We start from the raw sequence: 57,671 nt of genomic DNA, 5'->3' as shown, positions 1-57,671 counted from the left end.
GTCGCGATGCTGCTGGGCTTTGCCATCAGTATGTTTACGCCGTTGTCGGTGCAGCCGGATCTATTCACGGTGACACTGGCCTTTGGCTTGTCGGTTGTGATTGGGATCGTCTTTAGTTGGCTACCAGCTAAGAGTGCGGCAAAGAAAGATATCGTCTCTTTGCTACGTTAATCGAATCAAAAAAAGCTGGAGGTGTGACAAAAGTCTTGTCATACCTCTTTTTTCCGAATAAACGGTATTCCAAAAGTAGCTTCTTCAGAAATAAGTCGAAATTTCTTGAAGTTGCCCACTTTTGTTACAGCCTCAGCTTTTTCGTTCAGCCTATAAATATATCTGCATTGGCTAGTTTATGTAATTTATACGATTACTTCTTGTTGATAAAAAGAGGTGCTCTTTGGTGATCTTTTGAAGGAACAACGACTGTTTTTTGCTCTGAGTTAGAGCGATACGATAGATAAAACTTTGATTCTGTAGCACTTCCGCGTCTTAAATAATTATACTCTTAACAAATATTTCATGTCTCTGTGTTTTGAAAATTAAAAAAAACACTCAAATCCTTGTTTCCAAGGACTTGAGTGTCTGTAAGAAGTCTTACATTAATTTGTTGTAGAATTCAACGACTAATGATTCGTCGATTTCTGGGTTGATTTCATCACGTTCTGGTAAACGAGATAATGAACCTTCAAGTTTTTCAGCGTCGAAGCTTACGAAAGCTGGACGACCAACTGCTGATTCAACTGCTTCTTTCACAGTAACCATGTTTTTAGATTTTTCACGGATGCCGATAACTTGGCCAACTTCCACTTCGTATGAAGGGATATCAACGCGTTTGCCATCAACAGTCACGTGACCGTGGTTAACTAATTGACGAGCTTGACGACGAGTTGAAGCTAAGCCTAGACGGTAAACCACGTTATCTAAACGACGTTCTAGTAAGATCATGAAGTTAACACCGTGTTTACCTTCTTTGATTTTGCTAGCGCGTACGAATAAGTTACGGAATTGACGTTCGTTTAATCCGTAGATGAAACGTAATTTTTGTTTTTCAGACATTTGCAAGCCGTATTCAGATTTCTTTCCACGGCTGTTTGGTCCATGTTGACCTGGAGCGTATGGACGACGTGCTAATTCTTTACCTGTTCCTGATAATGAGATACCAAGACGACGAGATTGTTTCCATGATGGTCCTGTATAACGAGACATTAAAAATTCCTCCAATAAATTGTTTTGGAGTAAAATAATCCGTTGAAAAATTCATATCCGTGTAGTTCGTTCTTCAATCTTCACCTTTGCAGCCGCGGTTACACAATTGAACCAATGCTGGCAACGAACTGGGGACGGGCTATTATTCCTCTGCTGCATTATTTTACACAAATGTCAGTATAACGGAAAAGTAGCGGCTGAGTCAAGTTCAGGAGTTGCTTTTTTGAAAAAAATATGTTAATTGTTGGGTGCTGTCAAAAAAAGATTACTTTTTTTCAAAGACAGTAAAAAGATTGAGTGAAAATTACGGAAGAAGTTTTTGCAAATTATTGAAAACTTCTCTACAATGGAGGGGGTTCGAGATGAACGCATTGATTTTTCCGATTCAACCGGAGCTTGCGGAACCGATGGCGCATTATATGAAGGATCATTTTCCTTTTTGCGGGGTCAAAAAACCGCAGCGAGCATTGTTGGAGCGCCCTTTTTTAAAGGAAAGCGTATCATTGCCAATGCCAGAATTGATTCAGGAGATTTTCCGCAACTATCGCAAAAAAGAGCGGGAGTATCAGTATTATGCGATCGATCTGGCGCAAAGAAACATCAAGCGTTTTTCACTAGAGGACCTAGCAGCATTGCTTCCTTTATTAGGAGAGAAGACTTGGTGGGACAGTATTGATGCGTGGCGCAAAGTTTTTTCTACTTGGGTTTTAGCGCATCCAGCAGATCTTGAACAGGTTTATGCATTTTTCTATCAGCATGAGAATTTTTGGTATCGGCGGGTAGCAATCAATTTGCAGCTGATGTTCAAGGAGCAGACCAACACCGCATTATTGGCGCAAGCGATTTTGGCAGATTTGAAGACGGATGAGTTTTTTATCCAGAAGGCGATCGGCTGGGTATTGCGTGATTATAGTAAAGTGAATCCTACTTGGGTAAAAGAATTTATGGAGCAACATTCATTAAGTAAGTTAGCTCTACGTGAGGGCAGCAAATACATATAAATGGAGAGATAAATTTTGGAAAGAAAATTAATCGCACTAGACATTGATGGGACCTTATTGAGCAGCCAAAGAAAACCTTTAGACAGTACGGTAAAGGCTTTGAAAGCCTTACGCAAGGCCGGCCATTTAGTGATTATTGCGACGGGACGCTCGCGTTTATTAGCAGGCGAAGTGATTCATCAACTGGGCTGTACGAATTACATTATTTGTAATGGTTCAGCAGCCTTCTTAGATCATGAGCAAGTCTATAAGCACACCTTGGATCGTGAAGCGCTAGAGCGTATGATTGCTTTTGCCAATGAACGGAAGGTTGATATCGCGCTATTTGGTTTAGATTCATTTGCGCGTATGACAAATTTTGATGAACCGACGGTGTTGGATGCAATGGCATCTTTTGGTCAAAAAGCGCCTAAATTTGAAGCTGACTACCTCGCTAAACATGAGGTTTATCAAGGCTGTGCTTTCTACGATCAATCCATGGATGAAGAATTTACAGCAGCTTTTCCAGAATTTCGTTTAGTTCGCTGGCACGAACATAGCGTGGATATTATTCCTAATCCCGGTTCAAAGGCCCAAACGATTTTAGCTTTGGCTAAAAAAGTCGGTATCAAGCCAGAAAATATCGTAACGTTTGGTGATGGCAACAACGATATTGAAATGCTGGATTTAGCTGGAACTGGTGTGGCGATGGGGAATGCGTCGTCTCACGTTAAAGAAGCGGCTAATCTTGTGACCGATACAAATGATCGCGATGGGATCTATAAAGCATTGCGCAAACTAGAATTGGTGCATTAATCAGTGACTGAGAATCGAGGATTTCCTCGGTTCTTTTTTTTATACGGAGGAATGAAGTTTCAGTTAAAACACCAACAGTATTATTTAGCTGACATCCGTGCTACAAATAATGTGGCTATTCAGCAATGTCCTAGTTCTGTTTTAATTTAATTCAAACGATCTGGATGGAATCTTTTATTTTCAAGCAAAAACAACTATAATAAGGCAAGATGCTTAACTAGAGAAGGGGAAAAAAAGTGCGTTTATTATTCATTGGAGATGTTGTTGGTTCAGTAGGGCGGCAAATGGTGAGCGATTATTTGCCACGATTGAAAAAGAAATATCATCCACAGTTGACGATTGTCAACGGAGAAAATGCGGCAGCAGGTCGTGGAATCACGGAAAAAATCTACAAGAAGTTTTTACAAGATGGTGTTGATGTTGTCACAATGGGAAACCACACATGGGATAATAAAGCGATTTTTGATTTTATTCCAGAAGCCAAAAAAATTATTCGACCAGCTAATTTTCCGGCAGGTACTCCGGGAAGAGGTCACTTGTTTGTGAAGGTAAATGATTTAGAATTAGCCATCATCAATTTACAGGCCCGTTCATTTATGGCCGATTTAGATGATCCTTTTCGTATTGGCGACCAGCTGATTGCAGAAGCACAAAAGCGTACCCCCTATATTTTTGTTGATTTTCATGGAGAAACTACTAGTGAAAAACAAGCGATGGGTTGGTTTGCAGATGGCCGTGTTTCAGCGGTAGTCGGAACTCATACCCATGTTCAAACCAATGATGCCCGGATTTTACCTAAAGGGACGGCGTACCTGACTGATGTCGGCATGACGGGACCTTATGATGGAATCTTAGGAATGAAAAAAGAAGCAATTATTGAGAAATTTTTAACGGCACTGCCACATCGTTTCGAAGTCATTGAAGACGGCCGCGCTATTTTATCGGCTTGTGTGATTGACATTGATAAAAATGGTCATGCCCAAAAAATAGAACCGATTATGATCAATGAAGATCGGCCATTTAGAGAATAGAAACAGAGGGATCAAATGAATCTGGAAAAAGAAGCCGCCGTTAAAGCGGCTTTAACACATTTAACGGCCTTATTAAAGGAAAATGAAGTGATTGTCCGCTATCAACAGCTCCAAAAAAAGGTAGCTGAAAATGATGCCTTACAAGAGTTGGAAGAAGGCATCAAAACGGCACAAAGAGAAGCAGTTCAATTTGCTCATTACGGCAAGCCGGAGGCCGAGCGGGCAGCTTTAAAAAAAGCCGACCAATTAACGGAAGAATTTAATCAACATCCATTGGTGCTGGAGTATCGTGAACAATTGATTGAGGCGAATGATTTGCTGCAGCATTTAACTACGCTGATCCAAAAAGAGGTCAATCACGCATTAGACAGTGATGAATAAACCCAGTATATTTTTTTATTGAAACAGTGGAGTGCAAAAATTCGCATGATGAGTAAAAATAGATAAATGAGAAACAAGGAGGAGCATTCATGCCTCAAAAAACGAAGAATACGCCAATGATGGAACAATATTTGGCGATCAAAGAACAATACAAAGATGCCTTTTTATTTTACCGTCTAGGGGACTTTTATGAATTGTTCTATGACGATGCGATCAAAGTCTCGCAATTATTGGAGCTGACATTGACCAGCCGCAATCGTAATGCGGATGACCCGATCCCTATGTGTGGAGTTCCCCACCATTCAGCACAAGGCTATATCGACACTCTAGTTGAACAAGGCTATAAAGTCGCTATTTGTGAACAGATGGAGGACCCTAAACAAGCTAAAGGCATGGTCAAGCGGGAAGTGGTCCAATTGATTACACCAGGCACTGTGATGGAAGGCAAAGGCATCGAAGCCAAAACCAATAATTTTTTGACCGCAGTCACTCAAGTTAAAGACAAATTTGGTTTTGCCTATGTCGACCTGTCAACTGGTGAACTAAAAACGGCTTTGCTTCAGGATGAAGAAGCCGTGATGAACGAAGCAACTGCTTTGCAGACGAAAGAAATCGTTCTAGGCAGTGAAATCCCGGAAGGCTTGCAGAAAAATCTAGCGGAGCGCTTGGGCTTAGTCTTTTCTCATCAAGAAACGATTGAAGACAACGCGGAGTTCAGTTTTTTAACTGCGGATATCACAGATGAACTGGAAAGAGAAGCGACCGGGAAACTACTGACTTATCTATCTGTCACCCAAAAACGTAGCTTAGGTCATCTTCAAAAAGCGGAAGAATATCAACCTGAGCATTTTTTGAAGTTGGATTATTTTTCTAAAACCAACTTAGAATTGACTCGTTCGATTCGGACGGGCAAAAAACAAGGGACGCTTTTATGGCTACTAGATGAAACGAAGACGGCGATGGGTGGTCGCTTATTGAAGCAATGGATTGATCGTCCATTGATCCAAAAGCGCCAGATCAACGCTCGTCAAGCGATGGTATCTTCTTTATTAAACGCTTATTTTGAGCGTATGGATCTAAATGAGACATTGACGAAAGTTTATGACTTGGAACGCTTAGCAGGACGGGTCGCATTTGGTAATGTCAATGGTCGTGATTTGATCCAATTGAAGACTTCCTTGATGCAAGTGCCACAAATTCGTCAATTATTGACTGGCATCAACCAAGGGGAATGGAACGATCTACTGGTCGATATGGAACCAATGGATGATTTAGTCGCCTTGATTGAAAAAGCCATCAACGATGAAGCACCGCTGCAGATCACCGAAGGAAATGTCATCAAAGACGGCTACAATGAACAATTAGACCAATACCGCGAAGCCATGAAAAACGGTAAGACTTGGTTGGCTGAGTTAGAAGCGCGTGAACGGCAAGCAACCGGCATCAAAAACTTAAAAGTCGGTTACAATCGTGTCTTTGGCTACTATATTGAAATCACGAAGTCAAACCTTGCCAACTTGGAAGAAGGCAAATATGAACGGAAACAAACTTTAGCGAATGCGGAACGCTTCATCACACCAGAATTGAAAAAGCTAGAGACCTTGATTTTAGAGGCGGAAGAGAAATCGGTCGCACTAGAATACAACCTCTTTTTAGCAGTTCGAAACGAAGTTAAAAAAGCTATCACGCGCTTGCAAAAATTAGCGAAAAGCTTGAGTGCGACCGATGTATTGCAAAGTTTTACGACTGTCAGTGAACGCTATCAATATGTGCAGCCAACCATGGAAGTCGGCACGCACAATTTACAAATCAAAGAAGGCCGTCATCCAGTCGTCGAAAAAGTATTGGGGCATCAAGAATATATTCCCAATAGTGTTCATATGAATCCTAATGAAATGTTGCTGTTGATTACAGGGCCGAATATGTCCGGGAAAAGTACGTATATGCGCCAATTGGCATTGACGGTAATCATGGCGCAAATGGGTTGCTTTGTTCCAGCTGAAAGTGCTGAGCTGCCGATTTTTGATCAGATTTTTACCCGCATTGGTGCCAGTGATGACTTGATCGCTGGTCAATCAACCTTTATGGTGGAAATGATGGAAGCCAATCAAGCATTGCGCCATGCAACACCTAACAGTTTGATCCTGTTTGATGAATTAGGGCGGGGGACCGCGACCTATGACGGTATGGCTTTAGCCCAAGCAATCATTGAATATATCCATAAAAATGTAAAAGCGAAAACTTTATTCTCGACCCATTATCACGAATTGACGGTTTTGGAAGAGAGCTTGCCACAATTGAAAAATGTTCATGTTGGAGCAGTGGAGCAAAATGGTGAAGTGGTTTTCCTGCATAAATTAATGGATGGACCGGCTGATAAAAGCTATGGGATCCATGTGGCGAAAATTGCCGGCATGCCAACGGAATTATTATCCCGTGCGGCGACCATCCTTTCCGCATTAGAAGCCGATACACCGGTTCAGAAAAAGGTTGAAGAGGTTGAAGAGGTCGAAGAAAACGAACAGCTCTCTTTATTTAGTGAAGTGTCAACCGCCGAACTTGGTGTAGTAGATAGTATTAAAAAAGCCAATTTACTTGAAATGAATCCGATGGAAGCATTAAACTTCCTATACGAATTACAAAAACGGATTTAATTATAAGATCTAGAAATATAGGAGGAATTCGATGGGGAAAATCCAAGAATTATCCGAACGCCTAGCGAATCAAATTGCCGCAGGTGAAGTCGTTGAACGACCAGCCTCCGTCGTCAAAGAATTGGTTGAGAACGCGATCGATGCCAAGGCGACGCAAATTGATATTTTGATTGAAGAAGCCGGGTTGAAAAAAATTCAAATTGTGGATAATGGCGAAGGGATTCGACAAGACGATGTCGAAAATGCTTTTAAACGCCATGCTACCAGTAAAATCCATAACCGTGATGACCTTTTCCGAATTCGCACATTGGGCTTTCGTGGGGAAGCTTTACCGTCGATCGCTTCGGTTTCGGAACTGACTTTGGAAACGGCAACCGTTGATGAAGCTCAAGGTTCTTACTTGTTCTTAAAGGGCGGACAAATCGAAGAGCAGCGACCAACTTCTTTACGGACGGGAACCAAGATCACGGTGGAAAATTTATTCTTCAACACACCAGCCCGCTTGAAATATGTCAAATCACTACAAACAGAACTATCGAATATTGGAGACATCGTCAATCGGATGGCCTTGAGTCATCCGAACGTGGCCTTTCGTTTAGTTCATGATGGTCATAAAATGTTAAGTACCAGCGGCAGTGGTGATTTAAAACAGACACTTGCCGGTATTTATGGTGTGGCGACAGCTAAAAAGATGCTGAAGGTCGAAGCCCAAGATTTAGACTTTACCTTAAACGGCTATGTATCGTTGCCAGAAGTGACGCGAGCGAGTCGAAATTATTTATCGGTGATCATCAACGGTCGCTATATCAAAAATTATGCGCTGAATAAAGCAATCATCAATGGTTACCAATCTAAACTAATGGTGGGACGTTATCCGATCGCTGTCCTTGAGATTACGATGGACCCATTGTTGGTCGATGTAAATGTTCATCCAACGAAGCAAGAAGTTCGTTTGTCGAAGGAAAAAGAACTAATGAATTTGATTAGTCATGCAATCGCTGAAAGTTTGCGCCAGATCAATTTAATTCCTGATGTCGGTGAAAACCCCAGCTTCAAACGCAAGGTTGAAAAAATCCAAACGGAACAATTAGACTTGCCCTTAGAAGAGCAACCGAAGAAAAAAAGTGATTTGAATTACGATCCTAAGACGGGGATTTTTTATGTAGAGCCTAAAGTAGCCGAAGATACTGAAGTCCCCGTTGCTTTTCAAGAAAAAAAAGTGGAGAATAATTTTTCAGCGCCATTACTGGAAGAAAAAATCTCGCTAGTATCGGAAACGGCGGTACCGTTGGAAACGCCAGCCGTTGCGGAAGAAACTTGTGAAGAGTTAGTTACTACCGATCATCCCGAATTTGATTTGAGTACCCAATCAGGGGAAAAAGTCATCGAACAGGCGATTAGCAAGCTAGAAAAAGAACAGCCAAAGGAACGCTTTCCAATGTTGGAATACTTTGGGCAAATGCATGGGACCTATCTGTTTGCGCAAAGCAAAGACGGCTTATACATCGTCGATCAGCACGCCGCCCAAGAGCGGATCAAATATGAGTATTTCCGTGAAAAAATTGGCGATGTCTCTGATGATTTGCAGGAATTGTTAGTACCTTTTGTATTGGATTATCCCAACAATGATGCAATCAAACTGAAGGAGCAGACTGAATTATTACAAGAGGTCGGAATTTACTTGGAAGAATTTGGTCCCGATAGCTTTATTGTTCGAGCCCATCCAACGTGGTATCCGGCAGGCCAAGAAGAGAGTATTTTTCGTGAGATGATTGATATGCTGCTACTCACTGGTTCTGTCAGCGTCAAAAAATTCCGCGAAGCTACGGCAATCATGATGAGCTGCAAACGCTCGATTAAAGCCAATCATCATTTGGATGAGGCGCAAGCGCGGGTCTTATTGTCTGACCTTGCGCAATGTGAAAATCCATTTAACTGTCCCCATGGACGTCCTGTACTGATTCATTTCAGCAACAGTGATATGGAGCATATGTTTAAACGAATCCAAGATCCGCATTAAGAAATGAGAATTACAAAAGCCAACGAATAAAATTATTCTATCTAGAATTAGGAGCAGAGTTATGACAGTCATTTTAGCTTCACAATCTCCCCGACGTCGCGAATTGTTACAATGGTTGATGCCTGATTTTATCGTTCAGCCAGCGGATATTAATGAAGAAGTCAAGGAGCAATATTCACCAATCGATTATGTCATGGCGATGGCCCGGCAAAAAGCTGCGGTGATTGCTGATGAGCATCCAGAAGCCTTAGTGATCGCCAGCGATACTATCGTGGTGTTGGGCGAACAAATCTTAGGTAAACCCAAGAGTCGCGAAGAAGCGTTTGCCATGCTGAAAAGTATGAGCGGCGGCAGTCATCTAGTTTATACATCCGTTGTATTGCGTAAAGAAAAACAGTTAGAAGAAACGCTGAGTTCGGCGACGGTGACCTTCTATTCACTGACGGATGCTGAGATTAATCGTTATCTCGACAGCGATGATTATAAGGATAAGGCGGGCGCTTACGGTATTCAAAATGGTGCGGGAGTCTTTGTTGAAAAAATCGAAGGCGATTATTACAGTATTGTGGGTTTTCCTGTCGGTGCAGTGAACCAATTATTGAAAAAATTTCCTGATTGATGGGAAGGGCATGGCAAAATTTTGTCGTGCCCTTTTTTGTCTAAATGATGAGCAGTAATTATGAGCACAACTTCTTTAGTTCATAGAGAAAATTTTTTCCAATCAACTGTGAGCAAATTCTTCGTATCTTTGCTTCAACGAGCGTATGCTTAATGTATTCCAAGAAATTTTAAAGGCGGGAGAGAACAATGGATCAATTTGAATTGAAACAGCAACTTTCACCAATGGAATATGCAGTAACGCAAGAAAATGCCACGGAACGCCCCTTTTCAGGTAAATATGATGACTTTTATCAAAAGGGAATCTATGTTGATGTAGTCAGTGGTGAAGCGTTATTTTCATCCAGTGACAAATACGATGCGGGATGTGGTTGGCCAGCCTTTACTCGTCCGATTAAAAAGCGGGGTGTGGCTGAAAAAGCAGATTTTTCCCATGGAATGCATCGAGTAGAGGTTCGCAGTAAAGCTGCAGATTCACATTTAGGTCATGTTTTCAACGATGGCCCACAAGATCAAGGCGGCTTACGCTATTGTATTAATTCCGCAGCCTTACGTTTTATTCCTTTTGAGGAAATGGCTGAAGCTGGTTATGGTGAATATAAAGAACTTGTTGAGTGAGGTTGTAATAGAAGTGGTTAGCTTCAAGAAATCAGAAGGGATTTTTGAAGAAGTTTTTTTAGAACAGCGTGTATTTGGAAACAAGAGGGAGGACAAAATTTTGTCCCCCCTCTTGTTTTGTTTTCAGAGAATGTATGAAAATTTCACAAAATTTGGAGCTCTGTCCGCGTATTTTTCGCTATACTAGAAACATCACTATTTTAGAGAAGGCGATAGTTATGAAAATGTTTAAAGAATTAAGCTTATTATTACTTTATTCACTTATCGGTGAAGGGCTACGGATATTTCTTCATCTGCCAGTACCGGGCAGTATTATTGGGATTTTATTATTATTTCTCTCTTTTCAAACAAAGCTCTTAAAACCAGCAGCAATTGAAGAGACTGCGAATTTTTTGTTGAATCATCTAACAATTTTATTCGTACCAGCTGGTGTCGGCTTAATGCAATATTACGATGCAATCAAGTATATTTGGCCGATTCTGCTTGGTGCAGTGGTTGTTTGCTCGCTGGTTTCTTTAGTAGCGGTTGGTAAGACAGCTGAATTTATCGAAAAAATCAGTCAGAAAAGTCGAGCTGAAAAAGTTCGTCTGATTGAAAGTGTTGAAAAAATGCGAGGTGAAGCAGATGATCTCAGCGCTGGCGAATAATCCGCTTTTCGGATTAGCGTTAACTTTGTTGATTTATACTTTGATGGATAAATTTTTGGCCAAAGTCAAACTCCCTTTGATCAATCCGCTGATTGCTAGTGTCATCATTATTATTGTCTTGTTGAAATTTAGCGGGATTAGCTATAAATCTTACAATCTTGGGGGCAACTTATTTACCATGATGATTACGCCGGCGACGGTTGCTTTAGGATTGCCACTGTATCAAAATTTTGATAAGTTGAAGCAATATTTTTTGCCGGTGATTTTAGGAACTTTGGTAGGTGTAGTATTAAACTGCTTACTCAGTGTGGGAATCGGTCGCCTATTTTCATTGAATCGCGGCATCGTAGTTTCACTATTGCCGAAGTCGGTGACTACGGCAATTTCAGTAGATCTTTCTAGCCAGATGGGTGGAATTTCTCCCGTAACGTTAGCGATCGTCGTTTCAACGGGGATCTTTGGTGCTTTAGTGGGGACGAAAGTTTTTCAGATTTTTCAAATCAACAGTCCTGTGGCAAAAGGGATTGCTTTGGGGAGTACTTCTCATGCAATCGGTACGGGCCGAGCAATCGAGATAGGCGAATTGGAAGGAATTTTGGCCGGGTTATGTATTTGTATCAACGGGCTAGCGACGGTCGCCTTATTACCGCTATTATTTCGTTTGTTTGAAACGATTTAATGTCTACTCCTTGCATGCTTTGGTAAAATGAAGTATGAAGGAGTTTTTTTATGTATCTTACAGCGCTGGAATTACAAAATTATGAAAAAGATATTTATTTAGGTGTGCATCTGTTAGAGCAGATGGCTGATGGAGGATATTATAAAAGAAGCGAGCTGGCGACTGCCTTGCAGCTAGATGTGCGGAGTGTCCAACGTCTCTTAGAAGAGTTGAGTAAAAAATATCGGCGTTTTACCGAGACGGATCTGCTTTTGTTTGAGGAAAGAGGTCAACAGTATCACTTAGTAATTGCCAATCAAATGATGGAACAAAATCAATTTTTGGTGGATTTGATTCGCCATTCTGTGACATATCAGTTATTAAATTTAGTAGTGATTGGCAAGGCGCGGACAGTTAGCGAGTTAAGTCAGCAGTTGTTTTGCAGTGAGTCTACGATTCGTCGTAAAATCAAGGCTTTGCAGAGAGAACTAAAGCCACTGCAATTAACTGTGGAACGGGGTGTCGTTTCATTTCAAGCAGCTGAGTCGGTAATTCGAATGTATTTGTCTGTTTACTACTGGCGTTTGTTTCGGGGGAAAGACTGGCCCTTTGCACCATTACAGCACGACTTAGTCAGGAAAATTAGCAATGCGATTCAACAGTTCTTTCAAGTCGAGTTGAATCCAATCAAAGAACAGCGCTTAAAATACTTATTGGCGACCCATTTACTACGGGAGGTCCAAGGCTATTCTTTTACGGAAGATTCGATTTATCAGCAGACATTGGTCGCTAATTCTTTGTTCCAGGCCTTTTACCAGCAAGTCAGCCGGGTGATGCCTACGTATTTTCGTAATAAATCAGCTTTAAGCAATTTATTTTTAAATCTACTAACGCGGGAAGAATATTATCATGTACCGGCTATTAGTCAGCAGATTCACCAGTTATTAAGGCAGGCGCCGTTTTCAGTGATGGACGAAGTTGCTGCGCTGAATCAGGTGTTAAAAAATAAAATCAACAATCCGAAGACTTGGGAGAAGTTTCAAGCCTTACAAGCAGAAAACTATTTAATCAGCGGTCATTTGTATCAGCGCTTGTTTCCGATGATTCAGTTTAATATCAATGGGAAACTTTTCTGGACGAAGATGCATGAACAACAAGCGCCGCTGGTGGCGTTTATAACTGAGAGTTTAAGAGAACTCGGTGAAAGTGACTCGATTTTATTTGGCCGCTATTTATCGGTTTTGCGCCGGTTGCCAGAACTGACTGTCCAGCCCGTTTTACGGATTTTTTTGCAGACAGACTTGCCAGAGTTTGAAGAAAACATAATAATAGATGAACTACGACAATTTTTATCAAAAAATTATCAAGTTGTTTTTGTGAATAGTCTTGCGGCTAGCGATATTTGTTTAACTACTAGTTTACTGGATCAGACCAACCAAGTCCCAACTTTGGCGATCACAGAGGAATTGCAGATGACGGATTATTTAGCGTTGCTGACGCTATTGCAAGGATTCGGCGGTAAAAGTTTTTAACCGTCGTTTTTTTATGCTAAAATAATGAGAACATATGTGCAGAATTGTCAGCGTTGTTCATTTTGAACAGGCTGGCAGAAGTTGCAATCAGAAAGGAACAATCATGTACGAATATATTACGGGAAGGTTAACGTTTATCAGTCCTAGTTATGTAGTATTGGATGTCAATGGCATCGGCTACCAAATTGCATTAGGGAACCCCTATCGCTATAGTAGTAAAATGGAACAGTCTGTGACGATTTACGTACAGCAGATCATTCGGGAGGATGCTCATTTGTTGTACGGCTTTGAAACATTAGCCGAAAAAGAATTATTTTTACGCTTGCTGTCAGTATCTGGAATTGGGCCTAAAAGCGGGTTAGCGATCATGGCAAACGATGATCAGCAAGGCTTGATTCAAGCGATTGAAGCGGGTGATGTGACCTATTTAACGAAATTTCCTGGTGTCGGTAAGAAGACCGCGCAACAAATGGTTTTGGATCTAAAAGGCAAATTAACCGAATTAGTCGATGATCCTATGTCACTATTCTATGAAGGCAACGATGATACGGCCTTATCGGAAGCCATGGAAGCACTGCAGGCTTTGGGTTATAGTCCAAAGGAAATCAAAAAAGTCGAAAAAGTTTTAGCAAAAGAAAGTTTGCCAAATACCGACGATTATTTGCGGGCAGCGTTGAAATTAATGATGAAGAAATAAGGGGGCAATTTAAATGGATGAAGAACGGATACTTTCACCGGATGCCGATGAGAGTGATAAAAGTTTAGAAAAATCATTGCGTCCTCGTTATCTTGCCCAATATATCGGTCAAGATAAAGTTAAGCAAGAATTGTCAATCTATATTGAAGCGGCCAAAAAGCGGCAAGAAGCCTTGGATCATGTTTTGTTGTACGGACCACCTGGCTTAGGTAAAACGACGATGGCGATGGTGATCGCTAATGAAATGGATGTTCAGATTCGTTCCACTAGTGGCCCCGCAATCGAACGTCCCGGTGACCTAGTAGCGATTTTAAATGAGCTGGAGCCTGGTGATGTCCTGTTTATCGATGAAATTCATCGCTTGCCGCGGGTTGCAGAAGAAACCTTATATTCTGCGATGGAGGATTATTACGTCGATATTATGGTTGGGCAAGGACCGACCGCTCACCCCGTTCATTTTCCTTTACCGCCGTTTACATTAATTGGCGCAACAACGCGGGCAGGAATGTTGTCAGCCCCTTTACGGGATCGTTTCGGGATCATTTCCCATATGGAATATTATAAGGAAGAGGATCTACGCGAGATTGTCTTACGGTCAGCTGATATCTTTCAAACGGAGGTCGTAGACGAAGGCGCAATCGAAATCGCCCGCCGCTCACGGGGCACCCCACGAATCGCCAATCGTTTGTTGAAGCGAATCCGTGATTTTGCTCAAGTTCAATCAGACGGAGTAATTAATCAACAAATCGCCGATCAAGCGCTAGGATTATTGCAAGTCGATGAAGCCGGCTTGGACCACATCGATCAAAAATTATTGAAAACCATGATTGAACTGTATCATGGTGGTCCGATTGGTTTGAGCACTTTAGCCGTAAATATCGGTGAAGAACGGGAAACCGTCGAAGATATGTATGAGCCCTATTTGATCCAAAAAGGTTTCATCAAACGAACCCCGCGCGGACGGATGGCCACACCCTTAGCATATGAACATTTTAATTATCCTTATCAAGCATAGAAGGTGAAACGATGGCGGAAGGAAAGGCAACAAAAGAAATATTTGTTCAAGCGTTAGTTGCATTATGTTTAGAAAAAAATTATGACAAAATCACAGTCCAAGATATTAGTAAAAAGACCGGATTGAACCGCCAAACATTTTATTATCATTTTAAAGATAAAAATGATCTCTTGCGTTATGCGTATTATCAACGGGGACTGCAGTATTTAGTCTCTGATGAGTTGTCACTGACAAATTGGGAAGAATCTGTTCTGGAGATGTTAAAAGAGATGCAGAATTGTCATCAATTTTATTTGAATACAGTGACGGCTGTTCCCAAAATCTTGACGAGAGAGTTTAATCAACTGGCGGAACGGTTATTTGTCCGATTATTTGCGGATGTCGATCGAGAAGGTCAGCTTTCTGTGGCAGACAAAGAATTTTATGCTCGCTTTTTAGCGCATGGCTGCGGCGGGATTTTAACGGATTGGCTTTTGGCTGATGCCAGTCAACCGCCAATCACCATTGCAGCTCAATTGTTTCGTTTTGCGAAGGACATTGAATTTTTTGCTTACCGTTTATATGAAAAAGACTGGCATGAGCAGTAAGCTCAGTCCAGTCCATTAACGATATAGTTGAGTGGTTCATTGTGCAATAAAGCGATCGCATTTTTTGCGACGATTTCCGCCATTTGGTCACGTGCTTCCACACTGGCGTTGCCAATGTGGGGTGTTAGGATAACGTTGGCAAGATCCTTTAAGCCCGCCGTGACTTCTGGTTCGAATTCATAGACGTCCAAAGCGGCACCGGCAATTTGTTGATTGGTTAGAGCCTCTAGCAAAGCAGCTTCGTCAATCAACGGACCACGAGCGGCGTTGATCAGTAACGCACTATTTTTCATTTTGCTAAAAGTTGCACTGGTTAACAAGTGACGGGTGTCTTTGGTTAAAGGAGCATGCAAGGTTAAAATATCCGCCTTTTGAATGACTTCTGCTTGCGAATAGTAAGTGGCTTGCAAGGCTTCTTCCAGCTCAGGTGCTAATTGATGGCGTTGATTGTAGATGATCTTCATACCAAAAGCGTTCATCATTTTGGCTAGCGCTTGCCCAATTTGACCCATGCCGATAATCCCTAGGGTTTTATCTTTTAATTCATGCCCTAAGAAAAAGAGTGGTGCCCAGCCAGCAAACCCTTCGTTGTGCATCAAGCGGTCTCCTTCCACAATCCGACGTGACAAAGCTAAGATTAGGCCTGCGGTTAGTTCTGCTGTAGCGTTGGTGGAAACGAGCGGCGTGTTGGTTACATAGATTTTTTGTTCTTTGGCATAAGCAGTATCAATATTATTAAAACCAGCCCCGAAATTGGCAATCAGTTTGAGTGCTGGCGCAGCATCGATGACTTCGCGATCAATTTGGGTCGATAGTGGACAGATCAATACTTCACAGGCTGCCATATTTTCGATCAATTCTTCTTTTGAAATTAAGCCTTCGCCGGTGTAGACGGTGTAATCCACGGAGGCTTCTTTTAACAATTTTGTACCAAACTCAGGTAGTTTGGCAGAAAGATAAATCTTACTCACGGAGATCCCTCATTTCCATTTTACTAAATTGACTATAGCACAGGAGGCAGAGCATGAAAAAGATTCTATTTGTTTGTCTGGGGAATATTTGTCGTTCTCCCTTGGCTGAAGCGCTTTTTCGAGATGCTTTGGAAAAGAGATCGGCTAGTGATTTTCAAGTTGATTCTGCGGCGACTAGTCGCTGGGAAGTCGGTAACCCACCGCATCATGGGACACAACAGATTTTGGCGCAACACGGTATTGCAACAAAGGGGCTGCGGGCGCGTCAAATAACTGCGGAAGATTTTTACGAGGCGGATTATATCATCGGGATGGATCAAGAAAACGTGGAGGATTTAGTTTCAATGGCTCCAAATGGGACAGCCGATAAAGTCTATCTGTATTTAGATCGGGTGCCGGGGCATGCTGGAGAAAGTATTCCAGATCCGTGGTATACAGGGGATTTTGAAGAAACCTACGAGTTAATTCAAAAAGGTTTAAACGAATGGTTAACTTTTTTTGAAAATGACTAGATTTCTTGTCTTTTCTGATAAATTTAAGTAAAATCAAACTACGCTCTTGACTGGAGGAAAGCTGAATGACTAAAAACGAGAAGCCTAAAATGAATTTAATCAAGCTGTTTTCAAATTCGTCCTATCGTTTCATTTCGGATTTTTTGAATGATTCTGCTGAAAAACGTGCCCAAGAGCGAGCAAACGAGAACATTTTTCTCAAACTAAAGATGGCCGCTCTGCAAAATAGTTTAGTGGTCATACAAGTTCAAGATGAAAAAAATGAAGAAAAATTTCAGACGGTCTCGGGTTGGTTGCCGAAAGCCGTAACTAATGACTCGATTGTAATTCGTACTCAAGATAACCAATTGGTCATGTTGACGATTGATCGGATCAAGAAAGTTACCACTTTATCACCAAGCGGTGATCAAGAAAGCATTTCACGATAAAAGTATATTTTACCTTTACAGAAGAGCAAACGTCTGTTATACTTTGAAGGTAATAAAAATAGAATAATACTGTCGCAAAGGGGAGCCCTCGGGCTGAGATTGAGATGACTCTAAACCCTAGTACCTGTTTCGGTTATTCGAGCGTAGGAATTGTGATGAAGTAATGACTATTACTTCTCCTTTGTGGACTGTATGTTCAAAAGGAGGAGTTTTTTTATGAATAAAACAAGAATTATGATTGAAGGGACAATCGTGGCGGCTTTGGCTTTTATGTTGTCGTTGATTCCAACTACGATTGGCAGCAGTTTTACTATTTCACTCGGAATGGTTCCATTGACGCTCTTCGCCTTGCGTCGCGGGGTAAAACCAGCATTACTTTCAGCGTTTATTTGGGGGATTTTACATTTTCCGGCGGGTGATGTTTATTTTTTAAGTGTTATTCAAGTGTTAATAGAATACCCGATTGCCTTTACCTTCGCTGGATTTGCTGGTTTGTATGCTAAGAAAGTTCAGCAAGCGTTAATCGATCAAGATGTCGTGAGTGTCAGAAAAAATATTATTTTAAGTTCCTTTGTAGGGACCGGGGCAAGATTTTTTTGGCACTTTGTTGCCGGGGTGGTCTTCTGGGGGAGCTATGCCTTGTGGGGAATGAACCCTTGGATTTTTTCCTTTGTCATGAATGGTCTCAGCGGTTTAGCAACAGCGATTGTAACAGCGGTTGTAGCAGTTTTAGTTGCAGAAAAAGCACCACAGCTGTTTTTGCCTAAAGATGGTCACTTGATTCAAAAGCAAAATCATTAACAAGCAGAAAAAAAGCATTTGTCCATTCGGGCAAATGCTTTTTTTATCTGAATGAGAAGACGGGATCATCGTTTTCGATTTCCAGTGACCAGTGTTGTTTAACGGTGTCGTAAGTAATTTCCGCAATTTGCTGATCGTTTTTATAATTTTTGGAACTACGGCGCCAACCTTTTTCATCGGATAAGAAGATTGGAATACGGTAGCTTTTATTTTTTAATTCGGACAAGCTGAGGCAAAAGATTGCGCCTTCTTGCAAGATTGGATATAATTCCTTCAATAGTTCTCCACTTAACGGAGCCACTGGCGAGCCTTTTCGGAAAAAAGAACGGCGGTCATTAACTTTTTCCAAAACAATTCGAGTCAACTTACTAGCAAGAATCCGATAGAATTCATCTAAGTAGCGATAATAAATTCGCATCGTTTCATTTCCTAAGTTGAAATAAACGAAATTGTTTTGTAATTTATAAAAAAAGGGCGAATGTAGATGTGTTCGCATATGACCAAAATAAAGTAATTCGGAAATTTCTAATGGAGTTAGCTCTTTCAACATCGCTAAATCATTAAAATCAATCCATTTAGTGCCTTTGGAATGGCTGAAGGCTTTCGTATTAAAAAATTGTTGGACTTGTTCAGTACTATTAACGATTTTTAAACCCGTGTGTGGTTCATATTCACCGGCTTCTGCTACGGGATCTAGCAATAACAAATGTTTTGGTTGGTGGACAATCCCTTCAACAAAATCGTTGGGTGAAAAACCTTTTGAGAGTACAGCATTACTTGTAGAATCAATATAAGTAAATAACGTATCTGGCACAAAATTTCACCCTTTCTAATAGTTGTCCTCCTCATTTTAACTCAATGATAAAAAAAAAGCTCGTATCTTTTATTTTAAAATTAGATTACAAATGGCTTAAAAACTGCAATTTCAATGGGATTCTTAACAATTGGAATCATTTTAATAAATAACGCTAACCTAATTTATTTATTTCTTTTTTTTAATTTTTTCTATTTACTGAAAGTAGTATCATGCGATTTAGTAGAGTATGATATGATTATTAGAGGAACGTGGGAGGCTTGAGATGAAGAAAAAAAGAAACTGGCTGATAAATATTTTTCTTTTTTTACTGTTGCTAATGGGTTTAGCACTGATTTTTAACAATCAGATCAAGTATTTTTTGATGCAGTATAATGGTGATCGTTATGCAGTAGCTAAAATGGAGCGGGCAGAGATCGATAAAAATCTGCAGCAAGAGGCTTCATTTGATTTTGACGCGGTCCAACCAGCTAGTACCGAAGCAGTCTTGCAGGCGCAATTAGACAATAAGCCTTTACCGGTTGTAGGTGGGATTGCGATTCCTTCAGTAGCCATCAATTTGCCGATTTTTAAAGGATTGTCGAATGAAGCACTCTTGTATGGTGCTGGGACACTATCGCCTGATCAGAAGATGGGGGAAGGAAATTACGCTTTGGCCAGTCATCGAGCAGATCGTCCAGGTCTATTGTTTACACCGTTAGAAGGTATTGAAACAGGTGCATTAATCTACTTGACCGATTTACAAAATATCTATACATATAAGACAGCGTTGAAAGTTCGCGTACAGCCAACGGAAGTAAAGTATTTAGATGTGCAGCCGAACAAACAACAAATTACTTTGATTACTTGTGGTGAGATCGAAGGGGTGACTCGGATTATTGTTCAAGGAGATCTAGTCGGTTTGACCCCAGTTAAAAATGCGACTGACACAATGTTGAAAGCTTTTGAAATGGAGCAGCGGACTTATTAGAGTGAGCCTGAAACTAACGGAGGTGTGACAAAATCTTGTCACACCTCCGTTTTCCGAACAAATGGTGTTTCAATAGTTTCGTAAATGGGTTGCAGCTTTTTGTTGCGAAAAGATTTCTGCTATACTGAAAGAAACACTGCAACTGTATTTTTCGGAAAGACTGAGGAGGAAGCGATGGAGCTGAGCAGAGTCTATCGATCAGATTTATTAGTAAATTGGGAAAAGTTTCAACAGGCTCAATTGCTATTTCCTTTTTATCATTCGCACAGTCAGGCACGTTCAGCCTTTTTAGCGGCAGTGAAACGGGGAACAGGCTATTTGATTCAAGAGCAAACAGCTTGGTTGTTGGTGGCTAAGAAGGAACAAGGGGATACTTGGCAGGTTGATAATTTGCTAGCTTCAGGGAAATTGGGCTGGTTGGAGGCTTTTTTATTATTGGAAAAGGCTGCACGGCAAAAATTCAAACGCTATTTGATCATACAGCTTGAGGCTAATTTAATGGTGGAGCAGTGGCTACTTTCCCAAGGGTATCATTTATGGGAAGGGGCTTGGCGCAAAGAATTGATTTACCAGACCGGTTTGGTTTTAGGCGGGGGCGGTGCTCGAGGTGCCTATCAGATTGGTGTTTGGAAGGCCTTGTTGGAAAAAGGAGTCCAATTTGATGTAATTACCGGAACTTCAGTCGGCGGATTGAATGGAGCGTTGATTGCCCAAGGTGATTACAATCAAGCTGTTACACTGTGGGAAGAGATCGAGACGGACAAAGTTTTAGATATCACCTTTAAGGAAGTCGAAACGTTGGATTTTTCAGCACAAATAGCACAATTACGGACTTTTATTCGTACCTCTTTGCGGCAACACGGTGTTTCTTCAGAACCATTACGGAGGTTATTGAAGGAACGACTGGACTGGCAAAAAATTCGAGCAAGCTGCCCTTTAAAGGTGGTTACAACGAAAGTTCCTGCTTTTCAAGAAGTGGTTATTTTACTGAATGAGTGTTCGAAGAGGGAAATGATTGATTGGCTGTTGGCTTCAGCGGCTTTTTTCCCTATGATGGCAAGGGTCAAAATCAAGGATGACCTTTATGTGGATGGCGGCTATCGCAACAACCTTCCGGTGGATATCGCGTTAGAAAGTCCCATCACAGAGTTGATAGTAGTGGATGTTCATGGACCGGGGATAGATAAAAAATACCAATTGCCTGCAGGAGTCGTTGAATTGAAGTTGGCTAGTCCGTGGAGTTTGGGCGATTTATTGCTATTTCAAAGTGATCGTTCGGCTGAAAATATTGATTTAGGTTATTTAGAAACAAAGCGGGCATTTGGTGAATTGCAAGGTTATCGCTATTTTTTCAGTCAACAGGCCGATTTTGAAACACTGACCCGGGATTTTCTACAAGCTCTTGACGAGGAAATAGCGGTTGATTTGACGACGCTTTATTTTGATCTGCGAAAATTTTTCCAGCAAAATATTCCAGTTGAAATGTTGAGCTTAGCTTTCTTAGAATTTTTTGCTTATTGGGTCAATGTCGCGCCAGTGAAAGTCTATACGCCTTCAGAGTTTAGGAAGACGATTTTGCGGCAATTTGAGTTGCCGGTTAAATTAAATGGGAATTACTCGGTCCAAGAACAAATTGAAGATTTTATTGAGAATCATAATGTTTTCTCGGATTATTATCGAGTGATACAGCTGTATCAGCGAGCAGGATCGCTGGCGCCTTTTTATCAACGCTGGCCGATTCCGACCCTACTGGCACTTTTTTTAAAATATATACAGGAGGAATGGTAATGGCAGAATTCAACTATGAGATTGTAGAAGAAATAGCGGTTTTATCCGAAAATCCGAAAGGCTGGCGTAAAGAATTGAATTTAGTCAGCTGGAATGGTCGTCCGCCTAAATTTGATTTGCGCGACTGGGCACCTGATCATGAAAAAATGGGAAAAGGAGTCACTTTGAGCAATGAAGAATTTGCAGCTTTAAAAGAAATCTTAACTAAGATGTAGTCAAACAGAAAGGGACTAATCCGATGAAGAGTATGACAGGCTATGGCCAAGCATCATGCACAAATGAAGCCTATGAATTGGCGATTGAATTGAAAAGTGTTAACAATCGTTTCTTAGATTTGCAGATTCGAATGCCGAAAGAATTAAATCCCTTTGAAGCGCTGATTCGTAAAATCGCCAAGGAAAAAATTCAACGCGGCAGAGTCGATGTTTTTATTAATTTAACACCGGTGAAAAGTGGTAGTAAACAGGTTGCAATTGATTGGGAATTGTTACAGCAACTAGTTAAAGAATTACAAGCGGGCGGAAAAGAACATTTTGGCATCGTGGATTTTCCAGTTGAACAAGTTTTAGTCAAAGCAATGGAGCAGTCCGATTTTGTGACGTTGATTGATCAGCCAACCACGGATGACACTTTGGCCGAATTAGTTCAATTGACAGTCACCGAAGCGTTTAGTCAATTAGTAGTTAGTCGCGAACACGAAGGTACAGGGATTCAAAAAGTTTTAAGTGATTATCGTGAAAAAGTTCAGCTGTTAGTAACAGAATTGGCAAGTTTTGTGACAGAATATGAAGCTGATTTTCAGCGGCGCTATCAAGCAAAACTAGAAGAATATTTAGGGGATACAGTGGATCAAGACCGTTTATTGACCGAATTAGCGATTTTGTTAGAACGCGGGGATATCCATGAAGAGCTGGACCGTTTGAGTATCCACTTAGAAAAATTAGCGCAGTTGCTCCAGGCGCCAGATCCAGTTGGCCGGGAGTTGGATTTCTTATTACAAGAAATGAACCGCGAAGTGAATACAATTGGTTCGAAATCAAGTCCAATCAAGATCAAGGACATTGTGGTCCAATTAAAAACAATTTTGGAAAAAATTCGTGAACAAATTCAAAATGTTGAATAGTTTGGGGATATTTTATAAGAAATCGGCTCAGCTTACGGATGCCCCTTGAAAAATTTGAAAAAAAAGTGCACAATAGGCGTTAGCTAAAAAGAGCATGAAAGGGCGTTAGTATGTCTGAACGAGGACTGTTGATTGTATTGTCGGGACCTTCCGGAGTTGGAAAAGGAACGGTCAGAAAAGCTATTTTTGAAAGAGACGATAATGAGTTTCAATACTCTGTCTCTATGACCACTCGCCCAATGCGAGCAGGGGAAGTTGACGGCGTCGATTATTATTTTCGCAGCAAAGAAGAATTTGAAGCGATGATCGAAGCAGGTGAAATGTTGGAATACGCGGAGTATGTGGGCAATTATTATGGCACACCGCTGACTTATGTGAATAAAACACTGGATGAAGGCAAGGATGTCTTTTTAGAGATTGAGGTGCAAGGCGCGCAACAAGTGAAAGATAAAGTGCCCGATGGGGTCTTTATTTTCTTAACCCCCCCAGATTTGGCTGAGTTAAAGGCACGAATCGTTGGCAGAGGGACCGACAGTCCTGAAGTGATCGACGAACGGATGCGGGTTGCCCGTCAAGAAATCGAAATGATGGCTCTTTATGATTACGCTGTCGTCAATGACGAAGTCCCTAAAGCGGTTGATCGAATTAAGGATATTATCGTCAGTGAACACTTCCGAGTGGACCGAGTGATTGGTAAATATATAAAAATGCTAAAGGAGATATAAGATTATGATGTTAAAACCTTCAATTGATACGCTGTTAGACCATGTGAATTCTAAATATTCGTTAGTTATCTTATCTAGCAAACGCGCCCATGAATTAGATGCTGGTGCACAACCTACGTTAGATTCATTTGAGTCCGTGAAAAGTGTTGGTCAAGCATTAGAAGAAATCGATGCTGGCACGGTCATCAATGATCCACACCCTGAAATCAAACGTGAACGTTTGAAAATGGAAGAAGAAGAACGTCACTTGCAACGTGAACGTGACCAACGTGATTTAGAAGCACGGATTCGTAACGAACAAAACTAAGCGGATTTCTCGCTGATTAAGTGTAAATGGGATTGTACCAATACTTTTGGCGCAGTCCCTTCTTTTTTGTGTCAAAGATTTCCTTACATAGTTTCATTAATTTAGGTGTTTCTCGTTAAAATCGAGTACAATATTTAAGAATGGAGGCGGAAAAATGAAATTAGCACAAGTAATTGTAGATGTGCCGGCGATGCAAACAGATCAGCCTTTTAGCTATTTAATTCCGCCTCAATTAGCGGTAGAAGTTGGTATGCGCGTCGAGGTGAGCTTTGGGCCACGGCATGTACAAGGATTTGTGATCGGTTTTGCTGAAGCCCCCAACCCTTTACCAACTAACTTGAAACCAATTATCCGAGTTTTAGATTTGGCGCCGGTTTTAAATCAGGAGCTGTTAGCATTAGCGGATTATATGAAAGCAACTACCTTTGCTTTTAAAGTAACTTGTCTACAGACGATGCTACCTAGCGTGATGAAGGCAGATTACCAAAAAAGTTTTTATCAAATTGCCGATGATCCCGCCGTTCAGGCGAAATATTTTAACGAAGCTGCTTCCCTTGCTTGGGAGGAAGCCGAGACACAAAACTGGCTGAAAGAGTTGGCTAGTTTGCGAGAGCAAGGCATTGTTGAACTGCGGTATGAAGTTCATACGAAAAATAAAGTAAAGACCGAACGCTATATCAAACGAACCTTTGCACCGGAGCGGGTAGCTGGCTTAAAAGCTGATTTGCGGAAAAATTCCTATAAGCAAGAGCAGTTGCTAACTTATTTAGCTGAGCTGCCGGATGAAAAACTGATCTCTGTTAAGCAAATGAAAGCAGAAGATTTTACCTTAGCAAATTTGAATCAGGCGGAAAAAAAAGGTTGGTTGACATATGTTGCGGTTGAAAAATATCGTGACCCCTATGCCGAACGGAACATCCAACAAACTTCAGCTTTATTATTGAATGATGAACAGCAGGCGGCTTATGAGGCAATCAGTCAAAAAAGCGCTGCGCAAGAGCACCAAGTTTTCTTGCTAGAAGGTGTCACGGGGAGTGGAAAGACCGAAGTCTATCTACAAGTGATTCAAGATGTCTTAGATCAAGGTCAAACCGCTATGATGCTAGTACCAGAAATTTCTTTAACCCCTCAGATGGCAACGCGTTTTAAAGCTCGTTTCGGTAGTGAAGTGGCCGTACTACACAGTGGCTTGTCACAAGGAGAAAAGTACGATGAGTGGCGCAAATTAGAACGCGGAGAAGCCCACATAGTCGTAGGTGCCCGCTCGGCAGTCTTTGCGCCGTTGGAAAATATCGGCGTGATTATTATTGATGAAGAACATGAGACCAGTTACAAACAAGAAGAATCTCCCCGTTATCATGCGCGGGACCTAGCTATTTGGCGGGGGAAATATCACCGTTGCCCGGTTGTTCTCGGAAGTGCAACGCCGTCTTTAGAATCGCGAGCGCGTGGGCAAAAAGGTGTGTATCAACTACTTAGATTAACCAAACGGGCAAATGCTCAGGCCAAATTGCCGACCGTCGATATTATCGATATGCGAGAAGAAATGAAGCAGCGCTTGAATTCAAGTTTTTCAGAAAAACTTGAAGAGAAATTACGGGATCGCCTAACGAAGGGTGAGCAAAGTGTTCTTCTACTGAATCGCCGTGGCTACTCATCCTTTGTGATGTGTCGGGATTGCGGATTTGTTCTACCTTGTCCTAACTGTGATATCTCTTTGACTTTACATATGGATACTAAGACCATGCGCTGTCACTATTGCGGCCATGAAGAAGGGATTCCTCATCGCTGCCCTAACTGTGGCAAAGATAAGATCCGCTATTTTGGCACCGGAACAGAAAAGGTACAAGAAGAATTGGAACAATTGATTCCTGAGGCGCGAATTTTACGGATGGATGTCGATACGACTCGGCGCAAAGGGGCTCATGAAAAGATATTGACGGCTTTTGGTGAGCGTGAAGCGGATATTTTATTAGGGACGCAGATGATCGCGAAAGGCTTGGATTTCCCTAATGTAACGCTTGTCGGGGTTTTAAATGCGGATACCGCTTTGAATTTACCTGATTTTCGTTCAAGTGAACGAACGTTTCAACTGTTGACACAAGTCAGCGGACGGGCTGGCCGCGGTGATAAGGCCGGTGAAGTGATCATTCAAACTTTTAATCCAGAACATTATACGATCCAGTTGGCGCAACATCACGATTACGAAAGTTTTTACCAGCAAGAGATGCGGATTCGTCATCAGACGGATTATCCGCCGTATTATTACACGGTCAAAGTGACAGTCTCCCATCAAGAAGAAATGCGGGCGGCCCAAAAAGCGTTTCAACTAGCCGAACAAATTCGCCAGCAATTAACTCCGCAAAGTATTTTACTAGGACCGACACCTGGAGCAATTTTACGAATCAAGAATCGTTACTATTATCAATTGATCATCAAATATAAGCACGAACCCAAACTTCAAGCGACCTTAGAAGATATTTTACAAGTTAGTCAAAAAGATCAGCGACAAGGACTGCTGATCGCCATCGACAACGAACCGATGTACTTTATCTAAGAATATTTTGAAAATTGAAACGAGAAAGAGGGGAACCTATGCGCTATCCTATTATTATTCATCCCGATGAACGCTTAAATAAACCAGCAGAAGCCATCACTTATATTACAGACGAGATCGTGGCGTTGTTAGACGATATGTACGAAACAATGGTAGCCCATGATGGGATCGGATTAGCAGCACCGCAAATTGGTAAAAATCTGCGAATCGCTGTCGTCGAAGCTGAAGAAGGGGACCGCTTTGACTTTATCAATCCGGAAATCATTGACCGTAAAGGGACTAGCATCGACGTTGAAGGCTGTCTTTCGATTCCTGAGACTTATGGGACGGTGGAACGGTCAGATGAAGTCACCGTTCGTTATTACGATCGTGAAGGTTCTGAGATGGAAGTCACCGCTTACGGTTACTTAGCTCGAGCTTTTCAACATGAGATCGATCATTTAGATGGCAAATTATTTATCGATCAAGTAATTGAAATAATTAAGCCGGAAGATTTAGAACGTTATATGGAGGAACATGCCGATGACTAAAATTGTATTTATGGGTACACCAGCTTTTTCAGTGCCGATTCTAGAAAGTTTGATTGCAGCGGGCTATGAGGTCGCTGCAGTAGTAACGCAACCAGACCGCCCTGTTGGTCGGAAAAAAGTTATTACCCCAACGCCAGTAAAAGAAGCCGCGTTAAAACACGGGTTATTAGTGTTGCAGCCGGAAAAAATCAGCGGTTCGCCAGAAATGGAAAAGATTGCCGAATTGGCACCGGATTTATTGATTACTGCCGCTTTTGGTCAATTCTTGCCAGAAAAGTTATTACAAGTTCCGCGAGTAGGCGCAATCAATGTCCATGCGTCATTATTACCCAAATATCGCGGCGGGGCACCCGTTCACTATGCAATTATGGAAGGGGAAACTGAGACCGGTGTAACCATTATGGAAATGATCAAAAAAATGGATGCAGGCGGGATCTTTAGTCAACAGAAAATCGCTATTACTAAGCAAGACGATGTGGGTACGATGTTTGAAAAGCTCAGTCAAGTTGGTCAAGAATTGTTGTTAAAAACATTACCGCAAATTATTTCTGGTGAATTGAAACCAACGCCGCAAAATGAAGCCGAAGCGACTTTCTCACCAAATATCTCGCGGGAACAAGAAGCGATTGATTGGCAAAAAACGGCGGAAGAAGTCGATAACCAAGTTCGTGGCATGCATCCTTGGCCGGTGGCGTTTACGACCTATGAAGGCGCACGCTGGAAAATTTTCCGTACAACCCCTTTAGCAGAAACAACGACAGCTGCGCCTGGGACGATCGTTACACGCACGAAAAAAGCTTTACATATCGCTTGTGGTGAAGGCACCGTATTGGCGATTATTGAGTTGCAACCGGCAGGCAAAGCCAAGCAAACGATTCAGGCTTTTCTAAACGGTAGCGGTCAAGCAGTCGCGGAAGGGCAACAGGTGGTTTAGATGGCCAAGATTCCTAAAAAATTACGCCATTCCGTCCGTTTTACCGCGCTAGAAGCGATTGAACGGATCAATCATGGTGGTGCGTATTCAAATTTATTATTGAATGAATTGATTCAAAAAAACCAAGTGGACGGCAAAGATACAGCATTATTGACAGAGCTCGTTTACGGAACAATCAGTCGGCAGCTTTTGCTAACTTATCAAATCGAACCTTTTATTAAAAAAGCTAAGAAAGTTGATCCATGGGTCAAACGTTTATTACAATTATCGCTTTTTCAAATGCTTTATCTAGATCGGGTACCGGATCATGCGATCATCAATGAAGCGGTGGAAATTGCCAAAGCCAAAGGTAATCCTGGTACAGGAAAATTTGTCAATGGTGTCTTACGTTCGATTCAGCGAGAAGGTGTGCCATCGCTAGATTTAATTAAAGATCCCCTGGAACGTCTGGCGACTGAGATTAGTTTACCAAAATTTCTGACAGAAAAATTTGTGGCCGAATTGGGCGAAGCTGAGACGCGAAAACTGGGGTTATCTTTGTTGGAACCTAGTCGTGTCAGCGCTCGAATTGACCTGCGTTTTCTTTCAAGAGAAGAAGCGATTGAAGCGTTGGCAGAAGATGGAATCGACGCTCGTATCAGTGAACTGTCGCCATATGGAATCGTCGCAGACAAAGGTTTTTTAGCCGGCAGTGAATTGTTTCAAAATGGTTGGTTGACGATCCAAGACGAAAGTTCGATGTTAGTAGCCCAAGCTTTACAGATTGAACCAGGTCAAAAAGTTTTGGATGCTTGTGCCGCGCCGGGTGGAAAAACTACTCATATCGCTGCATTGTTGAATAATGAAGGTTCCGTAACTGCACTAGATATCCATGAGCATAAGTTGAAACTAGTCCGGGAGAACGCGAAACGTTTACGAGTAGCTGATACGGTAGTCACGAAGGAAATGGATGCACGGAAGGTTGCTGAAACTTTTGATGCCGAAAGTTTCGATCGGATTTTGGTGGATGCACCATGTTCCGGTCTGGGTTTAATGCGGCGGAAACCCGATATTAAGTATCAAAAACAACCGCAAGATTTTGTTCAATTACCTAAAATTCAACTGGAAATCTTAAAAAGTTGTGCCCCCGCATTGAAATCAGGTGGGATTATGGTATACAGTACATGTACGATTGCTAGAGCAGAAAATCAGCAAGTTGTGGCAGAGTTCTTAGCAACTCAACCGGATTTTGAAAAAATTGATTTAGCCTTAGAAGAAAAATTACAGCCAGCGATCCGAGAACAAATGCTGATTTTGTACCCAGAAATGTTTATGACGGACGGCTTCTTTATTTGTGCAATGCAAAAAAAATAGACAAACGAGGTGGACAAAAAGATGGAGATTCAATTTCAATCAGATATCGGCAAGCGACGTAACATGAACCAAGACTATGCCAATGTTTTTACTAATCAAGCAGGCATGTATTTAGCGATACTAGCCGATGGTATGGGAGGACATTTGGCTGGCGATGTAGCTAGTAAAATGGCTGTGGATGGTTTAGGTGCGGCTTGGTCGACCTCGTCGATTACAGAGCCTGAAGAAGCTGAGCAATGGCTTTTAGCTGAAATTCAAAAAGTGAACGAAGCCGTTTATCAAGAAGGGATCGCCCACCCTGAAATGCAAGGGATGGGAACGACGATCGTTGGGGCAGCTTTGTTAGAAGAAAACTTTGTATTGGCTCATGTTGGTGATAGTCGGGCGTATTTAATTTACCATCACGAACTGCAACAATTGACAGACGATCATTCGTTAGTAAACGAGCTATTGAAATCCGGCGAGATCACGAAAGAAATGGCGGCGATTCATCCGCAAAAAAATGTCCTGACCCGTTCGGTAGGAAGTGCTGGCCAAGTAAAAATTGATATTTCCGTACATCAAGGACATCAAGCAGAGTATTTGCTGCTCTGTTCAGATGGGTTAACTAATATGGTCAGTGAGGAAGATATTTTAGCGATTGTGGAAAGTGAGAACACACAAGAAACGAAGGCGAAACGATTGATTAACGCTGCCAACGATGCTGGTGGTGCGGATAATATCACAGTTTTATTGATTCGTTTTGGAGGGGAGGCTATTCATGATTGAAATAGGCAAACTGGTCAATGGACGTTATAAAGTCATTGCCAATATCGGTAGTGGCGGTATGGCTAACGTTTTTTTGGCCCACGATTTAATTTTAGATCGTGATGTTGCCATCAAAATATTACGCTTCGACTTTCAAAATGATCAAACAGCCATTCGCCGATTCCAACGAGAAGCTCTAGCAGCGACTGAGCTAGTCCATCCTAATATCGTAGGTGTTTATGATGTGGATGAGGAAAGCGGTATGCAGTATTTGGTTATGGAATACGTAAAGGGGATGGATCTGAAACGTTACATCCAGACGCGTTCACCGATTCCTTACGGCAAAATTGTAGATATCATGGAACAAATTTTATCTGCAGTAAGTTTGGCACATGCTCACGGGATCATTCATCGTGACTTGAAGCCGCAAAATATTTTGATGGATCAGGCTGGCGTTGTTAAAATCGCCGATTTTGGAATTGCGATTGCCTTGTCTGAAACGTCTCTGACTCAAACAAATTCTATGTTAGGCTCAGTCCACTATTTATCACCGGAACAAGCGCGTGGTAGCATGGCGACGAAACAGTCTGATATTTACGCATTAGGGATTATTTTGTATGAGATGATCACGGGTAAGATACCTTTTGATGGTGAGTCGGCTGTAACGATTGCTTTAAAACATTTTCAAGACGAGATGCCGTCGGTCAAAGATTTCGATCCCGAAGTTCCCCAGGCATTAGAAAATGTGGTTATGCACGCAACGGCTAAAGAGCCGGCAGATCGTTATAAGACGGCAGAAGAAATGGTCAATGACCTTTCGACAGCCTTGACTCCGGCACGAGCAAATGAGTTGCCATGGCGTCCGACAGCGATGCTGGATGAAACAAAGGTACTGACGCCACTCCAACCGGCAGATCTTGCAGCGAAAGCATCAAAGGAAAAAGAAACGCCACTGATGTCAGAAGAAAAGCCGAAAAAGAAAAAAGGTAAGAAACGTTTTATCTTTATCTTCTTGCTGCTGATGTTGACAGTTGGGGGAGTGACCGGCTATCTGATGATTCGTTCAGAAGAAATAGCGGTTCCGCAAGTTGAAGATATGACTGAAGCTGAGGCGCGAACGACGTTGGAAGCAGCGAAATTAACCGTAGATAGTAAAACAGATGAAGTAGCGAGTGACACAATCAAAAAAGGCCATATAGTAAAGACGAATCCTGAGTCAGGAACGATGGTTAAACGGAATCGTTCGGTTCATTTGTACATTAGTTCAGGAACTAAAAAGGTTACTCTGAAAGATTATACGGGTGAAAAAATCGATGATGTAGAAGATGAATTGTTAAGAATCGGTTTTTCAGAAAAAAATATTCGAATAAAAAAAGTTAATGATGAAACTGTACCTGAAGGTCAGATCTTGAGTCAAGAACCGGAATCTGGAACTAAGGTTGACCCCGAAGAAGATGAGATGGTCTTTGAAGTATCGGCAGGACCAGAAACGATAACAATCGGAGATTACTCCCAGATGACTTACGCGGAAGCTGAGGAGAACCTGCTGCAATTAGGTATTACTGAAAATCAAATCAATCGGGTAAATGAAACTAGCGAGACAATCCCGGCAGAAGAAGTGATCAGACAGAACCCGGTGAGTGGCTCAGAATTGACTGCCAAAGATAAAATCACCTTAACTGTCAGCTCTGGTTCGGCTTATGTTAAGTTAGATGATCTAACTGGACAAGATAAAGCGGCTGCCGCTGCGACTATTGCAAATTTAGGGTTGAAGTATTCAGAGCAGCAGGAGTTCTCAGACGAGGTGGAAGCGAATAAAGTTATTCGAACAGAGCCTAGTGGCGGCACAGCCTCACTAAAAGCTGGTGACACAGTAACGGTTTATGTCTCAAAGGGTCCGGAAAAAAAGGAAAATACGTTTGAAGTCACGATTTCTGCTAAATTTACAGGCCCAGACGACCAGCAAGATACGATTACAGTACTGTTAAAAGATGCGAAAAAAACGACTTTAACGCAAGTGTTGAACTTTAACTTAGATAAGAATACACCGTCTACAGAACAAACGATTTCTGTAACAACTTCAGAAAATGGAAGTGCAACAGTAGAAGTTCAACGTAACGGTGATAATGCTGTAACAAAAGAAGTCCAAGGTGCCGAAAAAATTACAGTTCCATAAACAAAACCTTTCCTATATTTTTAGGAAAGGTTTTTTAGGTCGTTTGTACTGAAATAGCTGATGGAGTATGCTACAATTAGAAGGAAAAAAGATTCGTTTTTTTCTGTTGTTTCTTAACGAGTGAACGAGTAGTCTAAAGCAAAAGTTGTATCTAAAAAAGGAGATGAGACGAATCGAAGGACAAATTCGCAAAGCCTTAAGTGGGTTTTATTATGTTTCCAGTGGTGGAAAGATCCATCAAACGCGTGCTCGCGGAAATTTCCGTAAAAAGAAATTAACGCCTTTAGTTGGTGATGAGGTCGTTTTCAGCAGTGAAGAAAATAGTGAAGGCTATATTCTTGAATTACTGCCGCGAAAAAATGATTTGGTTCGTCCCCCCGTTGCGAATGTGGACCAAGGAGTCGTTGTGACTAGCTTGGTTGAGCCGAATTTCTCGTACAATCTATTGGATCGTTTTTTAGTAACGTTAGAAAATAAAGGGATTTATCCCGTTATTTATTTATCAAAGACAGATTTGGTTGCTGACCAAACTTTAGTAAATGAGATCCGGACGGTTTATGAACCACTGGGTTATCCCGTCATTGATGGTGAACAAGACAAACAGCGGTTGACAGATTTGTTTGCAGAAAAACTGACAGTCTTTATGGGACAATCTGGTGCGGGAAAATCTACGCTATTAAATGATGTTTCGCCAGAGTTGAATTTGGAGACAGGTGAGATTTCTGATGCATTAGGACGTGGACGTCATACAACACGTCATGTGGAGTTGCTAGAATTATTTGGCGGCCTAGTAGCCGATACCCCCGGGTTTAGCTCGATAGAATTTCTCGAAATTTCTGCTGATGAACTACCAAAAGAATTTCCAGAATTTTTGGCAGCCGCACCAGAATGCCGTTTTCGAGAATGCCATCATGTGAACGAGCCAGGCTGTGAAGTGAAACGGCGGCTAGAAATAGGTGAAATTGCTCAAACACGCTACGATAATTATTTGCAATTCTTACAAGAAATTGAAAAACGCCGTCCGGTTTATAAAAAAAATAAATAAACGGAATAGTCGCAGCTTGAAAATCAGACTTAATTTTTTCTAGAGAAAAATTAAATACATTAAAATGAAAAAGGATCTCAGTTCAACTTTGCCAGTTTTTCTTATTTTGGTAGGGGGAGAAAATTTGGATTTGTTTACGACTAGCTTAATATATAAGTAGGTGTACATTTTAGTTGAATGATATACGGCTTGAAAATCAGACTTAATTTTTTCTAGAGAAAAAATTAAATACATTAAAATGAAAAAGGAGTAGAGATTATGAAAATTGCCCCATCGATTTTAAGTGCAGATTTTGCACGACTAGGTGAAGAAGTGAAAATGGTGGAAGAAGCGGGGGTTGATTACATTCACGTTGATGTAATGGATGGCAACTTTGTGCCAAATATTTCTTTTGGTCAAGTAGTGGTGAGTGCCTTGCGCCCGGTTACTAAGCTACCGTTAGATGTTCACTTGATGATTGCTAACCCGGAAAATTACATCAATGACTTTGCTAAAGCGGGGGCAGATATTATCATGGCCCATGTCGAAGCGACACCGCATATTCATCGTGTGGTTCAAATGATTAAAGCAGCTGGCGTGAAACCTGGCGTGGTATTAAATCCTGGAACGCCAGTTGAAGCAATTAAGTACGTGTTAGGCGATGTGGACCAAGTCTTAGTGATGACAGTAAATCCAGGCTTTGGTGGGCAATCATTCATTGAAAGCACCGTTGAAAAAATTGCTGAGTTAGATCGTTTACGCAAGGAACACGGCTACCGCTACGAGATTGAAGTCGATGGTGGAATTCAACCAGAGACAGCGAAAAAATGTGCGGAAGCGGGAGCAGACGTATTTGTGGCGGGGTCTTACATTTATGGCGCAGAAAAACCTCAAGAAAAAATTAAGGCTTTACGAGCTGCCATCGACTAATGAAAATCTTGCTTGTGGCAGGCGGTGATCCCAATCACTGGCCTGCTTTTTCCAATAAGTTTGAAAAAATCATCGGAATTGATCGTGGCAACTTGTTTCTTTTGCGTCAAGGAATTGTGCCGGATTTAGCGATAGGTGATTTTGATTCATTGAATGAAGCTGAAAAAGTTGAAGTTTTTAGTCAAGTTACGGAAATTTTGACTTCACCAGCGGAAAAAGACGATACGGATACACAACTGGCTTTAGTGACTGCCTTTGAACGTTTCCCTACAGCGGAGGTCACGCTAATTGGCGCAACTGGTGGGCGCTTGGATCATTTGTTGGCGAATCTATGGTTAGGGGTTGAGCCACGCTTCCGACCATTTTTATCGCAAATCAAAATTGTGGATCAAGGGAATGTGGTTAGTTATCTTGCACCGGGAAGTTATCAACTAGCCCAAAATCCCAGCATGAAGTATTTAGCTTTTTGTTGCCTGACCCCGGTGAGAAAGCTAGTGCTGAAAAATGTAAAATATGAATTATCGGGTGTGGATTTTCTGCAACCAACGAGTTTGGCCAGCAATGAATTTTTGACTGGGATGGCCGAGGTCAGTTTTTTGACCGGGCTGATCGCTGTGATCCAAAGCAGAGATATTTAAAGCAGCAGCTGAAAATCGTTTTTGAAACGAATCAGCTGTTCTTTTTTATTTGTTTGAGATACTAAAATTCTTTAAAATCAACCTTCTCTGCTTTTTAATCCCTGCGTTTAGTGGTAAAATTCATTTTATATTATAGCGTTCTGAGGTGCCTAAGTGAGAAAGTTCAATCCAAATAAAAATCTTATTATTATATTAATTGTTGCAATTATTGTGGTAGCGACTGTATCGATTACTGCAGCAAATCGTGCAAGAGACAGTAAGACGAATTTTATTCAGTCAGCTGTTAACGACAGTATTAGTGTTGTCGATAAGGTCATAGCAGCACCTGGTCGTTGGCTCAGTAATGGTGTACAATCCGTTTCAGATCTGATGAATACCTATGAAGAAAATCAAAAGTTAAAAAATGAAGTGGATCAATACGATGAAGTAAAACAACAAACAAAAAATCAAGCGCAAGAAATCGAACGCTTAAAAGACGAGCTTGAATTAAATCAAACATTGACCAGCTATGAAAAAGTTACAGCAAACGTCATCACTCGATCACCGGATACTTGGCAAGACATGTTGATTGTCGATAAAGGCAGTAGTGATGGAGTTGAAGGAAATATGGCGGTCATGTCTAAAAAAGGCTTGATTGGTCGAGTAATGGAAGTGAATGCTCATTCCTCAAAAATTCAATTGTTGACTTCCGATAATAAAAGTAGCAACCATTTTCCTGTAAAAATAAGTTCAGATAAGGGAAATTCATTTGGCGTTTTAAATAAATATGATGTGAAGGCGCAGCAATTGATTGCGACTGAAATTACCGGCAATCAAGATATCAAAGAAGGTGATGTCGTCCAAACTTCTGGACTTGGTGGAAATTCACCAGCTGATCTGGCGATTGGCACAGTTGTTAAGGTCAAGCCTGATAGCTATGGTCTGAATCGAGAAGTTTATATCAAACCTTATGCTCAAATGTATGATATTTCAGTCGTGACGATCATCCAGAGAATGGCGGGATCGACTGAATGATTAGGCGGACAACATTAAAACATATCACACCATTCCTATTGTTCTTTTTATTTTTGATTGATGCTCATGTAACGCGAGTGATTGCAACGCTGACAGACAACGTTTATGTTGCCAATTCGCACTTGGCGTTACTAGTGCTATTAGTGATTTCTCAAGTGATTGACGAGCGCTTTTTGTTTTGGACCGCTTTAGTTTTGGGTGTTTTATATGACTTGTATTATATCGGAGTTATTGGTATTTATGCGGTGATTTTCCCGCTGTTGGTGATGCTTTTTTATCTTTTTAAGCAGCTGATTCAGCAAAATACGTTGACGCTCTTTTTTACGACGGTAATCAGTGTGACCCTCTTTGAATTTGTCAGCTTATTGTTACAAACGATCTTCGGTCTAACAGGTGGTAATGAGGGCTTTTTTGTTCCTCGATATTTAGGTCCAACACTCCTTTTTAACATACTAATATTTGTAATTTTAATTTTCCCGCTAGAACGAATTTTGATCGATCCAACAGAGAAAGAGCTTGGTATATAAATAAAAACGATAGTTGTTTAATGACGAAAAAAAACAGAAGAAATTTTTCTTCTGTTTTTTTGTGTGACTGGTTTGTAACTCAAAAATAGTAAAATGAAATGTTTTTGTAACAAAGCTATTATACAGATGACACACAGCTATGGTAAACTCATCAATGTGTTAGAAAAAAAGTCTAATAAAATTCAAAATAAAAAACAATTAAGTAGTCGGAGGACATAAGAGTGAAAAAAAGTTTGTTATCAGCATTAATGGTATGTTCAGTAACATTAAGCGCATTAGCAGCTCCAGCCGCAGCTTCTGCCGATGAATTTGATAGTAAAATTGCTGACCAAGATGCAAAAATTTCAAGTTTACAAAACCAACAAACCGATGCACAATCACAAATCAGTGCATTAGAGAATGAAGTTGCTTCAATCAACGACAAAGCTCAAGGGTTGTTAAATGAACAAGCATCATTAAGACAAAAGTCACAAGAATTACAAAAACAAATTGAAACATTGGAAAAGCGGATTGAAAAACGTACAGAAGCAATCAAGGAACAAGCGCGTGACGTACAAGTAAAACAATCGTCATCAAATGTTATTGATGTAGTATTAAACGCTGAATCATTCAGCGATGCTGTAGGCCGTGTTCAAGCAATGTCAACAATTGTTAAAGCCAATAATGACTTAGTTGAACAACAAAAAGCGGATAAAGCAGAAGTTGAAGAGAAACAAGCTGAGACTCAAAAACAACAAGAACAAATTACTGCTAATCAAGCAGCTTTAGAAAGTCAAAAAGGCGAGTTAATTACAAAACAAGCTGATTTGAACGTTCAAACGACCACTTTAGCAGCCGAACAAGCAACTGCTGAAGATGAAAAAGCCAGCTTAAAAGAGAAACAAGAAGCGGCAATCAAAGAACAACAACGTGTTCAAGAAGAAGCACGTAAGGCTGCGGAAGCACAAGCTGCTGCTGAAAAAGCTGAAGCAGAGCAAAAAGCCGAAGCCGCTGCTAAAGCAGAGGCAGAAGCTGCTGTCAGCACAACAACAACTGAAAGTTCAACAGTAGAAACTGCTACGTCTGAATCATCTTCAACTGTAGTATCGTCATCATCTGAAGAACAAACACAATCAAGCACAACTGAATCATCTTCAACTGAATCATCAAGTGAAGATAATTCTCAAAATGGTGGAGCGACACCAACACCATCAACGCCTGCGCAGCCAGAAACGCCAGCACAACCAGAAGCACCTGCGCAACCAGAAACGCCAGCGCAACCAGAAACACCTGCTAAACCAGAAACGCCAACACCACCAGCACAAGGAAACACTTCTGGAGTTGTTGCTGAAGCTATGAAATATATCGGAACACCTTATGTATGGGGTGGGAAAACACCAGCAGGCTTTGACTGCTCTGGCTTTACTTCATATGTCTTCCGTCAAGCGACTGGTCGTGAAATCGGTGGCTGGACAGTTCCTCAAGAATCAGCAGGAACACGTATTTCAGTTGCTCAAGCACAAGCCGGTGATTTATACTTCTGGGGTAGCCCTGGTGGATCATACCACGTAGCGATTGCTATGGGTGGCGGACAATATATCCATGCACCACAACCTGGTGAAACAGTTACTGTAAGCTCTGTTGCTTACTATGCACCAAGCTTTGCAGTTCGTATGTAATCAAAATTAATTAATCCTGACCGGTACGAATATGTACCGGTTTTTTTATTGGAGGAAAAGATGCAGAAGCAATTGAAAAATGGAAATTTTTATTTAGGTCTAGCAGTTTTAATGATGATTATTTTATTTATTAGTTCAGCGATGACTTATCAGCAACAAAGTCAAGTTTCCTTGATTCAGCGAGTTTTAGTTAATGAACCTTTTAAAGCTTTTTTTAGTCGAATTTCATTCAATTATGCAGGCAGTGAAGTGAGTATCGCTGCATCAGGCTATGTGAAATTTGTTGAATTTTTCATCCGTAAAGCCGCTCACTTCATGACTTATTTCATTTTAGGTGGCAGCTTATACTTAGGATTATTACCAAAATTGAAACAGAAGTCAGTAATCATAAGTCTGTTCTTTGCTTGGATGGCAGCGACAGGCTACGCAGCGACAGATGAGTTCCATCAAATGTTAACGGGGGGAAGGACACCGTTGTTTCAAGATGTGATGTTAGACTCGTTAGGAGCATTAACGGCGTGTTTGGTTATTATTTTTTATCGCAAAATTCTAAAGCGTTAATGGACTTATTCTTGACGAAAATGCTTTTCAGATAGACAATAAAAGAGATAAAAAAATAATTGGAGGAATGTACCATGTCAGGACATAGTAAGTGGAATAATATTCAAGGGCGGAAAAATGCTCAAGATGCGAAAAGAGGAAAAATCTTTCAGAAGATTTCACGAGAAATTTATATGGCTGCTAAAGCTGGGGGTCCTGACCCGAGTACAAATCCTTCACTGCGTTTAATGATTGATAAGGCTAAGTCAGCCAATATGCCAAATGACAATGTAGATCGTGCAATTAAAAAGGCAACCTCAGCTGGTGAAGGTGAACATTATGATGAAATCACTTATGAAGGTTATGGCCCTGGTGGAGTGGCCATTTTAGTTCATGCACTAACGGATAATCGAAATCGAACAGCGACCAATGTTCGAGTAGCCTTTACTCGAAATGGCGGTAATTTAGGCGAAACGGGCTCAGTTAATTATATGTTCGATCGTAAGGGCTATATTGCGATTGAGCGTGAAAACTTATCTGTTGATGAAGATACGATGTTTGAAGATGTCTTGGAAGCCGGAGCAGAAGATATGGAAATTTTGCCAGAGGTGTTCGAAATCTACACGGCTGCTGAAGATTTTGTCAGTGTGCGAGATCAATTAGAAGCAGATGGTTTTACTTTAGCGCAAGCGGAGTTAACAATGATTCCTCAAACAACAGTTCAATTAAATCAAGAACAACAGGAAAAACTGGCTCATCTTGTTGAAAAATTAGAAGACGACGATGATGTTTCCGAGGTCTTTACTTCTGCTGAATAATAGTAGTATGAATTCAAGGCGTGTTTAAGCCGAGCGCCAAATAGCATATAAAAAAACCAGCGAATCTTCGCTGGTTTTTTGTGTATTTAAAAGACTAAGACAGGTGTTCCTACTTCAACCATATTGAAAAGTTTTTCCATCACATCTGGTGGCGTATTCACGCAACCGTGGGAACCACGAGTCTTCCATAATTCACCGCCGTATGCCGGCTGCCAATCAGAATCGTGAAGTCCGACACCGGTCCAATCAATCGGCATCCAGAATTTTACGGGACTGGCATAATCTGAGCCATCATCATTCTTTCCTTTTAAAGTTTTGTTGGTTTCTTTTGACCAAACATAATTGACGCCGGGTGGTGTGGCCGAACTTGGCTTTCCGCTAACGATGTCGGTTTCTAAAGCGACTTTACCGTCTTTATAATACCACATATGTTGATTTTGGAGATCGACTTCAATATAGGTTTTATCTACTAGAGGCTTGTCCGCCGTTGTCGCTCCCGTAACAATGGGTGAGCGGGTGAAGTCTTTCCCTTCTAAGATCTGTTTGGTCAAAGCTTCAACTTCTGCAGGGGTGTTGATTGTCCAACTATAAGTGCCGGAAGGGACTTCAACTTTTCCTCTACGAGTACTATTGAACTCTGTTGCTTTTGAGCTGGTGTTGTATTTTTCGCCTAAGTTTGTAACATAGGCAGTTACTTTTTCTTGATCAAGTGACATCGTACTGTTATCGTCGATTAACCAATCGTTGATATCTGCAGTTGGAATCTGGAAGTTGTCACCATTGATGCTGTAATTGGCTTTGATTTTCGCCACTGCATTCATCTTATCCATGGTCTTTTTCAAATCAGCATCATTTTTTGTAATGCTTGGTTCAGCAAGATAATTATTAAAGTCAATGGAATGACTGCCAGTTTTGGCCGCTTCTTTAAATGCTGAAACTGCCGCATCTACGTCAATCGTATTTCCCTGTTTTTCAGGAGTAATTTCAAAGCCTTCGCTAGTTCGAGTGACTTTTGCGTTTTCTGTTGCTGTTCGAGTGGTGTTTGTTTGCGTTAACTCTGCGCGAACTGCTTCACCGACAGCGTTCAATTTGTTTTCATCTAATGTGTTGCCGTCCACATCTTTTGTATCAGCAGCAGAGACTAGTTGCATACCCCAACTGAAGGGATTTTGCTTTTTCTGCATCGCTGTTAAGCCTGGTTCGTAATTGTTTTGCCAACCGAGATCTTTGCGATTGATTTCTTTCCAATTCTTATCGTCGATTTTAATTAGGAAAGGGGAGTCTGTCAGTTCGCGCGTAATTTTACGATTTGCTTCGCTAACCGTTAAATTATCAATTTCCACTCCGTTAACGACTGTATTGGGAAGGAACCTTTGTGTATAATATGTACTGCGAATAGCGTATCCGCTAACTAAAACTACCAATAAACCTAAAACAACAATCACACCGATTCGCGTTCGGCTACGAGAATTTCTATTTTCATTTCTGGTCATCGAAATAACTCCTTATTGCTTTTCATTATTTGGTTATTCATCAATTATCGAAGCTGTATCTGTTAAAATGGCCACTAATAGTAAATGATATACCGATACCAAATATACCATATAATAGCCAAAATACGAATGATATGTTTTAGATTGTTAGCAAATATTTAAAAAACCGCAAAGAATTTGAATATTCTTTGCGGCCCAAAAATTTAATTTATTTTCCTTCAGCTTCAAGATCTGCGAAGGCTGTTTCCATAACTTCTTTAAGTTGTTTAGCAGAAGCATCCATACGATCTTTTTCAGCATCGCTTAATGGGATTTCAATGATGTTTTGAATACCTTTAGCATTGATGACTGCTGGTGCACCGATGTAAATATCATTTTGTCCGTATTGTCCTTCTAAATAAACAGACAATGGGAATACAGCACTTTCGTCATTTAAGATCGCACGAGTGATCCGAGCTAAGGCAACTGCGATACCATAGAAGGTAGCGCCTTTTTTCTCGATGATTTCGTAAGCAGCGTCACGGACACCGAAGAATAAGTTAACTAAAGCTTCTTCATCGACTTCAGGGTTATCTTTGACCCATTCGTAAATTTGTAAGCCAGCAACGTTAGCGTGTGACCAAACTGGGAATTCTGAATCCCCGTGTTCGCCTAAGATGTAGGCATGGACGTTACGTGCATCAACGTCAACTAATTCAGCGATTGCTTGACGGAAACGTGCAGTATCTAAAGAAGTACCGGAACCAATAACGCGTTCTTTAGGGAAGCCTGAGAATTTCCAAGTAGAATAAGTTAAAATATCAACTGGGTTGGCAGCGACTAAGAAGATGCCATCAAAACCAGACGCAACAACTTGTTCTACGATACTTTTGTTGATACGTAAGTTTTTACCAACTAAGTCTAGGCGAGTTTCTCCTGGTTTTTGAGGAGCACCTGCTGTAATAACAACTAAGTCAGCATCGTGACAGTCGTCATACGAAGCGGAATAGATTTTCTTAGGTGAGGTAAAGGCTAATGCATGAGATAAGTCAATTGCATCTCCTTGTGTACGATTGCTATCGATATCGATAATACCGATTTCTTGAGCGATATTTTGGTTGACTAATGCGAAGGCGTAACTTGAACCTACGGCGCCATCTCCAATTAAGATTACTTTTTGATGGGTTTTACTAGCTGCTGTTGCAGTCATGTGTACCAATCCCTTCTAATATTTGTTTTCCAGTGGAATGATACCACTAATTAATGAAACTTGTCACGTATTTTACTCATTAATAATACAGATATTTTTGCTGTTTCAAAAGAAAACGCTTCATGTGTTAATGGCTCAATGAGCTGGTATCAATAACTTTTTTCAAAAATAACAGAATCTTATGAGAGACTTAAAACGTTGAAAACGGTCACTACAGGCTGGTTTGTGTTATACTGTATAAAGAAAATTTTGGACTGGGTAGTCATTTGACTATCCAGCATTTTGTCATGGAAATGAATGTCAAGGAGCTAGCGACTAAAGGGCAGGCTCGATTGAAAGAATGAGGCGAAAGAATATGAAAATGATCGTAGGTCTGGGAAATCCAGGTAAAAAATATGAAAAAACGAAACACAATATTGGTTTTATGGTCGTGGATCGCTTAGCAGCAGAGCATGATGCGGTCTTCAAAAAAAATACCTTTGAGGCGGAAGTCGCAGATTATTTTGTGAACGGTGAAAAGATCATACTAGTGAAGCCAACTACTTTTATGAATGAATCTGGTCGTTCAGTTGGACCTTTGCTGACCTATTTTGGGGTTGAGGTGACAGAATTAGTGGTGATCGTCGATGATTTAGATATGGATTTGGGTAAATTGCGCTTGCGCCAAAAAGGTAGCGCTGGTGGACATAATGGGTTAAAGAGTATTATTGCTCATATCGGAACACAAGAATTCAATCGAATCAAAATCGGGATTGGTCGGCCGAATGGAAAAACAGTGGTGAACCATGTATTGAGTACGTTTAGCAAAGAGGATGAGGCAACCATCGCCGATAGTGTAGCCCGAGCGGCTGAAGCGGTTGATGATTTCGTGACAGAAAATAATTTTTTGCAGACGATGAATCGTTTTAACTAAAAAGCATTAATTTTGCTACACGAGCCGTTTTATAAAAAGCGAATCGAGCGAATTGATTTGTTGATCAGTCAAGTAAAAGGGAACCATCTTTAAGATAAAAGGAGTAAAGCAATGAATTTGAGCGGATTTATAAACCAACTGCCGCTAGTTAAAGAGTGGCAGAGTGAGTTAGCTAAAAAAGCAAAACGTCAATTATTGACCGGACTTTCCGGCTCAGCAAAGGCGTTAGTGATGGCCGCCACGCATCAAGCTAGCGGAAAACAGACAGTGATCGTTGTACCGAATCTTTATTATAGTAATCAGTTGGCGGAGGAATTGCGGCAGATCGACGAAAATGTTCATCTATTTCCAGTGGATGAAGTGCTTTCAGCCGAGATGGCATTTGCCTCACCAGAAGCCCGGGCTGAGCGGGTTTCAACGCTGCAAGCTTTGTCACAAGGTGAGAATGGGATTTATGTTGTTCCAGTTGCTGCTTTGCGAAAATATTTGCCGACGAGGGAAACCTGGCAGGCCAACCAGCTGCATTGGAAAATCGGCAGTGAGGTTGATTTAGAGAACTTGGCTCAACGATTGGTTTTGATGGGCTATGAGCGGCAAACGATGGTAGGGAAACCAGGTGAATTCAGCATGCGGGGGAGTATTGTTGATATCTATCCTTTGACGACTGAATACCCTGTCCGAGTTGAATTGTTTGATGTTGAAATTGATTCGTTGCGCTATTTTGAACCGGATACTCAGCGTTCAGTGGAAAATCTAAATGAGGTCTGGATTACCCCTACAACGGATTTGGTTTTTGCGGAGGCAGATCTGAGACAAGGAGCACAGAAAGTTCATCAACTTTTACAAAATCGCTTAGCGGTAACTAAAGAAAAAGAAGATTACAATTTTTTAAATGATTACTTTGGTCAATTGATTGCTGCGTGGGAAGATGGTATTCCGACAGAACAGGCAAAATATTACACGGATCTTTTATATGAAGAAAAAGTTTCACTGCTAGATTATTTTGCCAAAGATGCGTTACTGTTTGTGGATGATTATCCGCGGATGATGGAGACCCATCGGGAAATGGAACGAGAAGAAGCGGAATGGCATACGCAAAAAATTGAAGAGCTGCGGGTTTTTTCCGAACAAAATTTTGGGATGAATGCCCATGACTTGATTAAAAAGACGAAGTTAGTAACGAGTTTCTTTTCGCTGTTCCAAAAAGGCATGGGAAATTTACGCTTTGAGGCGATTCATAATTTCCAATACCGCTCAATGCAGCAATTCTTTGGTCAAATGCCGTTGCTAAAAACCGAAGTTGATCGTTGGCAAAAACAAGAGCAAACAGTGCTATTTTTAGTATCAGATCAGGAACGACAAACGAAATTAACTCAAGCGTTTCATGATGTGGAGATCAAGGCGGTCCAAACGACGCCAGACAAATTGCTCATCGGGCAAACCCAAATTGTAATGGGGACGTTGACCAATGGGTTTGAATTGCCCCAAGATAAATTGGTAGTGGTAACCGAACGGGAAATCTTCCAAAAAGTTACAAAAAAACGGGCCCGTCGCCAGACGATTTCTAATGCGGAACGCTTGAAAAGCTACAATGAATTAAAACCTGGGGATTATGTAGTTCATGCTAATCACGGGATCGGTAAGTACGTAGGAATGGAAACGATTGAAATCGACGGCGTGCATCAAGATTACATGTCGATCTTGTATCAAAAAGATGATAAATTATTCATTCCAGTGACGCAGCTGAACTTAATTCAAAAGTATGTTTCTTCTGAGGCGAAACCGCCGAAGATCAATAAATTGGGCGGCAGTGAGTGGACAAAGACCAAGAGCAAGGTCTCGAAAAAAATTGAAGACATCGCGGATGATTTGATTGAGTTGTACGCTAAACGGGAGGCTGAACGAGGCTATGCTTTTGGCCCGGACGATGAGTATCAAAAAGAGTTTGAGGATGCTTTCCCTTATACCGAGACCGACGACCAACTACGCAGTACGGCTGAAATCAAGCACGATATGGAAAAAGCTCGTCCGATGGATCGTTTGCTAGTCGGGGATGTTGGTTTTGGGAAGACTGAAGTTGCTTTGCGAGCGGCTTTTAAAGCCATCAAAGAAAATAAGCAGGTCGCTTTCTTAGTGCCAACGACCATTTTGGCTCAACAACATTTTGATACAATGACAGAGCGTTTTGAAAATTTCCCGGTCAATGTCGCAATGTTGAGCCGTTTCCGAACGAAAAAGCAGCAGAATGAAACGATCGAACAAATCCGAACGGGACAAGTTGATATTGTTGTAGGAACTCATCGACTGCTATCAAAAGATCTTCAGTTTGCAGATCTGGGTTTATTAGTCATTGACGAAGAGCAACGTTTTGGTGTCAAACATAAAGAACGGTTAAAACAGCTTCGATCGCAAGTTGATGTACTAACGCTGACGGCAACGCCGATTCCACGGACCTTGCATATGTCGATGCTAGGTGTACGGGACCTTTCAGTGATCGAGACCCCGCCAGAAAATCGCTATCCGATCCAAACTTATGTCATGGAAACTAATCCAGGTGCGATTCGCGAAGCCATCGAGCGAGAACTTGCGCGAGGCGGGCAAGCATTTTACCTATATAACCGGGTGGAAACGATTGAGCGTAAAGTTGAAGAGCTGCAGATGTTGGTGCCGGATGCTAAGATTGGCTTTGCTCATGGACAAATGACGGAAGTTCAATTAGAAAACACTTTGATGGATTTCGTTGATGGACAATATGATATTTTAGTGACCACAACGATTATTGAGACAGGGGTAGATATCCCCAATGTTAATACGCTGTTTGTTGAAAATGCAGATTATATGGGACTGTCAACGTTGTATCAGCTCAGAGGACGTGTTGGCCGGAGCAATCGAATCGCTTATGCTTACTTTATGTATGAACCGCAAAAAATCTTGAATGAGGTTAGCGAAAAACGCTTGCAAGCGATCAAAGACTTTACGGAATTAGGTTCAGGATTTAAAATCGCGATGCGGGATTTATCAATTCGTGGTGCGGGGAATCTTTTAGGGGCGCAACAGCATGGCTTTATTGATGCCGTCGGATTTGATATGTATTCGCAAATGCTGACAGAAGCAGTCGATCGTAAACAAGGCAAAAATACGCAAGTTGAGCGGACTTCGGTTGAAATTAACTTAGGAATTGATGCCTATATTCCGGGAACCTATATTGAAGACGAACGGCAAAAAATTGAAATTTATAAACGGATTCGGGAATTAGAGAGCACGGAGATGTTAGACGAAGTCGAAGCTGATTTAGTGGATCGCTTTAGCGACTATCCAGATGAAGTAGCCAATTTACTAAATATCGGGCAAATCAAGATGGATGGTGATCGGGCTCTGGTTGAGAGTATTCAAAAACGGCAGCAGCAGATTATTGTCACGCTAAGCAAAGTTGGGACAAAAGCTTATAAAGTAGAACAGCTTTTTGAAGCGTTGAGCGCAACTAAAATGAAGGCAACTTTAGGTGTAGAAAAAGACAAAATGGTCATCAAGTTATTGATTGCTAAGACGATGGATGAAGCGATTTGGCTACGAGAAATCAGTCTATTCATTCGAGCGCTCCGGGAACAAAAATATAAAGAATAGGCGGTGGCAGCACTGGCAAATAAAGAACTGAAAGTTATGATGCGGGGAGCTTTCGTTTTGACTGCCGCGTCATTTATCGCAAAATTGTTGAGTGCAGTCTACCGAGTTCCTTATCAAAACTTTGCGGGGGATGAAGGTTTTTATGTCTATCAGCAAGTTTATCCGATCTATGGCATTGCCATGACTTTAGCATTGTCGGGGTTGCCCCAGTTTATTTCAAAATATGTGGCAGAAAAAAAGGATCTTAAGGAGCAACGGCAAGCATTAGAAGAATTATTTCCTCTAATCAGTGGCTTCGGGTTGATTTTGTGGGCTTTGTGCTTTTTTTCAGCTCGGTTGTTAGCAGGTTGGATGGGTGATGTAAAGTTGGCGCCATTGCTCCAAGTAGTTTCTTTTACCTTTATCATTATGCCTTTTTTAGCGATCACGCGAGGCGAGTTTCAAGGAAAGCTACTGATGGTCCCGACGGCAGTCTCGCAAGTTGTGGAACAGCTGATCCGAGTAGGTGTGATCATCGTGGCGGCCTGGTCTTTCAAGCAATTTGGCTGGACTGTGTATCATACTGGAACGGTGGCGATGTCTGGTGCATTAGTTGGTGGAATCGCTGCAGTATTCGTTTTATGGTATTATCGTAGGAAAGTTTTTGGCACGAAGATTTTACGTGGAATCCCTCGGTTGGGGGGGACGGCAGTAGCATTAGGCAGAAGAGTAGCGCTGGAAGGTGGCTTGATGACGATCTACAGCGGCCTGCTGATTTTATTCCAATTGGTTGACTCCTTTACGGTTAAAAAAGCTTTAGTGGATTTTGGGCTCAGTGAACATGGAGCGAAATTAGCGAAAGGGGTCTACGATCGTGGTCAACCGCTAGTTCAATTAGGGTTAGTCGTAGCGTTGGCTCTGAGCGCGAGTTTTTTACCGTTATTAACGCGCTATCTAGTCAAAAGAGATCGCAAGCTGTTTATTAAAACAAGCCAGATTTTTTTGCGTTTAACGTGTAGCATTGCAGCGGCAGCTTCATTCGGTCTCGCTTTACTGTTGCCCTATGTGAATTATGCGCTGTTTAAAGATTATCAAGGCAATCTTACGTTAGGATTATTTGTCTTTGCGATTTTTCTGACAGCGATGGTCCAGTCTTATCAAAGTATTGCCCAGAGTCAAAATCAATATCGGAGTTCCTTACAGGCGGCAGGGATTGGTTTGTTAATAAAAATAGTGATTACTGGCGGCTTAACGAAACAATTTGGAACTGTGGGTGCGAGTCTTTCCACTTTAGTGGGGCTGCTGGTGACCTTGTTTATTTTGCGCACGGCCAGTGATCGTGAAACCCGCAATTATTTGCGTGAACGATATTTCTTACGAAAACTAATCATTTGTCTTAGCGGTATGGTTGTGATGCTATTGTGTTATTATGGGGGTATCAATCTAGTTTTTGGGACAGTCGCCAAGCGGAGTCTAGCCTTGGTCGCAGCTGTTTTAGGCGTGGTATTAGGAGGCAGTACCTTCATTGTTTTGGCGATTCAGCTACGATTGTTAACAATTCGCGAATGGCTGATGTTGCCTTTTGGCAGTAAATTATTGAGAATACATTGGAAAAGGTGATAGTTTATGCGTTTAGATAAATTTTTAAAAATTTCACGGATTATTAAGCGCCGGACAGTAGCTAAAGAAGTTGCTGATAAAGGGCGGATTCAAGTGAATGGCAAATTGGCAAAGTCTTCAACCGATGTGAAGGTTGGCGATGAACTGCGGATCCAATTTGGGAATAAAATCTTGTTGGCTGCAGTAGAAGAACTTCATGAATCTACTAAAAAAGAAGATGCAGCTAAAATGTATCGGATAATTAGTGAAACACGGGTGGAAAATAACGGGAATTAAGGATAATTCAAATAGACAATTATATCCTGAATTGATATAATAGTGAAGAATTTCATGGTAAGGAGCGAGTAAGAATGAATGAAAACGAAACGCAGAAAATTGCTTCGTTGGATACGCCCTACGCAAAAGAGCAGTATCGTAAATTTCAAAAGCAACATCGTCAACTGATTTTTAAGCGTCGTCGTTTAGCAGCACTCTTAGCAGTCGCAGTTTTTACCGCAATCGTCATGGGAGTTCAAATTTTCAATGAGCAACGTCATTTGAGTGAGTTAAAGGAGATCAAGGTCAACACGGTTGCAGAATCTGCTAAAGTAGATGAGCAGGTGTCAAGCTTGAATCAAGATGTAAAATTATTGAAAGATGATAACTATGTGGCTAAACTAGCCCGTAGTCGCTTCTATTATTCAAAGGATGGCGAATTGATTTTTGTTTTGCCAGATTCAGGAAAGTCGTCAAGTAAAGACAAATCGTCTACTGACGAAGTTGTAAAGTCCGAAACTGCTAAATAAGGTCAGCTGCAGTTTAAATAAATTGGAAAAAAATTAGGAGGAACATTTTTTTTATGTCAATCGAAGTAGGAGCTAAGCTGCAAGGAAAAGTATCAGGGATCACCAATTTTGGTGCCTTTATCGACTTGGGGGAAGGTAAAACGGGTTTAGTCCATATCAGTGAAATATCTAATGGTTTCGTTAAAGACATTCATGATGTATTAACTGTCGGCGATGAAGTGACGGTTAAAGTAACTTCTGTGGGTGATGACGGCAAAGTGGGTCTTTCAATCCGTAAAGCCCAAGATCAGCCACAACCAGAAAAGAAACCTTTTAAACGAGAATTTCGTGATAATCGTGATAATAATCGTTCAAAACCATCAGCTAAAGGAAAACCCCAAAATAGCGGCAAACAAGACTTCGATTCATTGATGAGTTCCTTTTTGAAGGACAGCGATGATCGCTTGTCATCAATCAAACGTAATACCGAAGGAAAACGCGGTGGTCGCGGCGGCCGTCGTAATTAAATCAGAGAAGCTGGAATTCTTTTAGGATTTCAGCTTTTTTAGTTGGGAAATGGAATTCTTTATTAAAGATGAGGTGATCAAGATGGAACAAGTATTTTTTCGAGCAAATCCGGAACTGCTGACGGATCAGAAACTGCTATTAGCGGTCTCGACGGGGGTCGATTCGATGGTGTTGTTCGATTTATTAGAGCAGCGAGGAAAAAATATTGGTATCGCGCATGTCAATCATCAACTGCGGCCGGAGTCAGATGAAGAGGCAGCTTTTTTACGAGAATACTGTGATCGGCACCAATTACCTTTTTATTTAAAAGTTTGGGAGCAACCGGCTCAAAAGAATATTGAAGCCGAAGCTAGAAAAATCCGTTATGAATTTTTTGAAAAAATTATGCGCGAAGAAGGTTACAGCCTACTTCTGACAGCTCATCATAGCGACGACCAGCTGGAAACACTTTTGATGCGACTGACGCGGGGCGGTTCATTGGCTGGACACAGTGGCATTGCCCGACTGCAGTCGTTTGGCAACGGTCGATTATTGCGGCCATTATTACCATTTTCCAAAGAACAGATTTATGACTATGCGAAGGAAAAGCAGTTGAACTATTTTGAAGACAGCACCAATACCTCGTCAGATTATTTTCGCAATCGTATCCGGCAAAGTGTTGTTCCTGCGCTAAAAAAGGAAAATCCCCAGGTCTTAACTCACGCACAGCAGTTTCATCAGCAATTAGTCTGGGCGGATCAATTGATTGCTGAGCTGCTAAAAGAAAACTTAAGAAATGTCGAGTTTGCAGATCAGCGTTGGTCTTTTTCAAAAGAAATCCTGCCTGCTGAGCGAGGGGCTCGTTATTATTTTCTGACAGCCTTTTTTCAACAAGCAGAAGCGCAGACAAAAGTTGCGGTTTCGCAGCAGCAACTGTTTATGCTGCTAGACCAAATTGAGCAAGGAAATAGTCAATGGACGGTTGACCTTGGAGCTCACTGGCAGTTTGTTCGTCGCTACCAACACTACTACCTAGAAAAGCAACAGCTGATTAATGATGGGACTTATCAGTTAGCTGAGAATGAGCAGTGCTTACTTTCTGATGGCTCAAGAGTCAGACTAAGCAGTAGCCGCGAGCTAACAAAAGCTGAACTGTACCAAGTTTCTCTGCCTGGAGCGCTCAAACTACCACTGACTATCCGGCGGCGGCAGCCAGGCGACCGAATTCGTTTGACCGAAACCTTGACAAAACGAGTTAGTCGTTATTTTATTGACAAAAAAATTCCTGCTGATCAGCGAGCTAATGCCTGGGTTGTAGCAGATTCTGCCGGAGAAATCGTCGCAATTTTACCTTTTGTGAATTCCTATTTGAGTATTGCAGATGAAACTGATAGAATACACTACATACTTGACTATACGCTCTAAGTAGCGAAATGAAGGGAGTTTCTACATGTTAGCAAAAGATATTGAAAAAGTATTGATTACTAGAGAAGATATTCAAAAGCGCTGTGTCGAATTAGGGGAGCAGTTAACAGCCGATTATACTGATAAAAATCCTTTGGTGGTTGGTATTTTAAAAGGTGGCGTACCATTCATGGCGGATATCGTTCGTGAGATCGATACGCATTTAGAATTGGACTTTATGGATGTTTCCAGCTACGGCAATCAAACCGTTTCATCTGGTGAGGTAAAAATCATCAAAGATTTGGACACAAACGTTGAAGGGCGAGATCTCTTGATCGTGGAAGATATCATTGATAGCGGCCGGACATTGGGCTATTTAGTCGACTTATTTAAATACCGTAAAGCTAAATCAGTGAAAATCGTCACATTGTTAGACAAACCAGAAGGGCGAGTGGTAGATATCCACGCAGATTATGTAGGGTTTGATGTACCGAATGAGTTTGTTGTCGGTTATGGTTTAGACTACGCAGAAGCGTATCGTAACTTGCCCTACGTAGGCGTGTTAAAGCCTAAAATTTATCAATCAAATTAGTGACCGAAAAAATCTCAGTATGATATACTTAAAAGGTCAAAATTGATAAAACTTTTTTACAAGCTAATCAGCTAACAAGTGCGAGGAGGACGCAGATGAATAAAAACAACAAGGGAGTAAAAAATGCTCTCTATTATATTCTCGTCATCTTGGCTATGGTTATGGTTGTTTATTTCCTTTTTGGAGATAACAAATCAGCTTCGCCGGATATCGAGTATTCAACCTTTACTGAACAAATGCAAGAAGGTAAGATTAAAAACCTTAAAATTCAACCAGCAAGCGGTGTTTATAAAATTACTGGTGAATACAAGGAAAAACAAGAAGTGGCAAATTCGGGTGGCTTGAGCATTATCGGTTCAACCGATTCAAAGACAACCCATTTTTCAACGATTGTCTTGCCAAATGATTCAACTTTGAGCCAAGTGACTGATTTGGCCAAAGAAAACAGTGTCAAAACCCAAATTGAAGAAGAATCAAGTAGCGGCATGTGGGTTACTTTATTAGTAAGCTTCTTGCCAATTTTGATTATGATCTTCTTCTTCTACATGATGATTGGTCAACAAGGCGGCGGCGGTGGCGGTAATGGTCGAGTGATGAACTTTGGTAAATCCAAAGCGAAAGAAGCCGACAAAAAAGCCAACCGTGTGCGCTTCTCTGATGTAGCCGGTGCTGAGGAAGAAAAGCAAGAGTTAGTCGAAGTCGTGGAATTCTTAAAAGACCCTCGTCGTTTCGTCGAATTAGGTGCTCGTATTCCAGCGGGTGTTTTACTAGAGGGACCTCCCGGAACTGGTAAAACCTTGCTAGCAAAAGCAGTTGCCGGTGAAGCTGGCGTACCATTCTATTCGATTTCTGGTTCAGATTTCGTGGAAATGTTCGTCGGTGTCGGAGCTTCTCGTGTTCGTGATTTATTTGAAACAGCTAAGAAAAATGCTCCAGCGATTATCTTTATCGATGAAATCGATGCGGTCGGTCGTCAACGTGGTGCTGGTATGGGAGGCGGTCACGATGAGCGTGAACAAACCTTGAACCAATTGCTAGTTGAGATGGATGGTTTTGATGGCAATGAAGGTGTGATCGTCATCGCAGCTACCAACCGTTCAGATGTCTTAGACCCAGCGTTACTACGTCCAGGTCGTTTTGACCGTCAGATTTTAGTTGGTCGTCCTGATGTTAAAGGGCGGGAAGCGATTCTTCGAGTTCATGCCCGCAACAAACCGTTGGCAGACGATGTTGATTTGAAAGTCGTTGCACAACAAACACCAGGCTTTGCCGGTGCCGATTTAGAAAATGTCTTGAACGAAGCCGCTCTAGTAGCTGCTCGTCGTAACAAAAAGAAAATCGATGCTTCTGACGTTGATGAAGCAGAAGATCGGGTGATTGCCGGACCAGCTAAGAAAGACCGTGTCATTAGCAAGCACGAGCGTGAAATGGTTGCTTACCATGAAGCCGGTCATACAATCATCGGAATGGTGCTGAACCGGGCACGAGTTGTTCATAAAGTAACGATTATCCCTCGTGGACGTGCTGGCGGCTACATGATCGCCTTACCAAAAGAAGATCAAATGTTGATGTCAAAAGACGATATGTTTGAACAAATCGTTGGGTTGTTAGGTGGTCGGACTGCTGAAGAAATCGTCTTTAACACCCAAACAACCGGGGCTTCGAATGACTTTGAACAAGCAACGGGATTAGCTCGTAGCATGGTTACTGAATACGGAATGAGTGATAAACTTGGTCCGGTTCAATATGAAGGAAATCATCAAGTCTTTGTTGGTCGTGACTACGGTCAAACCAAAGCTTATTCTGAACAAGTAGCCTTTGAGATCGACGAAGAAGTTCGCAGTATCTTGATGCAAGCTCATGAAAAAGCACGTGAAATCATTGAAAATCACCGTGAACAACATAAATTGATTGCCGAAAAACTATTGGAATTCGAAACATTGGATGCTAAAGCAATCAAATCATTGTTTGAAACGGGCGAAATGCCTGCTGGCTCTGACAGCTTATACCCAAGTGAGAAAACACAAGCGCAGACTTTTGAAGAAGCCAAACGTGCTTTGGAAGAAAAAGATGCTGAAAAACAAGCTGAAGATAAAGCACCTGAACAAAAAGTTTCATCAGATGATAAGATTGAACCTGATGATGCAAATGATAATCTAGAATAAAAGCAAAACGGCATGTCTGCGGGCATGTCGTTTTATTTTTAGGGATAGAGGCTTAATGTGACTGTTTTTTTGAATAAACGATCGTCGATTATTAAGCTTTTCTTATCAAGGGCATACAAGGATATTGAAAAATGTTGAAACACCTAGTATGATGCAATCACGAGTAAAAATGAAAAGAATAATTTTGGAATTAGAGAGGAAAGCAAATGAGTGATTATTTAGTAAAAGCATTAGCTTATGAAGGTTTTGTTCGGGCGTATGCTGTTAACGCGACGGAAACAGTCGCCGAGGCGCAACGCCGTCACGATACATGGAATACAGCTTCTGCGGCTTTGGGCCGGACGATGGTGGGTGCTTTGATGCTAGGAGCAACTTTAAAAGGTGCTGATAAGATGACCGTGAAAGTCGAAGGCAATGGCCCAGCCGGAGCAATTATCGTTGACAGCAACGGTCAAGGAGAAGTGAAGGGGTATATCAAGAATCCTCATATCAGCCTACCGCTAAATGAAGCCGGAAAAATAGATGTTAGAGGAGCTGTCGGGACCGAAGGCATGTTCACGGTCATTAAAGATCTAGGCTTAAAGGAACCCTTCTCTGGTCAAACACCGATCGTTTCAGGAGAAATCGGGGAGGATTTTACTTATTATTTAGCCGTTTCTGAGCAAGTCCCATCAGCGGTTGGTGTATCAGTGTTAGTTGATACAGATGATTCGATTAAAACGGCCGGAGGATTTATGATTCAGATTATGCCGGGAGCCAGCGATGAGATCATCGATCAGATCGAAACGCGGTTGAAAGAAACGACTCGTATTTCCACCCTACTGGATGAAGGACAAACACCAGAGGAAATTTTAGAAAGTTTATTGGCGACCGAGGATGTCTTTTTCCTTGAAACACTGCCTGTTCAATTTAAATGTGACTGTTCTAAAGAAAAATTTGCTGCGGCAATTATTACACTTGGTGCCGAACAAATCCAAGAATTGATTGATCAAGATCATGGAGCCGAAGCTGTTTGCGCCTTTTGTAATAATAAATATGCGTACAGTGAAGCGGATCTTTATGAATTGAAACAAGAAATTTTGGGGGAATAAGTGTGAAACCGTTAAATGGTACATGGAAAATTGGCAACGTGGAAGTACCGAATCGAATTGTCGTAGCGCCGATGGCCGGGATTACAAATGCCGCTTTTCGAGTCACGGTCAAAGAGTTCGGGGCGGGACTCGTAGTCTGTGAAATGATCAGTGATCAAGGGATTCATTTTCGTAATAAAAAAACTTTAGAAATGCTATATATTGATGAGAGAGAACATCCATTGAGCGTCCAGATTTTTGGCGGGAATAAAGAGTCATTAGTAGAAGCTGCTCAATTTGTTCAGGAGAATACCGAAGCGGATATTATCGATATCAACATGGGCTGTCCAGTTAATAAAGTCATCAAAGCCGAAGCCGGAGCGAAGTGGCTGTTAGATTCGGATAAGGTTTACGAGATGGTTCAGGCAGTTTCTGCTGCCGTTGATATCCCGGTAACAGTTAAGATGCGGATTGGCTGGGACGAACAGCATGTGTTTGCAGTGGAAAATGCCTTAGCGGCTCAAAGTGCCGGGGCTGCTGCGATCGCCATGCACGGCCGCACACGAGTTCAAATGTATGAAGGAAAAGCCGATTGGGAGATCCTCCGGCAAGTTGCGGCTCAACTTTCGATTCCTTTTATGGGAAATGGCGATGTTCGAACACCAGAAGACGCCAAGCGGATGATTGAAGAAGTCGGTGTAGACGCTGTGATGATTGGTCGTGCTGCTTTAGGGAATCCCTGGATGATCCATCAAACACAGCACTATTTGGAAACTGGTGAGCTGATTCCAGAACCGAGTGCCCGCGAAAAGATTGAGACTGCGAAACTGCATTTGGAACGCTTGATCAATCTTAAAGGCGAAAAAATTGCATGTCGTGAATTTCGTCAGCATGCCAGCTATTATTTAAAAGGGATTCCTCGTTCAGCGAAAACCAAAGTTGCAATTAACCAAACCGAAGAAAAACAAGTTATCTTAGATTTGTTGGATGGTTTGGTTGAAAAGACGGAAACAAAAGCGAAAATTAGTTAATCTTCAAGCTGAATGAGCAATTCAGCTTGATTTTTTACTTATTCATTGGCATTATAAGTAAGAGTAATTACATACTGAGGAGGAACATTCGTGACTGAGGAACAAACAAATTTAACCGAAATGAACGATCAAATGCGTGTTCGCCGCGAAAAAATGGAAAACCTTCGTGCTGAAGGTATCGATCCATTCGGCGCCCGTTTTGAACGCACAGCGAATTCAAAAGAGCTGCACGAAACATATGATGCAAATACTAAAGAAGAGCTTCAAGAAAAACAACTGACTGCTAGTGTTGCAGGTCGGATGATGACAAAGCGTGGCAAGGGTAAAGTTGGTTTTGCTCATTTACAAGACCGCGAAGGCCAGATTCAAATCTATGTCCGTAAAGATGAAGTTGGCGAAGAACCCTATGCAATTTTCAAAAAAGGCGATTTAGGGGATTTCTTTGGCGTTACCGGAGAAATTATGAAGACCGATACGGGTGAAGTATCCATTAAAGCAAAAGAAATTACTTTACTATCAAAAGCGTTACGTCCGTTGCCAGAAAAATATCATGGCTTGACGAATGTTGAACAACGTTATCGCCAACGCTATTTAGACTTAATCAGTAACCGCGAAAGTTTTGATCGTTTTACAAAACGTAGTCAAATCATTAGCCAAATTCGTCGCTATTTAGATGGGTTAGGTTATATCGAAGTGGAAACGCCTGTGTTGCATAATGAAGCCGGTGGTGCAACAGCTCGTCCGTTTATTACACACCATAATGCATTGGATATGGATTTATACTTACGGATCGCACTTGAATTGCATTTGAAACGTCTAATTGTCGGTGGGATGGAAAAAGTCTATGAAATTGGCCGTGTATTCCGGAATGAAGGGATTGATACGACCCACAATCCAGAATTTACTATGATGGAAGTCTATACTGCGTATCAAGATTTCTTAGATGTAATGAACTTAACTGAAGGAATCATTCGCGATGCCGCTCAAAACGTACTGGGAGAAACAACCCTTTCTTACGACGGACAAAGCATTGATTTAGGCTCTGAGTTTAAACGAATCCATATGGTTGATGCGATCAAAGAGCAAACTGGGGTCGATTTCTGGCCTGAAATGACACTTGAGGAAGCTCGTACATTGGCTAAAGAACATAATGTTGAAATCAACGACAATATGGAAATTGGTCATATTATCAATGAATTCTTTGAAACATTTGTCGAAGAAACATTGCAACAACCTACTTTTGTTTACGGGCATCCGGTGGAAGTTTCACCGCTTGCGAAGAAAAATGCTGAAGACGGACGTTTCACGGACCGTTTTGAATTATTTATCGTTGGTCGTGAATTTGCCAATGCGTTTACAGAGTTGAATGATCCAATCGATCAACGGGAGCGTTTTGAAGCACAAGAAAAAGAACGTGAACAAGGAAATGATGAAGCCCATGGGGTAGATGAAGATTTCTTGGAAGCATTAGAATATGGTATGCCGCCAACCGGTGGGTTAGGAATTGGGATTGACCGCCTCGTTATGTTGTTAACAGATGTTCAGTCAATTCGTGATGTTTTATTGTTCCCAACTATGCGCTAAAACAGATTTTTTTAAGATGTTCAGCTTTGCTGAGCGTCTTTTTTTATTTATACCGAAAAAACATTAGAAAATGATGTCACTTTATGAATAGGAAAAACGATAGAACTTTCTGTGAAAAGGAAATTTTCAATATATTTTCATGTTATTTACGAACATTTCTGTATGAACGGAAGAACAATGGTCAGCAATAGAAAAAAAGTAAAAAAACGTGATAATTTTGATTGACCGAATATGAATATATTGGTATATTATGTAATGTTCCAAAGCGAGCGAGTGTCGCTCAAAAAAATAAAAAAATGTTGTTGACAGATAACGGAATTTCAGTTATTCTATCAAAGCCGCATCAAACGATGACGACAACTTCTAATAAGAACTTCGAAAAAGTTTCAAAAAA

Annotated in this window: 55 protein-coding genes and 1 riboswitch (1 of these 56 running past the window's edge); of the genes, 50 read left to right on the top strand and 5 right to left on the bottom strand. The window is 41.4% G+C overall.

Annotation, left to right across the window (positions count from 1 at the left end):
• Positions 1-171, top strand: partial view of an ABC transporter permease gene (locus EP1_RS06045; RefSeq protein ID WP_067625020.1) — the 3' end only. Its footprint begins 1,044 nt before the window's first position; only the last 171 of its 1,215 coding nucleotides appear in the window; its start codon lies beyond the left edge, outside the window; the stop codon is at positions 169-171.
• Between the two features lie 420 nt (positions 172-591).
• On the opposite strand, the gene rpsD is transcribed toward EP1_RS06045, so the two are convergent.
• Positions 592-1,203, bottom strand: coding sequence for a 30S ribosomal protein S4 (rpsD, locus tag EP1_RS06040; protein ID WP_067625018.1), 612 nt, complete (start codon positions 1,201-1,203; stop codon positions 592-594).
• Between the two features lie 362 nt (positions 1,204-1,565).
• Between rpsD and EP1_RS06035 the strand changes: the two genes are divergently transcribed.
• The 14 genes from EP1_RS06035 (at position 1,566) to EP1_RS05970 (ending at position 15,457) form a co-directional block, all read left to right on the top strand.
• Positions 1,566-2,204 carry a DNA alkylation repair protein gene (locus EP1_RS06035; protein WP_067625014.1) on the top strand — a complete coding sequence of 213 codons (639 nt, stop codon included), beginning with the start codon at positions 1,566-1,568 and terminating at the stop codon, positions 2,202-2,204.
• Positions 2,205-2,219: 15 nt separating this feature from the next.
• On the top strand, positions 2,220-2,999 hold the full coding sequence (locus tag EP1_RS06030; protein WP_067625011.1) for a Cof-type HAD-IIB family hydrolase: 780 nt from the start codon (positions 2,220-2,222) through the stop codon (positions 2,997-2,999).
• Between the two features lie 236 nt (positions 3,000-3,235).
• Positions 3,236-4,030, top strand: a complete 795-nt coding sequence (locus EP1_RS06025) for a TIGR00282 family metallophosphoesterase (protein ID WP_067625008.1) — start codon at positions 3,236-3,238, stop codon at positions 4,028-4,030.
• A 15-nt stretch (positions 4,031-4,045) separates the two neighbouring features.
• On the top strand, positions 4,046-4,411 hold the full coding sequence (locus EP1_RS06020; RefSeq protein ID WP_067625005.1) for a YlbF family regulator: 366 nt from the start codon (positions 4,046-4,048) through the stop codon (positions 4,409-4,411).
• A gap of 89 nt (positions 4,412-4,500) precedes the next feature.
• Positions 4,501-7,065, top strand: coding sequence for a DNA mismatch repair protein MutS (gene mutS / locus EP1_RS06015; RefSeq protein WP_067625002.1), 2,565 nt, complete (start codon positions 4,501-4,503; stop codon positions 7,063-7,065).
• A 31-nt stretch (positions 7,066-7,096) separates the two neighbouring features.
• Entirely contained in the window at positions 7,097-9,085 is a 1,989-nt protein-coding gene (gene mutL / locus EP1_RS06010; RefSeq protein WP_067624999.1) for a DNA mismatch repair endonuclease MutL, read from the top strand.
• A 61-nt stretch (positions 9,086-9,146) separates the two neighbouring features.
• Positions 9,147-9,704 (top strand): Maf family protein, encoded by a 558-nt coding sequence (locus EP1_RS06005; RefSeq protein ID WP_067624996.1) that lies wholly within the window; start codon positions 9,147-9,149, stop codon positions 9,702-9,704.
• Between the two features lie 188 nt (positions 9,705-9,892).
• Entirely contained in the window at positions 9,893-10,321 is a 429-nt protein-coding gene (gene msrB, locus EP1_RS06000; RefSeq protein WP_067624993.1) for a peptide-methionine (R)-S-oxide reductase MsrB, read from the top strand.
• Positions 10,322-10,539: 218 nt separating this feature from the next.
• Complete coding sequence (locus EP1_RS05995; protein ID WP_067624990.1) at positions 10,540-10,968, top strand: CidA/LrgA family protein; 429 nt, start codon at positions 10,540-10,542, stop codon at positions 10,966-10,968.
• Entirely contained in the window at positions 10,949-11,647 is a 699-nt protein-coding gene (locus EP1_RS05990) for an LrgB family protein (protein ID WP_376716070.1), read from the top strand. Before EP1_RS05995 ends, EP1_RS05990 begins: the two co-directional genes overlap by 20 nt.
• A 50-nt stretch (positions 11,648-11,697) precedes the next feature.
• Positions 11,698-13,158, top strand: a complete 1,461-nt coding sequence (locus EP1_RS05985) for a helix-turn-helix domain-containing protein (protein ID WP_067624982.1) — start codon at positions 11,698-11,700, stop codon at positions 13,156-13,158.
• Positions 13,159-13,261: 103 nt separating this feature from the next.
• Positions 13,262-13,855: a Holliday junction branch migration protein RuvA gene (gene ruvA, locus EP1_RS05980; RefSeq protein ID WP_067625149.1), complete on the top strand. Its 594-nt coding sequence runs from the start codon at positions 13,262-13,264 to the stop codon at positions 13,853-13,855.
• Between the two features lie 13 nt (positions 13,856-13,868).
• A complete protein-coding gene (ruvB, locus tag EP1_RS05975; protein WP_067624979.1) occupies positions 13,869-14,870 on the top strand; it encodes a Holliday junction branch migration DNA helicase RuvB in 1,002 nt (333 codons plus the stop codon).
• An 11-nt stretch (positions 14,871-14,881) separates the two neighbouring features.
• Positions 14,882-15,457, top strand: coding sequence for a TetR/AcrR family transcriptional regulator C-terminal domain-containing protein (locus tag EP1_RS05970; RefSeq protein ID WP_067624975.1), 576 nt, complete (start codon positions 14,882-14,884; stop codon positions 15,455-15,457).
• Between the two features lie 2 nt (positions 15,458-15,459).
• On the opposite strand, the gene EP1_RS05965 is transcribed toward EP1_RS05970, so the two are convergent.
• A complete protein-coding gene (locus tag EP1_RS05965) occupies positions 15,460-16,428 on the bottom strand; it encodes a 2-hydroxyacid dehydrogenase family protein (protein ID WP_067624971.1) in 969 nt (322 codons plus the stop codon).
• 53 nt (positions 16,429-16,481) lie between these two features.
• On the opposite strand from EP1_RS05965, the gene EP1_RS05960 reads away from it, so the two are divergent.
• The 3 genes from EP1_RS05960 to thiT all read left to right on the top strand — a co-directional run bounded on the left by EP1_RS05960 (position 16,482) and on the right by thiT (position 18,169).
• Positions 16,482-16,940, top strand: a complete 459-nt coding sequence (locus EP1_RS05960; protein WP_067624967.1) for a low molecular weight protein-tyrosine-phosphatase — start codon at positions 16,482-16,484, stop codon at positions 16,938-16,940.
• Positions 16,941-17,005: 65 nt separating this feature from the next.
• Positions 17,006-17,368: a hypothetical protein gene (locus EP1_RS05955; protein WP_067624963.1), complete on the top strand. Its 363-nt coding sequence runs from the start codon at positions 17,006-17,008 to the stop codon at positions 17,366-17,368.
• 68 nt (positions 17,369-17,436) lie between these two features.
• A riboswitch (TPP riboswitch) is annotated at positions 17,437-17,535 on the top strand.
• Between the two features lie 49 nt (positions 17,536-17,584).
• Complete coding sequence (gene thiT / locus EP1_RS05950; protein ID WP_067624960.1) at positions 17,585-18,169, top strand: energy-coupled thiamine transporter ThiT; 585 nt, start codon at positions 17,585-17,587, stop codon at positions 18,167-18,169.
• A 43-nt stretch (positions 18,170-18,212) separates the two neighbouring features.
• Here the strand turns inward: thiT and EP1_RS05945 are convergent, their stop codons facing one another.
• Entirely contained in the window at positions 18,213-18,983 is a 771-nt protein-coding gene (locus EP1_RS05945; RefSeq protein ID WP_067624955.1) for a hypothetical protein, read from the bottom strand.
• Positions 18,984-19,248: 265 nt separating this feature from the next.
• On the opposite strand from EP1_RS05945, the gene EP1_RS05940 reads away from it, so the two are divergent.
• The 20 genes from EP1_RS05940 to EP1_RS05845 all read left to right on the top strand — a co-directional run bounded on the left by EP1_RS05940 (position 19,249) and on the right by EP1_RS05845 (position 39,342).
• Complete coding sequence (locus EP1_RS05940) at positions 19,249-19,953, top strand: class A sortase (RefSeq protein WP_067624952.1); 705 nt, start codon at positions 19,249-19,251, stop codon at positions 19,951-19,953.
• A 174-nt stretch (positions 19,954-20,127) separates the two neighbouring features.
• On the top strand, positions 20,128-21,741 hold the full coding sequence (locus tag EP1_RS05935; RefSeq protein ID WP_067624949.1) for a patatin-like phospholipase family protein: 1,614 nt from the start codon (positions 20,128-20,130) through the stop codon (positions 21,739-21,741).
• The gene (locus tag EP1_RS05930; RefSeq protein WP_067624946.1) at positions 21,741-21,956 is read left to right on the top strand and encodes a YdbC family protein; all 216 of its coding nucleotides are present in this window, start codon (positions 21,741-21,743) and stop codon (positions 21,954-21,956) included. Before EP1_RS05935 ends, EP1_RS05930 begins: the two co-directional genes overlap by 1 nt.
• 23 nt (positions 21,957-21,979) lie before the next feature.
• Positions 21,980-22,864, top strand: coding sequence for a YicC/YloC family endoribonuclease (locus tag EP1_RS05925; protein ID WP_067624943.1), 885 nt, complete (start codon positions 21,980-21,982; stop codon positions 22,862-22,864).
• A 110-nt stretch (positions 22,865-22,974) separates the two neighbouring features.
• A complete protein-coding gene (gene gmk / locus EP1_RS05920; RefSeq protein WP_067624940.1) occupies positions 22,975-23,589 on the top strand; it encodes a guanylate kinase in 615 nt (204 codons plus the stop codon).
• Between the two features lie 4 nt (positions 23,590-23,593).
• Positions 23,594-23,896, top strand: a complete 303-nt coding sequence (gene rpoZ, locus EP1_RS05915) for a DNA-directed RNA polymerase subunit omega (RefSeq protein WP_067624937.1) — start codon at positions 23,594-23,596, stop codon at positions 23,894-23,896.
• 154 nt (positions 23,897-24,050) lie between these two features.
• Positions 24,051-26,453, top strand: a complete 2,403-nt coding sequence (gene priA / locus EP1_RS05910; RefSeq protein WP_067624935.1) for a primosomal protein N' — start codon at positions 24,051-24,053, stop codon at positions 26,451-26,453.
• Positions 26,454-26,491: 38 nt separating this feature from the next.
• A complete protein-coding gene (def, locus tag EP1_RS05905) occupies positions 26,492-26,983 on the top strand; it encodes a peptide deformylase (RefSeq protein ID WP_067624932.1) in 492 nt (163 codons plus the stop codon).
• Positions 26,976-27,917: a methionyl-tRNA formyltransferase gene (gene fmt / locus EP1_RS05900; protein WP_067624930.1), complete on the top strand. Its 942-nt coding sequence runs from the start codon at positions 26,976-26,978 to the stop codon at positions 27,915-27,917. The genes def and fmt overlap by 8 nt, the downstream gene beginning before the upstream one ends.
• Positions 27,918-29,270: a 16S rRNA (cytosine(967)-C(5))-methyltransferase RsmB gene (rsmB, locus tag EP1_RS05895; RefSeq protein ID WP_067624928.1), complete on the top strand. Its 1,353-nt coding sequence runs from the start codon at positions 27,918-27,920 to the stop codon at positions 29,268-29,270.
• A 21-nt stretch (positions 29,271-29,291) separates the two neighbouring features.
• Positions 29,292-30,038: a Stp1/IreP family PP2C-type Ser/Thr phosphatase gene (locus tag EP1_RS05890; protein WP_067624925.1), complete on the top strand. Its 747-nt coding sequence runs from the start codon at positions 29,292-29,294 to the stop codon at positions 30,036-30,038.
• Positions 30,031-32,193, top strand: coding sequence for a Stk1 family PASTA domain-containing Ser/Thr kinase (gene pknB, locus EP1_RS05885; protein ID WP_067624923.1), 2,163 nt, complete (start codon positions 30,031-30,033; stop codon positions 32,191-32,193). The genes EP1_RS05890 and pknB overlap by 8 nt, the downstream gene beginning before the upstream one ends.
• Before the next feature lie 163 nt (positions 32,194-32,356).
• Positions 32,357-33,238 (top strand): ribosome small subunit-dependent GTPase A, encoded by an 882-nt coding sequence (gene rsgA / locus EP1_RS05880; protein ID WP_067624921.1) that lies wholly within the window; start codon positions 32,357-32,359, stop codon positions 33,236-33,238.
• Positions 33,239-33,496: 258 nt separating this feature from the next.
• Positions 33,497-34,147 carry a ribulose-phosphate 3-epimerase gene (rpe, locus tag EP1_RS05875; RefSeq protein ID WP_067624918.1) on the top strand — a complete coding sequence of 217 codons (651 nt, stop codon included), beginning with the start codon at positions 33,497-33,499 and terminating at the stop codon, positions 34,145-34,147.
• Positions 34,147-34,785: a thiamine diphosphokinase gene (locus tag EP1_RS05870; RefSeq protein ID WP_067624915.1), complete on the top strand. Its 639-nt coding sequence runs from the start codon at positions 34,147-34,149 to the stop codon at positions 34,783-34,785. Before rpe ends, EP1_RS05870 begins: the two co-directional genes overlap by 1 nt.
• 153 nt (positions 34,786-34,938) lie before the next feature.
• Positions 34,939-35,799 (top strand): rod shape-determining protein MreC, encoded by an 861-nt coding sequence (gene mreC / locus EP1_RS05865; protein ID WP_067624912.1) that lies wholly within the window; start codon positions 34,939-34,941, stop codon positions 35,797-35,799.
• On the top strand, positions 35,796-36,326 hold the full coding sequence (gene mreD, locus EP1_RS05860; RefSeq protein ID WP_067624909.1) for a rod shape-determining protein MreD: 531 nt from the start codon (positions 35,796-35,798) through the stop codon (positions 36,324-36,326). Before mreC ends, mreD begins: the two co-directional genes overlap by 4 nt.
• A 221-nt stretch (positions 36,327-36,547) precedes the next feature.
• Positions 36,548-37,984 carry a C40 family peptidase gene (locus EP1_RS05855; protein ID WP_067624905.1) on the top strand — a complete coding sequence of 479 codons (1,437 nt, stop codon included), beginning with the start codon at positions 36,548-36,550 and terminating at the stop codon, positions 37,982-37,984.
• Between the two features lie 60 nt (positions 37,985-38,044).
• Positions 38,045-38,545 (top strand): VanZ family protein, encoded by a 501-nt coding sequence (locus EP1_RS05850; RefSeq protein WP_067624901.1) that lies wholly within the window; start codon positions 38,045-38,047, stop codon positions 38,543-38,545.
• 74 nt (positions 38,546-38,619) lie between these two features.
• Positions 38,620-39,342, top strand: coding sequence for a YebC/PmpR family DNA-binding transcriptional regulator (locus EP1_RS05845; RefSeq protein WP_067624898.1), 723 nt, complete (start codon positions 38,620-38,622; stop codon positions 39,340-39,342).
• Between the two features lie 86 nt (positions 39,343-39,428).
• Here EP1_RS05845 and EP1_RS05840 read toward each other — a convergent pair whose 3' ends face one another.
• Both EP1_RS05840 and EP1_RS05835 read right to left on the bottom strand, forming a co-directional pair.
• Positions 39,429-40,835 carry a L,D-transpeptidase family protein gene (locus tag EP1_RS05840; protein WP_067624895.1) on the bottom strand — a complete coding sequence of 469 codons (1,407 nt, stop codon included), beginning with the start codon at positions 40,833-40,835 and terminating at the stop codon, positions 39,429-39,431.
• Between the two features lie 208 nt (positions 40,836-41,043).
• Positions 41,044-42,024, bottom strand: coding sequence for an L-lactate dehydrogenase (locus tag EP1_RS05835; RefSeq protein ID WP_067624891.1), 981 nt, complete (start codon positions 42,022-42,024; stop codon positions 41,044-41,046).
• A 355-nt stretch (positions 42,025-42,379) separates the two neighbouring features.
• On the opposite strand from EP1_RS05835, the gene pth reads away from it, so the two are divergent.
• The 12 genes from pth to lysS all read left to right on the top strand — a co-directional run bounded on the left by pth (position 42,380) and on the right by lysS (position 57,277).
• The gene (pth, locus tag EP1_RS05830; protein WP_067624887.1) at positions 42,380-42,937 is read left to right on the top strand and encodes an aminoacyl-tRNA hydrolase; all 558 of its coding nucleotides are present in this window, start codon (positions 42,380-42,382) and stop codon (positions 42,935-42,937) included.
• Positions 42,938-43,048: 111 nt separating this feature from the next.
• Positions 43,049-46,561, top strand: coding sequence for a transcription-repair coupling factor (mfd, locus tag EP1_RS05825; RefSeq protein ID WP_067624884.1), 3,513 nt, complete (start codon positions 43,049-43,051; stop codon positions 46,559-46,561).
• A gap of 39 nt (positions 46,562-46,600) precedes the next feature.
• Complete coding sequence (locus EP1_RS05820; RefSeq protein ID WP_067625146.1) at positions 46,601-48,160, top strand: putative polysaccharide biosynthesis protein; 1,560 nt, start codon at positions 46,601-46,603, stop codon at positions 48,158-48,160.
• Between the two features lie 6 nt (positions 48,161-48,166).
• The gene (locus EP1_RS05815) at positions 48,167-48,436 is read left to right on the top strand and encodes an RNA-binding S4 domain-containing protein (protein WP_067624881.1); all 270 of its coding nucleotides are present in this window, start codon (positions 48,167-48,169) and stop codon (positions 48,434-48,436) included.
• A gap of 74 nt (positions 48,437-48,510) precedes the next feature.
• Positions 48,511-48,945 (top strand): FtsB family cell division protein, encoded by a 435-nt coding sequence (locus EP1_RS05810; RefSeq protein WP_067624878.1) that lies wholly within the window; start codon positions 48,511-48,513, stop codon positions 48,943-48,945.
• A 53-nt stretch (positions 48,946-48,998) separates the two neighbouring features.
• The gene (locus EP1_RS05805; RefSeq protein ID WP_067624875.1) at positions 48,999-49,451 is read left to right on the top strand and encodes a S1 domain-containing RNA-binding protein; all 453 of its coding nucleotides are present in this window, start codon (positions 48,999-49,001) and stop codon (positions 49,449-49,451) included.
• An 82-nt stretch (positions 49,452-49,533) separates the two neighbouring features.
• Positions 49,534-50,856: a tRNA lysidine(34) synthetase TilS gene (tilS, locus tag EP1_RS05800; RefSeq protein WP_067624872.1), complete on the top strand. Its 1,323-nt coding sequence runs from the start codon at positions 49,534-49,536 to the stop codon at positions 50,854-50,856.
• Between the two features lie 25 nt (positions 50,857-50,881).
• The gene (gene hpt, locus EP1_RS05795; protein WP_067624868.1) at positions 50,882-51,427 is read left to right on the top strand and encodes a hypoxanthine phosphoribosyltransferase; all 546 of its coding nucleotides are present in this window, start codon (positions 50,882-50,884) and stop codon (positions 51,425-51,427) included.
• A gap of 95 nt (positions 51,428-51,522) precedes the next feature.
• A complete protein-coding gene (gene ftsH / locus EP1_RS05790) occupies positions 51,523-53,592 on the top strand; it encodes an ATP-dependent zinc metalloprotease FtsH (RefSeq protein ID WP_067624865.1) in 2,070 nt (689 codons plus the stop codon).
• A 206-nt stretch (positions 53,593-53,798) separates the two neighbouring features.
• Entirely contained in the window at positions 53,799-54,683 is an 885-nt protein-coding gene (gene hslO / locus EP1_RS05785) for an Hsp33 family molecular chaperone HslO (protein WP_067624862.1), read from the top strand.
• Positions 54,684-54,685: 2 nt separating this feature from the next.
• Complete coding sequence (gene dusB, locus EP1_RS05780; protein ID WP_083507503.1) at positions 54,686-55,693, top strand: tRNA dihydrouridine synthase DusB; 1,008 nt, start codon at positions 54,686-54,688, stop codon at positions 55,691-55,693.
• 120 nt (positions 55,694-55,813) lie between these two features.
• Positions 55,814-57,277: a lysine--tRNA ligase gene (lysS, locus tag EP1_RS05775; RefSeq protein ID WP_115873557.1), complete on the top strand. Its 1,464-nt coding sequence runs from the start codon at positions 55,814-55,816 to the stop codon at positions 57,275-57,277.
• The last annotated feature ends 394 nt before the right edge of the window (positions 57,278-57,671 follow it).

The organism is Enterococcus pseudoavium NBRC 100491, from assembly GCF_001544295.1.
GTDB classification, from domain to species: Bacteria; Bacillota; Bacilli; order Lactobacillales; family Enterococcaceae; genus Enterococcus_A; species Enterococcus_A pseudoavium.
The sequence above is the reverse complement of the archived record's forward strand: the minus strand, read 5'-3'. Positions and strand labels throughout refer to the sequence as shown.

Coding starts and splice junctions, on each gene's coding strand:
- rpsD (WP_067625018.1), bottom strand. CDS start 1,203: ATGTCTCGTTATACAGGACCATCATGGAAACAATCTCGTCGTCTTGGT.
- EP1_RS06035 (WP_067625014.1), top strand. CDS start 1,566: ATGAACGCATTGATTTTTCCGATTCAACCGGAGCTTGCGGAACCGATG.
- EP1_RS06020 (WP_067625005.1), top strand. CDS start 4,046: ATGAATCTGGAAAAAGAAGCCGCCGTTAAAGCGGCTTTAACACATTTA.
- mutS (WP_067625002.1), top strand. CDS start 4,501: ATGCCTCAAAAAACGAAGAATACGCCAATGATGGAACAATATTTGGCG.
- mutL (WP_067624999.1), top strand. CDS start 7,097: ATGGGGAAAATCCAAGAATTATCCGAACGCCTAGCGAATCAAATTGCC.
- EP1_RS06005 (WP_067624996.1), top strand. CDS start 9,147: ATGACAGTCATTTTAGCTTCACAATCTCCCCGACGTCGCGAATTGTTA.
- msrB (WP_067624993.1), top strand. CDS start 9,893: ATGGATCAATTTGAATTGAAACAGCAACTTTCACCAATGGAATATGCA.
- EP1_RS05995 (WP_067624990.1), top strand. CDS start 10,540: ATGAAAATGTTTAAAGAATTAAGCTTATTATTACTTTATTCACTTATC.
- EP1_RS05985 (WP_067624982.1), top strand. CDS start 11,698: ATGTATCTTACAGCGCTGGAATTACAAAATTATGAAAAAGATATTTAT.
- ruvA (WP_067625149.1), top strand. CDS start 13,262: ATGTACGAATATATTACGGGAAGGTTAACGTTTATCAGTCCTAGTTAT.
- ruvB (WP_067624979.1), top strand. CDS start 13,869: ATGGATGAAGAACGGATACTTTCACCGGATGCCGATGAGAGTGATAAA.
- EP1_RS05970 (WP_067624975.1), top strand. CDS start 14,882: ATGGCGGAAGGAAAGGCAACAAAAGAAATATTTGTTCAAGCGTTAGTT.
- EP1_RS05960 (WP_067624967.1), top strand. CDS start 16,482: ATGAAAAAGATTCTATTTGTTTGTCTGGGGAATATTTGTCGTTCTCCC.
- EP1_RS05955 (WP_067624963.1), top strand. CDS start 17,006: ATGACTAAAAACGAGAAGCCTAAAATGAATTTAATCAAGCTGTTTTCA.
- thiT (WP_067624960.1), top strand. CDS start 17,585: ATGAATAAAACAAGAATTATGATTGAAGGGACAATCGTGGCGGCTTTG.
- EP1_RS05940 (WP_067624952.1), top strand. CDS start 19,249: ATGAAGAAAAAAAGAAACTGGCTGATAAATATTTTTCTTTTTTTACTG.
- EP1_RS05935 (WP_067624949.1), top strand. CDS start 20,128: ATGGAGCTGAGCAGAGTCTATCGATCAGATTTATTAGTAAATTGGGAA.
- EP1_RS05930 (WP_067624946.1), top strand. CDS start 21,741: ATGGCAGAATTCAACTATGAGATTGTAGAAGAAATAGCGGTTTTATCC.
- EP1_RS05925 (WP_067624943.1), top strand. CDS start 21,980: ATGAAGAGTATGACAGGCTATGGCCAAGCATCATGCACAAATGAAGCC.
- gmk (WP_067624940.1), top strand. CDS start 22,975: ATGTCTGAACGAGGACTGTTGATTGTATTGTCGGGACCTTCCGGAGTT.
- rpoZ (WP_067624937.1), top strand. CDS start 23,594: ATGATGTTAAAACCTTCAATTGATACGCTGTTAGACCATGTGAATTCT.
- priA (WP_067624935.1), top strand. CDS start 24,051: ATGAAATTAGCACAAGTAATTGTAGATGTGCCGGCGATGCAAACAGAT.
- def (WP_067624932.1), top strand. CDS start 26,492: ATGCGCTATCCTATTATTATTCATCCCGATGAACGCTTAAATAAACCA.
- fmt (WP_067624930.1), top strand. CDS start 26,976: ATGACTAAAATTGTATTTATGGGTACACCAGCTTTTTCAGTGCCGATT.
- rsmB (WP_067624928.1), top strand. CDS start 27,918: ATGGCCAAGATTCCTAAAAAATTACGCCATTCCGTCCGTTTTACCGCG.
- EP1_RS05890 (WP_067624925.1), top strand. CDS start 29,292: ATGGAGATTCAATTTCAATCAGATATCGGCAAGCGACGTAACATGAAC.
- pknB (WP_067624923.1), top strand. CDS start 30,031: ATGATTGAAATAGGCAAACTGGTCAATGGACGTTATAAAGTCATTGCC.
- rsgA (WP_067624921.1), top strand. CDS start 32,357: ATGAGACGAATCGAAGGACAAATTCGCAAAGCCTTAAGTGGGTTTTAT.
- rpe (WP_067624918.1), top strand. CDS start 33,497: ATGAAAATTGCCCCATCGATTTTAAGTGCAGATTTTGCACGACTAGGT.
- EP1_RS05870 (WP_067624915.1), top strand. CDS start 34,147: ATGAAAATCTTGCTTGTGGCAGGCGGTGATCCCAATCACTGGCCTGCT.
- mreD (WP_067624909.1), top strand. CDS start 35,796: ATGATTAGGCGGACAACATTAAAACATATCACACCATTCCTATTGTTC.
- EP1_RS05850 (WP_067624901.1), top strand. CDS start 38,045: ATGCAGAAGCAATTGAAAAATGGAAATTTTTATTTAGGTCTAGCAGTT.
- EP1_RS05845 (WP_067624898.1), top strand. CDS start 38,620: ATGTCAGGACATAGTAAGTGGAATAATATTCAAGGGCGGAAAAATGCT.
- EP1_RS05840 (WP_067624895.1), bottom strand. CDS start 40,835: ATGACCAGAAATGAAAATAGAAATTCTCGTAGCCGAACGCGAATCGGT.
- EP1_RS05835 (WP_067624891.1), bottom strand. CDS start 42,024: ATGACTGCAACAGCAGCTAGTAAAACCCATCAAAAAGTAATCTTAATT.
- pth (WP_067624887.1), top strand. CDS start 42,380: ATGAAAATGATCGTAGGTCTGGGAAATCCAGGTAAAAAATATGAAAAA.
- mfd (WP_067624884.1), top strand. CDS start 43,049: ATGAATTTGAGCGGATTTATAAACCAACTGCCGCTAGTTAAAGAGTGG.
- EP1_RS05820 (WP_067625146.1), top strand. CDS start 46,601: ATGCGGGGAGCTTTCGTTTTGACTGCCGCGTCATTTATCGCAAAATTG.
- EP1_RS05815 (WP_067624881.1), top strand. CDS start 48,167: ATGCGTTTAGATAAATTTTTAAAAATTTCACGGATTATTAAGCGCCGG.
- EP1_RS05810 (WP_067624878.1), top strand. CDS start 48,511: ATGAATGAAAACGAAACGCAGAAAATTGCTTCGTTGGATACGCCCTAC.
- EP1_RS05805 (WP_067624875.1), top strand. CDS start 48,999: ATGTCAATCGAAGTAGGAGCTAAGCTGCAAGGAAAAGTATCAGGGATC.
- tilS (WP_067624872.1), top strand. CDS start 49,534: ATGGAACAAGTATTTTTTCGAGCAAATCCGGAACTGCTGACGGATCAG.
- hpt (WP_067624868.1), top strand. CDS start 50,882: ATGTTAGCAAAAGATATTGAAAAAGTATTGATTACTAGAGAAGATATT.
- ftsH (WP_067624865.1), top strand. CDS start 51,523: ATGAATAAAAACAACAAGGGAGTAAAAAATGCTCTCTATTATATTCTC.
- hslO (WP_067624862.1), top strand. CDS start 53,799: ATGAGTGATTATTTAGTAAAAGCATTAGCTTATGAAGGTTTTGTTCGG.
- lysS (WP_115873557.1), top strand. CDS start 55,814: ATGAACGATCAAATGCGTGTTCGCCGCGAAAAAATGGAAAACCTTCGT.